This window comes from Amycolatopsis panacis (assembly GCF_003600245.1).
GTDB classification, from domain to species: Bacteria; Actinomycetota; Actinomycetes; order Mycobacteriales; family Pseudonocardiaceae; genus Amycolatopsis; species Amycolatopsis sulphurea.
Genome location: NZ_QZFV01000084.1, coordinates 1 through 55,014, shown reverse-complemented (window position 1 = coordinate 55,014; position 55,014 = coordinate 1). Strand labels below are relative to the sequence as shown.

The following is a 55,014-nucleotide window of genomic DNA, read 5'->3' as shown; positions in this document are numbered from 1 at the left end:
GCCGGCTGCGGTTCGTCGTGGAGTTCGCCTTCCCCGGCCCCGTGGAGCGGGAATCGATGTGGCGCCGGGCCTTCCCGGCGAAGGCGCCGCACGCCGGACTGGACTTCGACCGGCTGGCACAGCTGCCGGTCAGCGGCGGCATGACCCGCAACATCGCGCTCAACGCGGCGTTCCTGGCCGCCGCGGACGGCGCCCAGATCACCATGCAGACCGTGCTGGACGCGGCCCGGAGCGAGTTCCGCAAGCTCGAACTTCCGGTCAGGGAACGGGATTTCACCTGGGAGGGGGCTCGATGACCATCGAGGTGCACATCGACCGCGTGGTGCTGCACGGCCTCGACGTGCCGCCGGGACAGTCCCGTGCGCTCGGCGAGGCGGTGCGGGCCGAACTCGCCCGGCTGCTCGCCGAGACACCCCGCGGGACCTGGCGGGCGTCGCGGCACGCACGGCGGATCGACGTACCCGGTCTGCGGCTCGGCGGACACCACACGGTGTCCGCACTCGGCGAAGAGATCGCCCGGTGTCTCGGCACCGGCCTCAATGCTCCCGGAGGTGCCTGATGATGGTTCTTCCCGGACCGCGCGAAGCGGCGCGGCCGATGGCGCCGCCGATCGTGCGCGCGGTGGTGCAGACCCCCGGCCTGCCGCTGGATCCGGCGGTGCAGCCGTTCGCGGCGGAACGTCCCGGCTGGGATTTCAGCCGGGTCCGGGTGCACACCGACGCGCAGGCCGCGGAGTCCGCCGAAGCGGTGCAGGCGAAGGCCTACACGGTCGGCCGGCACATCGTGTTCGGACCGGGGCAGTACCGTCCGGAGACCGCGGCCGGCCGGAACCTGCTCCGGCACGAACTCGGGCATGTCCGCCAGCAGCGATCGGTCGCGGACGCGCTGCCGTCCCGGCTGCCGCTGTCCGACCCGGGGGAGCGAGCCGAACGCGAGGCGTCGACCGGCGACGTCCACGAACTCGGACAGCCGCTGGTCCAGCGAGAACTGGCCGCGTATGCCAAGCCGCACACCGAGTACGCCCCGGGCAGCCTTTACGGCACGGCGAACCAGTCGGTCACCTCGACAGCCGACGCGCCGGGAATCCAGACCGCTCTCGCGCCGCTGATCGCCGCCCACAAAGTCGGCACCCGCACGGTCGGCGACGTCACCTACTTCTTCTCCCAGGGCGCCGCCGTCGCCGATGTCGAAGCTGCGCTGAACACGGCGGGGTACGTCAAGGCCAAGGACATGGCGGCCGCGCTGCTGGCCGAACACCAGGCTTTCCTTTATGTCAAAGGCGAGGTCACCCGGATGTCGTCGCTGTTCGGCACGACGGAAGTGGGCCGCCGCAGCGAGAACCTCGCCCCGCGCGCGGCTCGCCCGCTCACCGAAGCCGAGCGGGTGGAGGCCCGGAAGGTGTTCGCCGGTTCGCTGAACCTGGACCGGATCACCCTGACCGAGGGCCAGCTCACCGCGATCGGCGGCTACGCGCGCACGCTGCCGGACTCGATCAACTTCCCGTCCGGCAGCGCGACCGGCAGCGGGTTCATGCCGTGGCTCATCCACGAGCTGACCCACACCTGGCAGTACCAGCACGGATACAGCGTGCTCAGCACCGGTTACCACGCGATCGCCAGCACCTACGACTACGGCGGCGACGCCGAGCTGACCGCGCGGACGGCCCGGGGCCAGGGCTTCACCAGCTTCAACACCGAACAGCAGGGGGACATCCTGCAGGAGTACTACCGGCGGCTGGTGACGCCGGGCCGCGGGCCGCTGGCGCCGTTCCTGCCCTATGTCAAGGAGGTGCAGCGGTGAGCACGTTCCCGCAGAGTCTCAACCCCGTCCGCGGCGGCTTCGTGCTGATCGACCTCGCGACCGGGAAGCCGAAGACGATTCCGTTCCAGTACAACCCGGACACGCTGACCCGCACGCTGCAGCCACAGGGCATCGGCAACGAACCGGGGGACCGGCTGGAAGCGTTGCGGCTCAAGGGCCCCCCGCACGAGACCTACAAGTTCGACGCCGAATTCGACGCCGCCGCGGAACCCGAGCGGTTTCCGGACGGCCTGTTCCCGCTCCTCTGTGCGCTGGAGCGGAGCATCTCGCCGACCTACGACCAGCTGTGGTCGGAGAACGACGACGCGGGCAAGGGATTGCTGGAGATCGCGCCGGCCGAGGCGCCGCTGACCGTGCTGGTCCTCGGGCCACGGCGGGTCGTGCCGGTCCGCATCACCGAATTCAGCGTCACCGAGGAGGCTTTCGACGCTTCGCTCAACCCGATCCGGGCGAAGGTCTCGGTGGGGGTGCGGGTACTCACGGTGGACGACCTCGGATACGTGCACAAGGGAGGTGGGCTCTACCTGACCCACCTGCAGCAGAAGGAGCGGTTCGCGGCCGCGGTCGACCATCCGGTGACCGACGTCGGCGTGCCCCGGATCTGAGGAGCCTGCCATGTTCTCCACCACCAGCCGCTACTACGACCTCGCGACCGAGGTCCACGAGCTGCCGGACGGGCGCCAGGTCCGCTACGTCAGCCGCCGTCTGCTGCCCCATCCCGAGGACCTGGCGCAGATCGGCGAACACGTCGTCGGCCCCCGGGACCGGCTCGACCGGATCGCCGGGCAGGTGTTCGGCGACGCGGAACAGTACTGGCGCATCGCGGATGCGAACCGTGCGATGGACCCGGACGAGCTGACCGCCGAGCCCGGCCGCCGGTTGCGGATCACCCTGCCGCCCGGCGTCGCGGGAGGAGGGATCGCGCGTGGCTAAGAGTTTCCAGCTGTTGCTGATGATGGGCAAGGTGGTGGCCTTGCCGGTACCCCAGCCATTGGTGGACGCGCTGCAGTCGGTGCAGATCACCTCCGCGGCAGGCGGGCCGAGCGGCTTCCAGCTCACCTTCGCGGTGAGCCGGGGCTCGGTCATCACCAAGACGCTGCTGCCGTTCGCACTGCTCGACCCGCCGACGCGGGTCGTCCTCGCGACGATCATCGGTGGATCCCTCGAAGTGCTGATGGACGGCGTGCTGACCCGGCAGGAGATGAGCCCTGGTGACGCGCCGGGTTCGAGCACGCTGACGGTCACCGGCGAGGACCTGACCGCGCTGATGGACCTGCGCCACGTACAGCAGTCCTATCCGGGCCAGCCGATCTACGTCCAAGTGCTGCGGATCCTGAAGGGGTACGCGCAGTACGGCATCGCCCCGGCGGCGATCCCGCCGAAGTTCGTCGAGCCGTACCTGCCGGAGGACAACTACCTGGCGCAGGCGGGCACCGATCTGTCCTATCTCCGGGCGCTCGCGCGCAAGGCCGGTTACGCGTTCTACCTGGAACCGGGGCCGCGGCCCGGGGTCAGTGCCGCGTACTGGGGTCCGGAGGTGCGGACCGGGAAACCGCAGCCGGCGCTCACCGTGGACTCCGGCCCGGCGACGAACGTGGAATCGATGTCCTTCGGCTTCGACGGGACGGCCCGGACCCAGTTCACCATCCGGAAGGAGGAGCCGACCACGAAGATCGGCATTTCCATTCCGGTGCCGAATCTCTCGCTGCTGCGCCCGCCGCTGGCGTCGCGGCCCGCGGTGGCGCTCAAGGAACAGCCGCTGCCGGACCTGGCCGGCCTCTCCGCGCTGGAAGTCCTGCTGAAGGGCCTGAGCCGGACCGAAGCGGCCTCCGACGCGGTGACCGGGCAGGGCAAGCTCGACGTCCTGCGCTACGGCCATGTGCTCAAGGCCCGGCGCCTGGTCGGCGTGCGCGGCGCGGGGCTCGACTACGACGGCACCTACTACGTGACGCGCGTGACGCACGAGATCAAGCGCGGCGAGTACACCCAGAGTTTCAGCCTGACCCGGGACGCCTTCGTCCCCTTTCCTCCACAGCGGGTGGACGTATGACAAGCGATGGAAACAGGTTCGACGGCACCTATCAGGGCGTCGTAGTGTCCAATGTGGACCCGCTGGGGCTCGACCGGCTGCTGGTCCGGATCGGCGACGTGCTCGGCGACGAACCGGTGTGGGCGAGTGCCAGCACCGCCGCGCCGAGCATGAACGTGGTGCCGCTGATCAATTCGGGCGTGTGGGTCGAGTTCCAGGACGGCGACCTCAGCCGCGCGGTGTGGACCGGCTTCCGCCGGGACGTGCGCCAGGAGGGGCCGCCGGTCGCGAACAGCATCCTGCCCGGGGTGCCGCAGATCGTGCTCGGCACACCGCAGCCTGCGGTGGGCACGCTGCCGCAGAACTATCTGCTGATCACCGAGCAGCCCGGTCCGACCGGCGGTATCCAGCTGCAGATCCAGGGTCCGGCCGGGCCGTGCATCAAGCTCAACGAGACCGGGATCGAGCTGTCCTGCGGCCCCGGGCTCGCATCGATCCGGCTGACCGGGACCTCGGTCGTCATCAACAACGGCACGTTCATCATTCCGAAGTAGGAGGGGGATCGCCGATGCCGGGCTTCGTGCTGCACGCCGGCATGTCCATGAACTGCCCGCACCAGGGTGTGATGGTGCCGAAGCCGGCCGGCCCGCCGCCGGCGCTGGTGGAGGGGATGCCGGTGCTGACCGCGAAGGACCAGCTGACCATCGTCGGCTGTACCGCGGCCCCGTCGTGCGTCAGCGTGCAGTGGAACAACATGTCGATCGAGCTGGGTTACGCCACGCCGGTGCTGGTGCAGTCGAAACCGGGGGGACAGGGCGACGGGACGTGCGTCGGTTCGCAGAGTCCCGGCCCGCCGACCATCCTCGCCATGCAGCCGTTCGTGTTCGGGAGGTGACCGTGGTGGACCTCGATTTCCCTTTCCACATCGGAGAACGCGGCCGGATCGCGGACACCGGCTACGCCGATCACGTGCGCGACCTGATCGAGCAGCTGCTGTTCACCACGCCGGGGGAGCGCGTGATGCGTCCCGATTTCGGGGTGGGACTGCTGGATCTGGTGTTCGAGCCGAACAGCCCCGAGCTGGCCGCCGCCTTGCAGGTCTCCGCGGAGGCCGCGCTGACGCGCTGGCTCGGGGATCTGATCAAAGTGGACACACTGGTGGTCACCGCCATGGATGCCACGTTGCGGATCGAGATCGCGTACGTGCTCCTCGCGACCGGTGAGCGCAGGCAGGACGTGCTCGAAGGGACGGCCGCATGATCGACTGCACCGACGAGCGCCGCCGCGCCGAAGTGCGGGCGCGCGAGCGCAACGGAATCGACGCGGTGAGCGTGAGCGACGACCGCCGCACCTTGACCGTGCTCTTCTTCGGCAAGGCGCCGGAGGACCTGGCCCCGGTGAACTTCCGGATCGACGGCGGGCGCCGGATCACCGGGATCGTGGTCGTCGCGGCCGAGCTGTGCGTGAGCGACGACCCGGATTTCGCGGACGGCGTCCGGCTGAGGGTGGACCGCCCGGGAGATCTCTCGACCTACCGGCTGTGCGTGGTGGAGGCCGGGCCGGTCGGCAACCCGGGTACCAAGCCGTACCCGGGTTTCGACCCGCGGTACGCCTGCGTGGACTTCACCTTCACCTCCTGCGACGACCTCGATTGCGCCCCGGCCGACGACTGTCCACAACAGACTGTTCCCGAGCCGGAGATCGACTACCTGAGCAAGGATTACGCGAGCTTCCGCCAGCTGATGCTGGACCGGCTGAGCCTGACCATGCCGGCCTGGACCGAGCGGCATGTCCCGGATGTCGGGATCACCCTGGTGGAGCTGCTCGCCTACGAGGGCGACCGGCTCGGCTACCAGCAGGACGCGGTGGGGACCGAGGCGTACCTGGACACGGCGCGACTGCGGGTGTCCGTCCGCCGGCACGCCCGGCTCGTCGATTACTTCATGCACGACGGATGCTCCGCGCGGGCCTGGGTGTGTCTCGAAGCCGACGAACAGGCCGAACTCCCGGAAGGCGCGTTCCGCTTCGCCAGCCTGCCGGACGGGGTGCTGCTCGACGAAGGCCCTGTCTTGCAGGAGAGCGATCTCGAGCGGCCCGGTATGCCGCGGTACGAGATGTTCGAGCCGGTGCACACCGAACCGTTGCAGCTGCGTCCCGCGCACAACCGGATTTCGTTGTGGACCTGGGGCGACCAGGAGTGCCGTCTGCCGAAAGGGGCGACGTCGGCCACTCTGGCCGACCCGGACCGGGCCTTGCGGCTGACCGCCGGTGACGTGCTGGTCTTCGAGGAGGTCGTCGGCGCGAAGACGGGGCTGCCCGCGGACGCGGATCACACGCACCGGCAGGCGGTCCGGCTGACCTCGGTCACCGAGACCACCGACGAGCTGTACTGCCGTTCGCTGATCGAGGTGACCTGGGCGCGCGAGGACGCGCTGGCGTTCTCGTTGTGTGTCAACGCGCGCGGCGGCGTCGACTGCACCGAATACGAGGTCGGGGTGGCGCGCGGCAACGTGGTGCTGGTCGAGCACGGCGCCCGGATCGACTGGTGCGGCGACGCACCCGAGCACCACGACGTGCCGCCACCAGAGGGGACCGAGCCCGGATGCCCGGACCCGGTGGACTTCGGCTGTCCCGACGAGGCCCGCCCGGCACGGCGACCGGGCTATCCGCCGCTACCGGTGCGGTTCCGGCCGGAGCTGAAGCATCGGCCGGTCACGCAGAGCGCGCCGTTCCCGCTGCCCGCCGACGTCGCGGCCGCGCAGGCGCGGTGGCTGGTCGCGTTGCCCGATCGCGTCCGTGCCCGGCTGACCAGGCTGTGGCGGGCCGGCGGTCCACTGTCCGATGTGGACTTCGAGTTCGTAGCGACGGTGTTCGGCGCGAAGCTGGTCGAGAAAATCGATCTTCGCACGCATCCCCGGCGGGCGCTGCGGTACTTGCTGGCCCGGTTCGGCGACCTGCTGGAGACCAAGCTGGCGCGAGTTCGTCAGCTGATCGATCGGGCGCGCGCCGGGTACGTGCTCACAGAAGCGAACGAGGGCTGGGAAATCGGCCAGAGCTGGGGCGGCGACGAGGGCGCGGCGCTCGACGAGAACAGCTCGGCGTTCCGCGGCGCGGCAGGGCCGGCGACACAACCGGATCCACGGGCTGCGCTGCCCGCGGTCACGGTGACCGATCGCCACGGGGAGATCTGGCTGCCACGCCGGGATTTGCTCGACAGCGGTCCGGCCGACCGTGATTTCGTCGGTGAACTCGATGACGAAGGCGCCGTGGTGCTGCGCTTCGGCGACGGCCGCAACGGAGCCGAGTACCCGCTGGGCGGCACGCTGACCGCGTCGCTGCGGGTCGGTACCGGTGTGGCCGGCAACGTCGGGCGGGAGGCGATCAACCGGATCGTGCTCTGCCGGGTTTCGGTGGGCGGCATCCGTGTCGTCCGCAATCCGTTGCCCGCCAACGGCGGCGCTGATCCGGAGCCGGTGTCCGAGGTCCGGGCGCGGGCTCCGCAGGAAGCCCGGCACCGGCTGCTGCGGGCGATCACCGCGGAGGACTACGCGACGCTCGCCGGGCAGACCCCGGGGGTGCAACGCGCGGCGGCCGATCTGCGGTGGACCGGCAGCTGGTACGAGGCGCAGGTCGGTGTCGATCCGCTCGGCGCGGAGGTCGCCTCGGAGTGGCTGCTCGACGAAGTCCGCGCGGGCCTCTACCCATACCGCCGGATCGGCCACGACCTCGCGGTGTCGAGCGCGACGCTGGTGCCGCTGGACCTCGTGGTGCACGTCGAGGTCCGGCCCGAGTACCTCGCCGCGCACGTGCGGGTCGCGGTGCGGCGGGTGCTGGCCGCTTTCTTCGCGCCGGACAACCTGACTTTCGGCACGCCGGTGCGGATCAGTCAGGTGGTCGCGGTGGTGGCCTCCGTACCCGGCGTCCGGCACGCCGAGGTCACCAAGCTGCAGCGCCTCTTCGGCCCGCCCGGGACCGCGCTCGACACCGGCGTGCTGCCGATCGGGCCGCTGGAAGTGGCACAGCTCGACGACGATCCGAGCCGACCGGAGAACGGGCGGCTCACCCTCGACTTGGCAGGTGGGCGATGAGCTGTTCGTGCGGCTGCGGTTCGGGAACCGCCACGACGACCCCGGCTTCGACCTACAACCGGCCCGGTCTGCCCGCGCTGTCCTACCGGATCGGCACGCACAGCCGCTTCCGGGAGACGATGCTGGCCCGGATCGCGAGCAGGCCGGCTCTGGCGCGGCTGACGACACGGGAGCCGGACGATCCGGCGATCGCACTGCTGGATTGCTGGGCGATGGTCGGCGACGTGCTGACCTTCTACCAGGAGCGGATCGCCAACGAGGGCTACCTGCGTACCGCGATCGAACCGGAATCCCTGATCCACCTGGGCAAACTGGTCGGCTACACGCCGCGGCCCGCGCTGTCGGCGAGCACTCATCTCGCGTTCACCCTGGATCCCGGCACGAAGTCGGTGATCCCGGCCGGCTCGGGTGCGAAGAGCGTTTCCGGGCAGAGCCAGGTGCCGCAGACCTTCGAAACCACCGAAGACCTGATCGCCCGCGAGGAGTGGAACGCGCTGCAGGTCGCGCGGAACCAACCGGTGGACGTGAACGGGAACACCGCGCAGGGGATCCGGCGAATCGGTGTCGAGGGCACCTCGGCCAACCTCAAGACGGGGGACCGGCTCCTGTTCCTGTTCGGCACCGGCACTCCGGTGGTCCGCACGGTCGAGGTGGCCACCCCGGACTTCGCCGCCGGCCGGACCGACGTCACGCTGACCGTGCCGGACGGCCGGCGCAACGAGCTGAACCAGGCGATCGAGGATCTGGCGGACGTGATCGGGGAGGCGTTGCCCGCGCCGGTGTCGCCGTGGACCGCCGATTCCGTCGCATTGCTGACGGCCGCGAAGAAGTACCTGGCCACGGTCGGTGAGGTGACCGTCGTGCCGTATCGGCTGCTGCGTACCGCCCAGCAGCTGAGCATGGACCTGCCCGAGCAGGCGGCGATCGCCGCGGCACACGCCGGGTGCGGCGTCCAGGATTGGTACGACTTGCGCGCGAAGCGGGTCATCGATGCCGCGGTGGCCCTGCTGAAGCTGATCCTTGAGACGACGCGCGACACCGATTACGAGACCGCGTACCTGAAGCAGCTCGCGCACGACTTGTTCTGCCCGTCGCAGGAATTGCTGGCTGACGGCCGGGCGGTCGAGGTCCGGGACTGCGGGAAGCTCCCCTGCACAGACTGCTGCAACCGCGGCACCGCGCTCGTCGCGCTCACCCCGGTCCTGCCGTGGCTGCGCCGGGATCCGTCCCGGCCACCCCGCAGGGCGATCGATCTGAAGTCCACAGTGGACGATCTGTTCCGCGCCGATTCCGACGTGCACCCGAAGCTGCTCATGGCGGCGGATCCCCGGCTCGGCCCGAATCTGCACAAGGCCTGGGGGAACCAGCAGATCGCGCCGCCGCCCGCGTTGTCCGGCCTGCAGGTGCCCCGGGTCAAGGCGGTGACCATCGACCGTCCGGCGGGGACCACCGATCCGGACGGCACGACCGTGCTCTACCTGGACAACGTCTACGACGGAATCGCCCGGGACAGCTGGGTCGTGCTCGATCCCGGCGCGAACGCCACCTCGCCGATCCTCCAGCCTGAGCCGGCGCAGGTCGTGTCGGTCACCCAGGCGACCGTCGACGTCACGGTAAAGGACGCCTCCGGCGCGGCGAAGCCGGTGGGGACCAAGCAGGTCACCGTGCTGACCGTGCGGGAGACGTTCACCCAGCCGCCGCCGGCGGGCACCATCGTGTGGGCGCAGGGGGAATCGCTCACCGCGGTCGGCGATCCGATCACCGACGCCGTCGCCGGGACCGAGATCGAGCTGGGCCGGCTCTATGACGGCCTCCGTCCGGGCCGGTGGCTGGTGGTGTCCGGCGAGCGCACCGATGTCCCGCACACCACCGGAATCCAGGCGAGTGAGCTGACCATGGTCGCCGGCATCCGGCAGCGGGTGAACCCGGAGCAGCCGGGTGCGCATGTGCGTACCTACCTGGCGCTGGCCACGACACTGTCCTATCAGTACCGCCGGGCGACGGTGACCCTCTACGGCAACGTCGTGGCGGCTGACCAGGGGGAGACCCGCAGCGAGGTGCTCGGCAGCGGCGACCCGGGTACCGCCGGGCAGACGTTCCCACTGCGGCAGGTCACCGCGGACAACCCGCTGACCTTCCTGCCGTCGGCGAACGCCGAGGGCGCGGAAAGCACGCTCACCACCCGCGTTTCCGGGGTGCGCTGGCACGAGACGGACGGGCTGATCCGGTCCGGTCCGGCCGGGCACGACTACGAGGAGGTCGTCGCCCCGGACGGGACCCGCTCGGTCCGGTTCGGCGACGGTGTACACGGCGCCCGGGTGCCTGCCGGAGTGGAGAACGTCATCGCGGAATACCGGATCGGAGCCGGACACAACGGAAACGTCGATGCCGGGCAGATCAATCAGCTGTCCGGCCGGGCGCCCGGGGTGCGGTCGGTGCTCAACCCGCTGCCCTCGGGCGGCGGCGCGGACGGCGACGGACCGGCGGACGCCCGGGAGACCATCCCCCTGCGGATGCTGGCGCTGGACCGGTTGCTGTCGGTCCGGGACTACGCCGACTTCACCCGCGCCCGTGCCGGGATCGGCAAGGCGGCCGCGGTGCAGCTGTCCGACGGCGACCGCCAGGTCGTGCACGTGACCATCGCGGCGACCGGGGACGTGCGGATCGATCCGTCATCCGGCCTGTTCACCACGCTCGAAGACGCACTCGCCGCGTTCGGCGACCGCGGCGTCCCGGTCCGGGTCGCGGTGCGCGATCAGGTGCTGCTCGTGCTGCGGGCCGGGATCAAGGTGCTGCCCGACTACTCGTGGAACCTGGTGGAGCCGGCCGTGCGCGCCGCACTGCTGGACCGATTCTCCTTCGCCCACAGGGAACTCGGCGAGCCGGCCTACCTCAGCGAGGTGTTCTCGGCGATCCAGGCCGTGCCGGGCGTCGACTATGCCGACGTCGACATGTTCGACGGGATCAGCGGTGCTGTCACGCCGATCGAGCTGGCGACCATTGTGGACGGTCTTACCCAGGCGAAGACCTGCGTTCCGGCCGCGGGTGCCCGTTTCGAGGAGGTCTTCGACACGGTGGGTTATGTCAACGATTTCGGCTGGGACACGCTCACCACGGTCGCGCTGCGGAATGGCTTGACGCTGGCCGAGCTGGTCCGGTTGAACCCGCGGCTGGACTCTGCCCAGCTGCCGGAGCACGGTCGGCTCACCGTCTTCCGCGGCATCCGCCCGGCCCGGCTCGCCGTGCTTCCCGCTGCCGTACCGGAGGCTCTGACTTTGGTGAGGATCCCATGACGCGCAACCCGGACCGGCTCTACGATCTGCTGCCCGCGGTACACCGGCGCCACGACGAGGAGAACGCCGGACCGCTGAGGGCACTGCTCGGCGTGATCACCGAACAGGCCGACCTGATCGACGCCGACCTCGGCGCGTTGTATGAGGACTGGTTCGTCGAAACCGGGCAGGGCTGGGTCGTGCCCTACCTCGGTGACCTGGTCGGGTACCGGATCCTGCCCGGCGCGGACGAGGCGCTGGCCGCCGATTCCGCGGCGGCGCGACGGCTGCTCGCCGCGCTGGCGCCGCGCCGCGACGTCGCGCACACCGTCGGGAACCGGCGCCGGAAGGGCACACTGGCGCTGCTGGAACAGCTCGCGATGGACATCGCGCAGTGGCCGGCCCGAGCGGTCGAGTACCGGCGGCTGCTCGGGGTCACGCAGGCAGTCCGGCTGCACGGCCGGGATCCACGCGCGGACCGCCGCCGCCTCACCCGTGGCCGGCTCACCGATCTGCACCGGACGGACGCGCTCGACCGGCTCGACGGGCCGTTCGACGAGCTGGCGCACACCGTCGACGTCCGGCGGATCGATTCCGCACGCGGCACCGGCCGGTACAACATTCCGGAAATCGGGCTGCATGTGTGGCGGCTCAAGCCGTACTCGATCACGCACGCACCCGCGTACTGCGAGGACCGCGCCCGCACGCACTTCACGTTCAGCGTGCTCGGCAACCACACCCCACTGATCACCAAGCCGGAGCGGGAACCGTCGCCCGCGCACATCGCGGACGAGACGAACGTGCCCGCGTTCATCCGGCGGCACGCGTTCGCCGAGCGGACCGCGAGCTACTACGGCCCCGGCAAGAGCCTGTGCCTGTACACCGCGGACGGGAAACCGGTGCCGCTGAACCGGATCGTGCCCGCCGACCTGTCCCGTTGGCGTTACCGGCCGGCTCGCGACCAGGTCGCGGTAGACCCGGTGCTCGGCCGGATTGCCTTCCCTTCGCGGCAGGCACCGGAGGACGGCGTGTGGGCCACGTATCACTACGGGTTCTCCGCCGATCTCGGCGGCGGGGAGTATCCACGCCCGGTGGATCCGGTCTCCCCGAAGAAGATCTACTACGTAGGCCCCGGGCACTACGAGCTGATCGCGGACGCGATCGCGCAGTGGCGCGCGGACAAGGCGAAAGACCCCACGCTGCGGGAGGGCGTCGTCGAGTTCACCGACAGCGGGGCATACCAGGAACAGCTGATGATCCCGCTGGATCGAGGTGACCGGCTGACCTTGCGGGCGGCGAAGGACACCAGGCCCGTGTTACGCCTGCTGGACTGGTCGAGCAACCGCCCGGACGCGTTGCGGCTCGTCGGGACCGGCGAAGGCGCGGAGGACGATCCGCTGCCCCGGGTCGTGTTCGACGGGTTGCTGATCACCGGGCGCAGCGTCCGCGTGGACGGGCCGATCGGGCAGTTCGTGGTGCGGCACTGCACCCTGGTGCCCGGCTGGGCGCTGGACGAGGACTGCTGTCCCCGGCACGCGGAGGAGGCGAGCATCGAGCTGGCGGACACCCCGGTGTGCCTGCAGGTGGAGCACAGCATCCTCGGCACAATCCTGGTCAACGCCGACGAGGTGCACCCCGAACCCAACCGGATCTGGTTGTCGGACAGCATTCTCGACGCCGCCGGTGAGTGCCTGGCCGCGGTGTGCGGCCCGGGTGAGGGGCGGGCGCACGCGGAGTTCAACGCCCGGCGGGTGACCGTGTTCGGCGCGGTGCTCGCGCACGCGGCCGGGCTGATCGAGAATTCCGTGCTGGCCGGTCCGGTGCGGATCGCCCGGCGGCAGACCGGCTGCGTCCGGTTCTGCTGGCTGCCGGAGGGTTCCCGGACGCCGCCGCGATTCCACTGCGAGCCCGAGCATTCCGGCGATCCGGCACGGGTGCTGCCGCGATTCACGTCGACCCGTCACGGCACTCCCGGCTACGCGCAGCTCGCGCTGTACTGCCCGGACGAGATCCGCCGCGGAGCCGAGGACAGCTCCGAAATGGGTGCCTTCCACGACCTGTTCCAGCCGCAGCGCGAGGACAGTCTCCGGCTGCGCCTCGCCGAATACACTCCGGCCGGCAGCGACGCCGGCATCCTGTTCGCCACCTAGGAGACGCTCATGCAAGCCGACTTCTCGCGTCGCACTTTCGATCCGCTCAAGCACTTTTCCGCGGTCCTGGCCCAGCAGGGCCGGGTCCAGCTGGATGCCGACGCCAACGAGCAGGCCTCGATCCTGCTGCACCAGCTGCGCACCGTGGTGACCGACCTGGTCGGTCCGGCCGCCGCGGCCGACGGCGGATTCCGGATCGAGCCGGAGCTGGACGCCCGCAACGCCACGATCCTGGACCTGGACATCGCCCCCGGCCGCTGCTACGTCGACGGGACGATGGTGGAGAACCCCGTGCGCTCTGAGGGCACAACCTACTGGAACCAGCCCGACGGCCACCTCGACCCGGAGCAGGACCGGCTGCCGGAGACCGGACCGTTCATCGTGTACCTGCGGGTGTGGGAACGGCTGATCACCGCCTTGCAGGACCCGGCGATCCGGGAGGTCGCACTCGGCGCGCCGGGACCGGACACCGCGGCCAGGGCGAAGACCGTCTGGCAGGTCGCCTGGTGCCCCGGGGACAGCCTCGGGGACTTCTCGAGTTTCCGGCGTTCGCTGAACCCGGCACCCGGGCGGCTCGCCGCGCGGGCGAAGCGGCCGGACGACGCGGACGACGACATCTGCCACCTTCCTCCGGAGGCGCGGTTCCGTGGTCCGGAAAACCAGCTGTACCGGGTCGAGGTGCACACCGGCGGCCGGGCTTGGCAGGACTCCGTACCGGCGAACGGCAAGACCCGCCGCGACGACTGCCCCGACCGCCTGTCCGGGGCGACCTTCAAGTGGTCGCGAGAGAACGCGTCGGTGGTCTTCCCGGTGGTGGCGGTGTCCGGGGCGACGGTGACGCTCGCGACGCTCGGCCGCGACGCCAAGATGGACCTCGAGATCGGCGACTTCGTCGAACTCGTCGACGACGCCACGGCCTGCCGGGTCGCCGACGACGTGCCGATCGTCCAGCGCCCGAACCCCGCGCCGAAGCTGCGGCAGGTCGTCGCGATCGATCCGGCCGACCGGCTGGTCACCCTGGATTCCGAAGTGGACGATCGGTGCGGCCCGGGCACCGACCCGGACCTGCACCCGCTGCTGCGCCGCTGGGACCACCCGGCCACGGCCCGATACGAGGACGGCACCCGCGACGTCGCGGTGGACGGCGCACTGCCGCTGGTCGAGGACACCTGGATCGACCTGGAGGACGGAGTCCAGGTCTGCTTCGACGGCCCGTCCGCCAGCCTGGCGGTCGGCTTGGGCGGCAGCTACCGTCACGGCGACTACTGGCAGATCCCGGCCCGCACGATCACCGGCGACGTCGAATGGCCCCAAGATGAAAACGGCCCGCGCCCCGTCCGCCCGCACGGCGTCGAATACCACTACGCGGTCCTCGGCATCATCGGCGCCGGCGGCCAGGTGACCGATCGGCTGGTGTCCTTCGAACCGTTCTTCCCGAAACCCGGCGCGGCGCCCGCGGATCCCGCCGAGCCACCCGCGGCCGATTCGCCTGGCCCGGCCCCGCGTGTTTTTCCGGGTTCCCCGGAAGACGTCCTGGGCCGGGAGACCGGGCCTTTCGAGACGGAAGATTCTGCGGAGGGGGTTTTCCCGGACTATCCGGCGACCGGTGGTGGGGGTGACGGGGCTTCGGCCGGGTCTGGTGCAGTCGGTGGAGATGTTGTTCGCGGGTCCGGTGAGGGTGGTGAGACGGGTAGGACGGGTGCCGCGGTGCCGGGTGGTTCTCCGGCGGGGCAGCGGTCCGGGGTTGCCGGGGGACATGGCGGTTCTCCGGCGCGGCAACCTGTCACGTCGGCTTCGGCCGGGGGGTCTGCTGCGGTGGGTGGGAATCCGGCGCCACGCGCTTTCCCGGGTTCCCCGGAGGACGTCCTGGGCCGGGAGACCGGGCCTTTCGAGACGGAAGATTCGGGGGCCGGGGTTCTCCCGGACTATCCGGCGACCGGTGGTGTGAGTGAAGGCGCTTCGGCCGGCTCTGGGGCGGTGGGCGGAGTCGGTGGAGGTGCCGTTGCCGGGTATCCGGAGGGTGGTGAGGCGGGTATGACGATTGCGGCGATACCCAACGGTTCCCCGATGCTGCAGCGGTCTGGTGCTGTTGGGGGCGGTTCTCCGGTGCTACAACCTGCTGCGTCGGCTTCGGCCGGTCCTGTCGCGGCGGGCGGAGTCGGTGGAGGCGCCGTTGCCGGGTCCCGGAAAATTGGTGAGGCAGGCACGTCGGAGCCCGACGGTCCCCCGATACCGCAACCCGCCGTCCCACTTTCGACCGGCAGCGGGACACCCGCCCCGCCGGTGCTGGACCTCCCTCCTCTCGCCGTTCCCCGGCCGGACGGACAGGCGGTGGAGGGTCTGGGCGCCGAGCCGGCGTACTCGTCCGTCACCTCCGGTCCTGCCTCGCAGCCGGACGGTTCACGGCCGGGCAGTCAGGCGGCCGACGGGTCAGGCAACCAGGCGGTGACCGAGCCGGAGAACGTGCCCGCCACATCCGCTCCCGTCCCGCATTTGGATCGTCCGTCCCCGTCACCCGATTCGGTTCCCCGGCAAGAGGATCAGCTGTCCCCGCCGGCCACCACCACGGCCGTGTCCGCCGACGGAATACCGGGCGGCCTCCTCGGCAACCAGTTGACGTCCTGGCTGCGCACGGTGGTCCCCGGGATCTGGGCGGCGATCGTGGCCTGGCTGGTGACCCTGGGCCTGCCCGCCTCGGCCACCGACTGGCTGTCCGGCCTCGGCAACCAGGTGCTCGTGCCGCTCGCGCTCGCCCTTGTCTACGCGCTGCTGCGCGGGCTGGAGCCGGCCATGCCGCCGTGGCTCACCCGGCTCCTGCTCGGCTCGAACCGGCCGCCGACCTACGCCCCGGGCGGCACCGCGGTCGTCCCGGCCACGGTTTCCCCGCGCTAGCACCGGAATCACGGCGGGCGGGGATCGCACCGACATGCGGGAACCTCGGCCCGATGTCTCGCCGGCACCGCGGTGCCGGCGAGACATCCGGTTCAGCGGAAGGAGATCGAGCCCATCCGCTCCGGATTCGCCGGGCTGTAGGTGTAGATGATCGAACCCTGGGTGGCGCCGCCCGCCACCGCGATCTTCCACGGGCGGAGGCGGTCGATCCGGAAATCGGCCTCGTAGCTCCACCGGTAGTCGAATTCGTTGCCGGGCGGGAGCCCGTCGCCGGCCTGCCAGATCCCGTGCACGGTCAGGAAATCGATCGGGCAGTTGACCCGGATCTGGGTCGCGCCCTGGGGAATGTCGAACGACATGCTCCGATTGTCGCCGGACGGTAGCTGCATGGTCCACTCCTCGTCGTTCCTCGGCACGGCCGCGCCGCTCGCCGGGGCGAACGGGATCGGCCGCTGGATCAGTACCCGGTCGACCGTGATGCCGCCGACCGTCGGCTGCACGTTGTTGTCCTGCCAGCCGTGCGCGAAACCGCGGAGCGCGGACCGCGCGCCGCACTGGACGAAGTAATCGACATGGCCGGCCGCCGCGTCGATGGCATCGGAAAAGCCGTAGGCGCCGGTACGCTCGCGGCCGAGAACGCTGACCGCGCCATCGAGGTATGCCCCCCACAGCGCCGGTGTGATGACCGGAAATCCCGGCGTGCTGAACCAGCGGTCCGCGCAGAAGAAGACGACTCCCGGGAAACCGAGGTAGTCCGCCCCGGCGAGCGCACGCCGGCCGTATTCCTGCCCGCGCGCGAAACCGCCCATCGGATCGTTCTTGCCGACCTCGAAGTACATCGCGATGCCGAGGCCGGCGTCGAGCAGGCTGCGGTATTCGGTCCGGTCGGTGTGCTTGGTGTCGAGATTGCCCGGCGCGTCCAGGTAGCGGATGGCGCCGGAGGCCCGCTCCCTGCCCGGGCCGACCGCGGCGCCGGCGATCGTGGCGCCGGACAACTTCGCCGCGCTGTAATCGATCCACCAGGTGGCCATGATCGTGTTCCCCCTTTCACAGACCGCTCCGGTCGCCCTCGATCGGCTGGGGGTGACCGAACCGGAGCCAGAGTTCCATGATGATCCCGAAGGCGTGGTTTGTTAATACCCGGCGAGACCGAATGCCGAAATGTTGCAATCGCGACCCGCCCACCCCTCGGCAACGACCGACGGCGTTGCCGTGAAGGGTCCCTTCACGGACTCTGGGGCTGTGAAGGGACCCTTCACAGCCTTTAACGGTGGGCGGCGGAGGCCGCGGGTCGCGGACCACGGACACGATGATCACCGCATGTGGTTTCAGGTTCAGCCTAAAAGCCTATGCGCTACGCAATTCAGCGCGTAAAATCGCCGATTGCCCGCGACGGTGCGCGAGAAACGGCGTCACTCGTCACCTTGTGGCGTGATTGGCCTGTTCACCCTATTCAGTGTGGATCTCGCGGTGACACCATCGAATCTGCACTTTGCACGCTACCGACGAAAGGGGATGGATGGTGCGTCGCACAATCCTGGCGCTCTTTGCAAGTTTGACCCTACTGGGCGGGGCTCTGCTCGCGCCCGCCGCCACTGCCGCACCGGAGTCGAAGTCGTCCGTTGCGGCGTGGTCGGGCTGGGAAGACCTGGGCGGAGTAATCGTCACCGGTCCGGCGGTGTCGTCGTGGTCGGCGAACCGGCTCGACGTCTTCGGCACCGGCACCGACAACGCCATGTGGCACAAATGGTGGGATGGTGCCAGATGGTCGGCCTGGGAGAGTCTCGGCGGTGTGATCGTCGGGAATCCTGCGGCTGTTTCGTGGGGTCCGAACCGTATCGATACTTTTGCTCGGGGTACGGATAACGCTCTGTGGCACAAGTGGTGGAACGGTTCGTCCTGGTCGGGTTGGGAAAGCCTGGGTGGTGTTATTGTTTCGGGTCCGGCGGTGTCGTCGTGGTCGGCGAACCGGTTGGATGTGTTCGCTGCTGGTACTGATAACGCGATGTGGCACAAGTGGTGGAATGGCTCGTCGTGGTCGGGCTGGGAGAGTCTTGGTGGTGTTATTGTCGGGAATCCTGCGGCTGTTTCGTGGGGTCCGAATCGTATCGATACTTTTGCTCGGGGTACGGACAATGCTCTGTGGCACAAGTGGTGGAACGGTTCGTCCTGGTCGGGTTGGGAAAGCCTGGGTGGTGTTATTGTTTCGGGTCCGGCGGTGTCGTCGTGGTCGGCGAACCGGCTCGATGTGTTCGCTGCTGGTACTGATAACGCCATGTGGCATAAGGCGTGGAATGGCTCGTCGTGGTCGGGCTGGGAGAGTCTTGGTGGTGTTATTGTCGGGAATCCTGCGGCTGTTTCGTGGGGTCCGAATCGTATCGACACCTTCGCCCGCGGCACCAACAACGCTCTCTGGCATAAATGGTGGAGCTGACCCGATAGCTCCCCCGGTGGCTGACCCGCCCCGGTAATACCGTGGTACCCGGTCCCGATAGGGGGCCGGGTACCACGGCATTCACGGCACTCGGTAGGTGGTGGTCGCATAGAGTTCCGGCGACCGGTGGCCGGTATCGAGGCGGCGTAAACGGCGTGGAGAAGACTGTTTCGCACGGTTGAGGTGAAATCGGCGGATGAACGCGAGCAGGAGCGGAGCCGAGTCGCAGCCGAGCGGCACCGCGGCGGGATCGAGCCGGTGGACTGTGTCGACGGCTTCGTTCCACGCTGTCGCGGTCGGCGGCATGCGGAGGATCTCGGCAGCCCAGCCGTCCCTCTCGGCGGTGATGCGCGACTGGCCGGAAAACGTCGTCCGGTCCGGATCGGCCGCGTCGAGGATCAGCGGCCGGTTTCCACGCGCCGCTCTGCCGCAGAGTCCTCAGGCTGTGGAGAAATCCCGTGCCGCAGTACTCGGAAGGCGAACACATCTGGAAGACCGTTCCGAAGCGATCCGGCTCGTCGGCCACGAGCCGGACGGCCTGGGCTGACGTCGAGTGGTGCGGTGCCGGGCAGCCCGCCACGGCGGCGACCCCGAACCGAGTCGCCAGTGCGGCACGGGATCGGTCGAATGTCGCGCCGATGGTGACCGCGTCGACGTCCTGGCCCCCGAGATCACCGACGGCGGCCGCCACCGCCGATGCGGACGTGATGTCGGCGTCGCGGGTCAGCAGCGCGAGCGGACGCCCGTTGATCCCGCCGTCCCGGTTGATGTCCTCGACGGCGAGCGTGGCACCGAGACGCATCAATCGCCGTCACCGGTCCATTCCCGGTAGACGGGCTGATCGCACCGATCCGCAGCGGCCGGCATCGCTCGATGCCGGGATGGCCGCGTTGAGGTGGGTGCGGCAGGTTGTGCTGCGCGGCGGCGGCCAGGCGGGTCACGTCGAGTCTGGTCACGATCCATAGGTCGCTCACCCGGCTCGATTCGATTACCGGCGACTTCACCGGCTGAATCCTCAGTGCTGCCTTGCGCAACGCTGTCTTCGCCATAAGCACTGCTTCGGCCGGCTGCCGTATCACCTGGCCATCCGGCCCCGGGATGCCGACCGCACGAGCGCCGAAGCGCACGAATCCGAAGCCGCGTTCCTGGCCTGCCCTGTACCAACGTCTTCGTCCGCGAAGTACTACGTTGTGCATCCTCCGGCCCGGCTGCTCGGCGGCAATGCCACCATGGTCTCCCATTCCAGGAAATACCACCGCATTCTTCAGCCCATACCTCGTGCGCTCGGACACCCGCTGGTGGCGCCGCCCAAACGATTCGACCTCGGTCGCTGGCTGACCTCACGCCTGCCCCACGCCCCGCCTGCCTGTCTCCCGTCCGGGGCGGCTTTTGTGGCTGCCCAAGTGTCGTTATAAGACAGGGTGCGCATCTGGGGGCGTTCTCAAAGCCGCCGGGACGCTTTCAGGTGTGTCGGATTTCTCGACGATGATGGCGAGCAGATATGGCTCGCAGGTCAAAGGAATAGTTTTTGATATTCCTTGAGAAAGGCGATGCCCGGTCAGTCGATCCGCGAGAGCTGGGCCTTCAGCGTTGCGTAGAGATCATAGAATTCGCGTGCCTGGCGCCGGGTGAATCTAATGCTCATCGGTTCCGATTCTCTGATGTGGACCTCGAACTCACCCTTGAACCATGCGTGCGGTGCGCGTGTGCATACCTGGACGATATCCCGCAGAGGAATAATGATCTCTTTTCGAGGCGCGGATATTCGCTGGATCGTGATACTGCCGCCATTGAGGACTATAGTGCAGCGGTGCCCTGCGGCATCGGTTCGATCTGTCATTGCCTCCGCTCCCATGTGTCAGGGGCCAGGGGCCGGCATTGAGATGTGCGGCCAGCACGGATTCATGTCCGATTGTTGCGACAGGTGGGTATTTGAGAGGGTTTCGCCCGGAGGATTCCCTTGATCATCTGGTGCGCCGTGCTCGGTGTGCTCTGCGCACTGGCCCGGAGTCTTGGCCGGTCGCTGAACGCCGAGCGCGGTGCAGCCCGCCGTCGCGGTCGCGTGTTGACCCTGCTCGCCCCTCTCGAACGCGGCCGCCTGAACCGAAAGCCGGCGAGATCACTTCGGTCAGTCCTCGGCGCCTGGGGGAACATAGGGAACGTTCTCCAGGGAAATTTTCAAGGAAGGTACGGTCCTCAGGTCTATCGGCACACCATCAGCGTTGGTAATCCGGATGTCGCCGATAACGTCGATGTTGATTGCCTTGTTGTCCTGAGTGACGTCGTATGCTGAGGGGGTCGGCGTGTCTGCGATAGCGAGGGCAGGACTGGAAAAGAGTCCGGCGACAGCGAATGCCGCCGCCGTGGCGAACCGGCGAGTGTGACTCATGTCGGCTTCTCCGATCTGATTTTGTCAAACGAATGTATCACGCGGGTGGGGCAACTAAGTTCACTCGTCTGGGTAATTATTGACGGTAGGTGATTATTCGCGTTCGGGCGGGGCGGGACTGCATCAGGTTTCGTCGGCACACTGTCCTGGGACGTGCGTCGAGTGGAATCGGCTGGAGCGTGGTCGCGTCGCGGCAGAAACGTGAGCGAAACAATGAACTGTTCGTGTTGTGGATGGTGTCTCGGGATCCACTGCCCAGGGCAGGCGGATACGTTCGGTAACGAGTACTTACGGGATGTGACGACATGGCGGGCACGCTTCCCAACGGACAAGGAGTAACGCATCGGAAAGGGAGAAAGAACAGGTGGCTCCTGATGACGAGGACGACGGCATCGACGGGTTGCGTGAGCGGTGAAGGACGGTGCGCGTGGTAGCGGGGCTGAGGGGACGATAAGCACCGGTGTTCCCGTACTGGATCTGCAGGATCGGGGCGACACTCTGGAACTCACCCTGCCGGGGAGACTCTGGCCGTGCATCATGTGGTCCCGGCCATTCCGATTCCGTTATTGCGCGCGCTCGCCGGCGAATGGCTCACCGAACGGCTGCCTGACCTACCGGGGCGTGGTCACCGTGCTCTGCCTCCTGTGCCGTCAGTCCTCATCGCCGAATTTCCACGGCAAGCCCCGCATTCGCCGACGCAGACGACCATCCGACGCGATGACAACGCCAACGTTCCCTGCTGAAGCAATAGGCCGTTGGTGTTGTCCGACGCCAGGTTCTTTACTGCGCCGAGTCACCAGGTCATCGACAGGGGATGTCCATTGGGGTGAAGTTGCCTGTGCACGGTCACCTGAAACGGCAAAATGGGATCCGCACTCTTGGATAAGGCGCCGACCGCCCCGAAACTCGATGACATTCGTCTCCGGCAGTGCGGAGGCAGCACAGGCCTTGAGGCGGTGAGGCAGCGTGAGACAGGGTCGAACCCGCACCGTGGCCTGAGTATCACATGGACAGCGCTTCCGAGAGGAATCGGACATTGATCGCACTACGGGATTGTGCGGAAATCCCGCCGATCAAGGATATTTCAGCGGACAGAGCGGAGGGTGAATCGCGCTGCTGGTAACCAACCTCGGGGTGATCAATACCTATGCCGAAGCGCGAGCGTGCGAACCGGTGCTCGGATTCAGTGTGATCATCACGCCAAAGCCGGTTCCCTGCCGTGGGGCGAGTCACCGTGGCGTGGTCAAGGATGTGATCGTATTCCTCCGAACATCCCTCTCAACGATGTCTACCGGCGGCTCCTGACGGTCGCGCTCGACGGCGCGCTGCGCCACGTCGCCGACCTGCCTGATCAACCCGTCACCGTGCCCACCTCCGACACCATGCTGAGGCAGCTTCTTGGCGGGCCGGCTCCGTCAGTTCCCACCGAGCCGGAAGCTGTGTTGGACACGCTCCTGCGCGCGGCCGAACTCGGGCTCGGCCCGACCGGCAGCAGCCGCTACTTCGGCTACGTGGTCGGTGGTGTGTTTCCCGTCGCTCTGGCTGCCGACTGGCTCACCAGTGCCTGGGATCAGGTCAATGCGACGTACGACATGTCGCCACTCGCCGCGGTCCTGGAGGACATCTGCCGTGGGTGGCTCGTCGAGATGTTCGGCCTCCCGGTGGGCACGTCCGCGTCCTTCACGTCGAGTTGCACACTGGCGAACCTGATCTGTTTGGCGACCGCCCGCGCCGCGCTGCTCGACCGGGTGGGCTGGGACGTCATGACCCGAGGGCTCAACGGCGCTCCACCGATCACCGTCCTGGTGAACGAGCACGTACACGCCTCGGTGCCGCGGTCACTGCGGCTGCTCGGACTGGGCGGAGATATCCGCCCGTTGGTCACCGACGGCGAAGGGCGCGTGAAACTCGGCCCGCTGGAGAAGGAGATCTCGCGAACCAACGGTGGGCCGGTCATCGCGTGCGGCCAGGTCGGCGAACTCCACACCGGTGCCGTGGACCCGCTGCGGCCGCTGTGCGAGCAGATCCATGCCGTCGGGGGGTGGGCTCACTTCGACGCGGCGTTCGGTTTGTGGGCCGCCACGACCGAGCTGCGGCACGGCTTGCTCGACGGCCTTGACCTGGCGGACTCGTGGGCCACTGACGCCCACAAATGGCTTAACGTCCCGTACGAGAGCGGCATGGCACTGGTGGCCGACGCCGACGCGCATCGCCGTGCGATGGCCATCCACCCTGACTACCTGAACCAGGACGCCGGCCGGGTTCGTCATCCGATTCAGTGGGGTGTCGCCTTCTCCCAGCGTGCACGCGTCATTCCACTGTGGGCAACGCTGACCCAGCTCGGTAAGACCGGCATCGCCGAACTCGTCGGCCGGCACTGCGCGCTCGCCCGTCGCCTCGCGGCGTGTCTTCGGCGAGAGCCGGGAGTCGTGATCCTCAACGACGTCACCCTGAACCAGGTGCTCGTCCGTTTCGAACATCCCGGCGGCGATGACGACCGGCACACGATGGCTGTGACGCAGGCGTTTCAGCGCGCCGGTGTCGCGTGGGCCTCCGGCAGCGGGTGGGGCGGCCGTGCCGTGCTCAGGTTCTCCTTTGTCAACTGGACGACCACCGACGAGGATGTTGATCGGGCCGCGGCCTCGCTTCTCGAATGCCACCGGGCCCTGCGTTCCGCCCCCCTGCCCGGAGTCTGCTGAGGTGGCGGTCACCGGTGAAACCAGAAGATGGTCTCCGTGACCATCAGAAAGAAAGGATGCCGGAACCATGCTCGGTGATTCTCCGTCCGGTGAGATTCGCGTTGCCACCCGCGCCGACGAGGACCACGTCGTTGACGCGCTGACCTTCGGGTTCGCCGAGGATCCCGTCCTCGCCGGCACGATGTTCCCTGATGGCGAGCTGTACCCGACCTTCGCTCGCCGCTACTTCGGCGTGTGGACCGATCTGGCACTCGACCTGGGAACCATCTGGACGACTGGTGACACGGTGGGGGCACTTCTGACCTTTCCGTCGGAGTCCCTGCCAGTCCTCGACAACGAGTCGGACCTGCACGCCCGGCTTGTCGAGGCGTGTGGGCCCTACGCTGAGCGTGTCCTGTCCGTCCACAACGCACTCGACCTCCAGCACCCCGAACAGCCACCGCACCACTACGCGTTGTTCATGGGCGTCGCCCCCGGCCGTCGAAGCCGGGGACTGGGAACGCGGCTGGCCCACGAACTGTTCGCACTCGCGGACAGCGAAGGACGAGCTGTCTACGGTGAGGCCAGTTGCGAGCGCAACAGCCGGCTCTATATCCGCATGGGGTTGCGACCGACAGGCGAGCGCATCACCGTTTTCGCCCACGACATCCTCCCGCTCTGGCGCCCATCGACACGGAGGTGATCCCGAATCACGGATATCGATCGGACGAGAGCGAAGAGAAGGAGAGGCGGAGTCGTGCCGGCGCGGCACCTGGGTCGCGGTCACCTCGCCCGTGACCTCGCCGACCAGCCGTGGCAACTCGGCGTGACGTTCATGAAACCTTGTGCCCCGCAGGCTGTTCACGGTGGCCGCGGTCCGCTTCGCGCACTCGGTGAAGTCGTTGATGGGGCCGGTGAACACCTTCTCCCAGGTGCCTCGGGTAGCAGACTTCCTTTGCTCATGGCGTTTATGCCTCTTTCGCGTCTCGGTAAGCGGGGAGCGGGCGGCGGTCCGGTAGCGCCCCCGCTGTGGATCCTGCCTGCGGGAGGCGGCGAGGATCGCCTCCCGGGAGTGCTCAGCAGTCGTCGCTCCGGCCAAGACGGATTGGTGTTGCCGTCGAACCCGCGGCCCCTCGCCCACGCAATTGCGTTGAGCGTCGATATTTGCCCGCATTGAAAATGCGGACGGAAGTCAACGATCAACGGCGGAGATGAGACTGACGATGCGATCGTTTCAGGCGATCAGGAGTGTGCCGCTGCCGTAGGTGGGTGAGCCGGTCGTGGTGCTCTCGGCACAAGCGCGCATGTGTGCCAGTGCACGGTGCTGCTACGAGTGCAGCCCCCCGCTGGATCAAGCCGACGATCGGGAACGCATTGAACACCGCGAGCGTCGGGCGCGGCTGGAGAATCGAGCCACGGATTTCGTGCGCAAGCGGAGCAACATCCTTAGCCAGGCCCAGGACGCAGGCTCGGGTGATCCCCTTTGCCCAGGGTCCTCAGGGACTGCTACAACGCGCTCGGGGCTGAGCGTCAGCTCGTGCTGGACCAGATCACCGAACTCGATCAGGATGACCAGCGTTCACCGGCCACGGCCACCCGCGAAGACCTTGATGTCCTCGACCTGCTGCCACATCTGCCGGTCAACCTTCACCGCCCGCCGGCCGAGCTTCAGGTCCGGCTCTGCGAGCTCACCGAACTCCGAGTCAGCATCGACCACGAAACGGATCACGCCATGATCGACATCACGCTGCCCGGCGACAGGATCGAAGAGGTGGCCACCGCCGCAGCGGACGCGGAAGTCGTCAGAATGGCGAAGTCGCAGTTCGGCGCTGGTGTGGTTGCTGCGGGTGCCCCCGGTGAGATTCGAACTCACACTGGACGGGTTTTGAATCCAGGCAGGAAGTGTGCTCTGACCTGCGGTTGACCAGTCTAGATCGGGTTTTTGGGGGCATAACGGGGGTGGCCTGCCTGGCGCTCTGCCCCCTGAGCGTCGTTCTCCGGCGCTTTATCGAGGGGCCGAACCCGAGTAAGACTCGCGCTTTGCAGCATTGGACGGCACCTCACCAGCGAGGAAGGACCGCACTTGCTGCACCGCCACCTCGTAGCACAGCTCGTTCGTTCCTGGAACGGTGCGAGCCGAGTGAGGGCTGATGATGACCCCCTGACAGCTCCACAACGGGTGGTCGGCTGGTAACGGCTCCGGTTCCGTGACGTCGAGTGCAGCCCGGAGGCGACCTGACTGGACTTCTGGCACGAGAGCGTCCGTGTCCACGATCTTGCCGCGCCCGGCGTTGATGAGCAGCGCGCCGCTATCCATCGCAGCGAGGAAACCCTTGTCGACTAGATTCAAGGTGCTGTCGTTGAGTGGCGCGGTGATCACCACAATCTGGTGACCGCGAATAAGGTCGGGAAGATCATCAGCCCCACTCACTCCCTGTCGAGGTTTGCTTGCTATCAATGTGGAATGCGCACCAAGCGCGCCGAAGAGTCTCGCTGTCGCGTTTCCAATAGCCCCCGCTCCAACGATTAGGATCTTCTTTCCGCGTAGGGTATCCGCATCAAATCGACGATGCGCCCAAACATGCTCGTCCTGAAATCGAACAAGTGTGGGCCATTGTCTATACTGGGCGAGTGCTGCGGAAATGATCCACTCGGAAACGGGTGCAGCATGACCCCCCCGAGCGCCGGCCAGCATGATTCCCGCAGGCACGACCGTCTCCCATTCGTCGGTGCCCGCCGACAGAAGTTGCACCATCCTCAAGTGCGACATTTGCGACATGAGCGGCATTGGTCGGGGCGTACCTCGATAAGGCGGAACGAGTATTTCAGCCTGCCGCTGGATCTCGTCAAGCCTTGTGGCAGCAGGGTCATACGGAACAACCTCCACAGATTCGAGCTGGCCGAATATGCTGTGTCCGACCAGATCATCGGTTTCGTCACTGACTAGAACCTTCGTCATCGGTTATCTTGACTTTCTGATAGAACTTTTGAGATCAGTTTTTCGGCTTGATCCTGGAGGGGTCTGCTTGATGCCGAGTTGTCAATCACGACGTGCGGCACGGGCGGCCGCAGGTCTAAGTTGATTCCAGCTATGTACTCATCCCAATTGGCCAGCTTGTGGGCGTCGCGAGCCGCCCCCCTGTGGCGCACATACCCGCGCATGGTGTCGGCATCGCAGAAAACCCACACAAATGTTGGCGTAGCGCCCAGGCTTTGACAGGTTGCCTGTATTCGACTAACCCACGCGGAGTCCGAGAATTCTCGAATAAACGGCGCTGTCACAATCGCACTGTTTCCGCATTGAACATTCTCCATCATTGCGCCGGATAACGCCTCGTATTCACGAGGTCGCACCTTGTCGACGTAGACTGCCGATTCCCGATCGTTCGGTGATAGGCCAAGCAGTTCCAATGCGACCTCAACCACGGGGCGCGTAATGGTGTCCTTGTCCAGCATCGGCCAGCCAGTTCCCCTGGCGATAACGCGCCCGAGTTCAGTCTTCCCGCTGCCTGCGTAGCCACCGACGAAGATCACACGCGGAGACGTCGGCTTTGGGAGCGCAGCCGACGTCACATGAGGCGCGTGAACCACCCGTCCGGCGCGGGGCTTGCTGATCACAAGACCTTCCTTGATCAGGGCATCCATCGCTTCGTTGATGGTGAATGGGCTCACGTTCCATTCCGCAGCAAGCTCGCGCGTTGACGGGAGCTGCTGGCCGTCGCGGATACGCCCGGCCTCGATGTCATTGCGAATGTTTCGGGCTACCTGCTGATGCAACGGCTCAGAGCGCTGCACACCTGAACGTGGCCGGGACATGTCTGACGGCTCCCTGCGGCTTCGGAGTGGCAGATCAGCTGATCTGCTAACGATGCAGACCATACCATCTGTTTGCTCACGTTGCTGCTGGTCAAAGCACTTTCAGATACTCCATTAGGGTGAAACCAGTTGGTTTGCGTGCCAATCAACTGTTAGCTTCGTGGTGTTCCGCAGCACACCAAACGAGAGGGACCCGCGATGAGGACCGCACGAGTTGCCACCCGCGAAACTCTGGCCGTTGTCGGCTGGTTGAGCGAGGGTGTTTCCGCAGTTCAGGGCACCTGCCCGGATGGGCTGACTGAGGCGGCGATCGATGTGCTGTTGCAGGAGGTGTACGGCGAGCTGGAGGTGGAGGAGCGCGCGGCGGAGGCCGCGTTCCTGTGCGATCTGAACGATCAGCCTGGTGTTTCCCGGTCGCGTCGCCGGGCCGGTCGCGCGGTGCTGCGGTCGCTGCCGGTCCGGGTGCAGGTCACTGCCGGTTTCGCGGGGAAGGCTGCGTGATGTCGGGCGCGCTGGTTCCTGCTGTCGCTCGGATGCTCGGGTGCCGTAATTCGCTGGCGCTGATGGTTGTCGAGGTGATCGAGAGCAAGGCCGGGCAGGGCTGGTCTGAGGCGGAGATCGTCCGCTGGCTGGCTGGTCATTACGACCCGGGTAGCCCGGTCGCTGATCCGGCGCTGGTCCGGTTCGTCCTCGCTCGTCTTTAACCCCGTCCTGCCTGTCCCGTTTCTGCCCGTTGATCAGTGGAAGGACTGTCCGATGATCCGCATCTCGATTGATCTGCAGCTGGTGGACCGTCTTCACGATCTGGCGGATCTGCTGACCACCAACGCGAACGTGCTGGCCGCCAACCCGGTGGTGCCGGATGCGGTGAAGCACCCGCGGGTTGAGGTGTATGCCGATGTGGCCGAGCAGGTCCGGGTCCTGGCGGATGCGGAGCTGGCCCGGGTGGAGGGTGTCGCGCTGGTGGTGCCGCTGACCGAGGCCGAGGCCGGACGGCAGCTCGCCGGCCGGTTCGAGGCGCTCGCGGCCGGGTTGCGGGCCAATGCTCGGAGGTTGACCGGGTTCACGGCGGATCCGGTGATGGCCGGGCGGGCGCGGGTGTATCGGGATGTGGCGGCCCAGCTGCGGATGCTGGCCGAAGTGGAGCGGTTGCAGCATGATCGCCCGACTCCGCCGGCGTCTCCGGCGCGGGTTCCGGCGCCGGTGTCCGCGGTGGCGCTGAAGGCGTCGGTGCGGGTTCCGTCGGTCCGGCCGGCGTTTATGGAGCCGCTGGTGGCTGCGGTCGCGGCGCGGCGCCGCCGGGGCTGGTCGGTGGCAAGGATTGCGCTGTGGCTGAAGGGTCAGCTGCGTGACCCGCAGACGGAGCGGATGCATCCGTGTGCGGAGCGCTCGTTCGTCTCGCATGTGGTGCGGCTTGTGGGCCAGCGGCGGGCAGCTGCCCGTGGCCTGTGTGTCGCCTGACTTTCTGTCTCTTCTGGTTGTCTCGAAAGGATTTGTGATGTCTGTGACGACGCGGATCGGTGCGCTGGCTGGGAAGATCGCTGCCCGCTTCGATGATCGTGACCGGGTGTTCTATGCCGCGGACATGGTGGCGTTCACCCTGCGGGGCGGGGTGTGGCATGTGCTGGTGATCCGGCGTGGCTGGAACCCGGGCAAGGGCAAGCTGGCCTTGCCGGGTGGGCATGTCGAGCGTGGGGAGACGTCGCGGGCGGCGGCGGTGCGGGAGCTGGCCGAGGAGACCGGCATCCGGGTGCGCGGTGGTGCTTCGGTCGATCAGCTCGGGGTGTTCGACGATCCCGGGCGCGATGCTCGCGGCCGGTATGTGTCGGTGGCGTATGGGGTCTGCCTGGGTGATGCCCCGGACCCGGTCGCCGCGGATGATGCGGCGACGGCCGAGTGGATGCCGCTGCACGAGGCGCTCCGCGTCGCCGACGAGGGGGGTTTTGCGTTCGATCACCGCCTCCTCCTCGCCACCGGTGTCTGCCACTACCCGATGGTGCGGCCGGCCCGCTGAGCCCTTCAGTTCTGCGGCGTCCGCCGCGTCCGCTACGCAGGTTTGCACTGTCCACAGAGGAAAGAGGGATTCATGTCGAAGAAGGATCACAAGGTCACGATCTCGCGCACCGGTCGCCCGGTCGAGACGCGGATGGTGACCGAGCGGGAAGCGCTCGTGTTGGAGGAGCTGCCATTCACGGACCCGACGGTGATCTCGGTGTCGGTCACGACTCCGCGCTGATCGTGCCCGGCCCGGCGGGTCCATCCCGCCAAGAACGACCCCGCCAGGCCGGGCGACAACCCCTGTCACTACGTCAACGCTGAACAGGAGAACCCTGATGGTACGTACTAGGAATCATGCGGTGCAGGTCGACTCGGGCCGGGTCGAGAAGGCAGCCTATGCGCTGGCCGAGGCTGCGGGTAAAGACTGGGCCTTCTGCGATCGCAGCCATTACCTCGGGCTGGCGCTGGTCACCGTCGCCACCTACCTGGACCTGGACGAGTCGCCTGGGGGCGAGTCGTGATGGGCACGTTGATCGAGATGCAGCGGTTGCAGTTGTCCCGGCCGGTGGGTGTGGAGCCGGCCGACGCGGTGGTGGCGGCGTGGCAGGCGCGGCACGCGGTGGTGCTGGAGCATCTGGCCGAGGAGGGCAGCGGCCTGGCCGCGGTGTCCGCGGTCGCGGTGCACCGCCGCGAGACCGAGCTGGCGGGGCGGGGGGTGGCGTGATGGTGACGCGGATGATGACCGCCCGGTTGCGGTCCGGCGCGTGGGAGCGGGAGCCGGGGTTGGTGGCTGCCGCGGTGCCGGTGCGGATGCGGTACCGCGCATCGGATCCGTGGGCGCTGGCGCTGGATTTCCGGTCCGGCGCGGTGTGGGTGTCGTGGCTGCTGGCCCGGGACCTGCTGGTGGAAGCGCTCACGTTGGGTGCGGCGGGGGAGGGTGACGTCCGGATCGCCGCGGAGGGCGACACGGTCGAACTCAGCCTGTCCTCCCCGGACGGGTCGGCGGTGCTGGTCTTCGGCCGCGGCGAGGTGGAGCACGCCGTGGACGACACGGAGGCGGTGGTCCCGGCCGGTATGGAGGGGTCCCACGTCGATTGGGACCGCGAGGTGCGGTACCTCGGCCGCGACGCGGCCTGACCCCGGGGGGCGTTGATGGGAAGGCCGTTGTCCGGGGCGGATCGCCGGGAGATCGCCCGGTTGTCTCGCCAGCTGGATACCGCGTTCACGCGGTTGACGAAGCTGCCGTACGCGGTTCCGTTGCTGCGGCAGCACGATTACGCGCTGGATGCGTTGCGCCAGGCCCGCAACGGCGGGTCGGTTTCCGCGGCCGCCGGTGAGGTGCGGCGGTTCGCGCAGTACGTCAAGAACGCCCGCTAGGGCTCTGGTTCACCGGTCCACCGCCATCGGTGTGCCGGTGTGAGGGCGTGCCAGGTCCCGTTTCCGTGGTGAACGCGGGGCTGTCTGGTGCGCCGGAAATTTCTGCACAGCACAACCAACCGAAGGGTTATCAGATATGTCGAGCATTTACCGGGTGATCGATCAGTACGACCGTCGTGTGCGGGACCTGACGAAGCGCGCCATCAAGAGCGGCATCATGCCCGACGCGAATGTCTATTACGCGCTCAACGCCGCGGAGAAAGCGATCACCGCGGCGCGGAAGGCGGGCGAGGCCGCGATCATGCCCAATGTGGAAGACGCGGTCGCGGAGGCGGCGCGCGTGGTGGACACCGAGGAGAAATACGCCGCTGCACGCGACTGAGTACGCCCCTTTCTCCGCGCCGGTGCGGGACCACAGGCGGTCTCGCACCGGCGTGCCCATGCCCTGTCCGGGAAATACCGGCAGGGGAAACCGGGTGGAGGGGGTGTGCTGGTGGATGTTGTGCGCAGTGCCGTGATGTATGGGCGTGCGGTGGTGGCTCTGGCCGACCGGGACGCCGAGCGGTATCTGAGCCGGGCGGAGCGGGCGCGTCTGATTCCGTTGCGGGATCAGGCTGTGGCGGTGCTTGATGCGGCGGAGTCCGTGCGGGACAAGCACGGTGCCCGCCGGGCCGCGGGCCTGATCAGCGCGGCGGCCGTCGACTACGGCTCCGCCGTCGTCCACGCCCTCCGGCGTTCCGGCCGGTAACCCCCTTTTCATCAGCGCCGGGGCACCGGCAGGCCAGTGACACGGTCTGCCCGGTGCCCCGGTGCCCCGGTGCCCCGGCGCTTCTGCGCTTCGGCGCGAATGTGTTGTCCACCAATGGAAAAGGAGCTGTTGATGTTCGGTGCGGAGAAGCGGCGTGAAGCCGTGAAGGAGAAGTACAAGATGCTCGACCCCAAGCTGTCCACCTGGAACAAGACGTTCCGGTGCCTGGGGTGCCGCAAGCAGTTGCGCCGCGGCAACCTGTGCGGCAAACCGGCCTGCTCCCGCGCGGTCGCGGCGGCGATGGAATGACCGCGCCGGTGACGCCGCGTACCTGCTGCCGTGGCTTGGTTCTGACGCGGATGCGGCGGGACCGGCTGGACAAGACGTGCCGCGATTGCGGCCGTAGCTGGTCGGAGCCGATGCCGCGGAAAGCGGCAGGTAGGTAGCGACCCGGCCCGGCAGCCCTTGCCCGTGGAGAGCCCGCGCTGCCGGGCCGGGTCTGACCCCCGCATCACCCGAGAGATCACCCGAGCGATTGGGGAAACACATGGTAGCGCCTACGTGTGCGCATCCCGGCCCGGAGGGGCCGGGCACCGGCCGCCCGGACCAGGGGCCGGCCGACCCGGCGGACGAGTCGCCGCTGGCGTTTCACCTGGCCGTCTCCTGCCCGGCGCCGCGGCCGGGGCAGTGCCGCTGCACCAGCGTCTGTACGGCCCCGACCGGGCGGGGCTGCCGCCTGCGGAACGGGGCGGGCACATGGCAATGACCGACAAGGCCAGCGGGGACCAGCCCGGCGACCGCCCGGTGGGGTCGTTGTTCGGCCCGGTCACCGACACCGACCGGCGCCGGTGGCAGATCCAGGCCCACGCCGCACTCGCCTCGGTGCTGCTGCGGGCGCACGAGGCCGGTTTACCGCCGCTGACCTGGACCGTCACCGACACCGGTGGCCTGTCCGGGCGGGTCGACTCGCCTGGCACGCCGGGCGAGGTCCGCGCCCGATTCGGCGCGTGGGTGTCCTTTTTGGACCTGCAGGTGGCAGCCGGGCACACCGGGGGCGGGTGGCAGACCTGCGCCGCCTACGGCGAGCTGCCCGGCCGCGCGGGGACCCGCGGACGCCCGGTCGGGCTGCGCGCCGACATCCCCGACCCCACCCAGATCGACCGGACCTCGGTCGATCCGACTACGGAGGAGTGCTGAGCATGACGATCGAACGCATCGAAACCCACCACGGCGAGGGGCCGATCGAGCTGGCGGTGTCGGCTGATGTCGCGACCGTGGAGGTCGTCGCCGGAGACGAGTACCGCACGGCGCGGGTCGTGCTGTCCCCGGTGGTGCCGGGTGACGCCGCGGCGGCCCGGCTGATCGAGGCCACCACCATCACCTCCCGCGGTGACCGCCTCACCGTGGAGGTTCCCCGCACCCCGCATGCCGGGGGTGGGGCGACGGTGGTCCGCGGATCGGGGAATGTCGTCATCTCCGGTGTGGTGTCCGGGGAGGTGGTCGGGCTGGTCCTCGGCGGCGCCCAGGACGGGGTGAGCATCGTGAACGGGCAGGTCATCACCGGGTCCGGCACCACCACCATCGGTGGTGGCGGCGGTGGCGGTGGCGGGTTGCGGCTGGTCGCGACGGTCCCGCCCGGGTCGCGGGTCACCCTCACCGGCCGGTCCCCGGTCCTCACCACCACCGGCCCGCTCGCGCAGGTCAGGGCCGAGACCGTGTCCGGCCGGGTGGCCATCACCGCGGCGGACGTGGTGGAGGCCCGCACCACCTCTGGTGCGATCCGGATCGGCGCGGCCCGCGAGGTCTGGGCGCGGTCGGTGTCCGGGGCGGTCCGGGTCCGTGAACTCGCCGGGCACGCCTCGGTGAAGACCACCTCGGGTGCGGTGGAGGTGACCGCGGTCGCGGACTCGACCGTGACCGCGCAGACCGTGTCCGGCGCCATCGACCTGTCCGCCCCACGCGGGGTCGAGATCGACGCCTCCACCCGCAGCGTGTCCGGCCGCACCAGCAACCGGCGGTGGCCGGCATGAACCAGCCCGACACGGAGGCCCGCCGGGTGTTGGCCCGTGAGCAGGCCGAGGGGCTGCGTGCCCTGGCTCGCCTGATCGAGCAGCACCCGGCCTTGACCAGGGTGCTGGCCTTCCCGCTCGGCGAGATGCGCGGGTACGTGGTCGACGCCGAGGACGACGCCCGGGGGACGTTGGCGGAGTTCCGCCGCGCGGCCCTGGCCGCCGGAGCCGAGGTGAGCACGGCGAACGAGATCGACGCCTGCACCGTGGGCGCCCGGTTCGGCCCGGTCACGGTGAGCGTGAAGGCGAAAGCGGACTTGATGGCCGGTCAGCCTGCCCCGCCGGTGTCCTACATCCCGCTCAATACCGAGGAGGACTGAGCCGTGTCCACGTTCGATGTGCTGCAGCGGTTCGGGACGCTCGCGTTGATCCGGCACGCGGTGACGGTGCTGCTGTTCCTGGTGCTGCACCTGATCCGGATCCCGCTGGTGCTGGTGGCGCGGGTGATCGAGGGCGTGATGCGTGAGCTGGACCGCTACGCCACCGCCCAGGCCTCGCGTCCGCGGTCCGAGCCGGTCAACCAGTTCTTCCCGTACGAGAGCCGGAGGGAGGCCCGGTATGCGCAGCCCCGGTGATCGGACGTGGATGACCTGGCAGGAGGCCTACTGCGAGGCCGTCGCCCACGACGCCCGGGCCGCGCTGCGCGGATACATCGTGCTGACCGTGGTGCTGGCCGGGCTGGTGGTGCTGGTCCCGTCCCCGTGGACGGCGCTCCCGGCCGGGGCCGCGGGGGTGTGGGTCGCGGTCCGTGCCCTGCGCTGGTCCCGGCTGTTGTTCCTCGCCCGTGCCGGCCGGCTCTACCCGCCCCGCTGAACGGAGGTGACTTGTTATGACTACCCGACACGCACACACCCGCACCGAGACCACGGTGGCGTGGATCGTGGGGCATTTCGGTGAGCTGGCCGCGGTCGCGGTCCCGAGCGTGCTGGCCGCGGTCACCACGGCCTGGCTGTCCGTGCTGTCCGTGGCGGTGGCGGTGGTGTGGGGCTGGCATGAGGCCCGCCTGTATCGCAGCACCCGCACCACCCGGGCGTCCCTGACCACCGCCACCCCACCGCGGCAACTGACCGGCCCCGCCGCCGCGGGGCCGGATTCCACTGGCCGGAAGGAGGCCCAGGCATGACCACGACATCCAGGACGACCGAGCCCCCGGACGAGGGCGGCGGGGAGGTGGCGCGTGGCCTGGCCGCGCTGGAACTCCACCTGGCCCAGGCCGCCGCCGGGGACGCCCCCGACGACCGCGGCGTGCCCGAGCCTGCCCCCGACGAGCCACGCGACGTGCCCGAGCCTGCCGCCGAGGAGGCGGGGGTGACGCGGCGGGTGCGGGCACGGCTGGCCGAGCACGCCGAGGCGCATCATCTGCTGCGGCTGCAGGACGATGACGCGCCGTTCCAGGTGGCCAGTAACCGGGTCCGCCGCCGCCGGAAAGCGGTCGCGGAGGCCGGGGAGCTGTGGCAGCTGGCGCGGGACCCGCGGGTGCTGGCCTGGCGGGACGCGCGGGTGCGGCGGCTGCTGGTCACGATCGGGCTGGTGGCGCTGACACTGGCGCTGGCATGGTCGACGGCCGGGGTGCAGCTGTTCGCGGCCGAGGACGCGGCGAAGTTCTCCCCGCAGTGGTGGTTCGCGTGGGTGGCGGAGCCGTTCTGCTCGCTCGCGCTGCTGATGGTCGTGGGTGGCCGCGCCTACCTGACCACCCGCGGCCGGCAGGTCGACGCCCCCGGCATCAACCGCACCGAGTGGACCTTCCTCGGCCTGACATTGGGGATGAACGCCTGGCCCCACCTGCCCGGTGTGGCGGAGGTGTTCACCGTGTCGAGCCTGGTGCTGCACCTGCTCGGCCCGGTCGTGGCGGTCGCGATCGTGCGTGCCTTGCCCCCGCTGCTGGCCGCGTTCACCACGCTCGGCCTCACCCCCGACACCACCCCGGCCCCGGCACCGGCCCCGGTCGCTGCGGTGACCGGTGCCGACCGGCCGGAAGCCCCTGCACCGGAACCCGCGACCGCACCGGCCGCCGCGGCCCGCCCGGCGCTGCCGCGGCGCGCGACGCCGGTGAGGACGACGGCCGGGTCCACGATCCCGGAACCGAAACGGCGTACCCGGGAGCAGCTGCAGGCCGAGTTCGAGCGGGCCGTGCGGGACCGCCCGGCCGGGTTCGACCCGGCCAACGCCGAGTCCATCCGCCGGACGTTGAAGTGCGGCAAACCGATCGCCGCCGAGCTTCGGGACGGCTACCTGACCGACCGCCGGGGTGAGCCCGGCACCGACTGAACCCACCCGGTCCGGGCAGGGTCAGTCCACCCCGCCCGGACCCCGGGGGAGGTGGACCGGCCCTGCCCGCGACCTGCCCTGAGTCCATGCAGGAGGCACCGCGATGGCACCCACCGACCACGACAACGACCCCACCACCCGTAGCGGCGCTGACCTGCACGAGTCCAGCCGAGACCAGCCCGGCGAGTCCAGCCCCGAGTCCACGACGGAACTGGCGACGGTCCACCCGCTCCCGGTCGCCACTGAACCCGCGATCGAGGGTGAACTGGTGTCGGAGGAGGAGTGGCGGCTGATCACCTCCCAGCGCGCGCAGGCCGCGTGGCGCTACCGCGCCTACCGAGACAACGCGGTGACCGTGGCCCGTGGTGCCCGGACCGCCGCCCTGCGCACCGGCGTGGCGGCTGGTGCGGTGGTCCGCACCAGCCGCGCCGTGGCCGCGCACCCGAAGACCCGTACCACCGGCGCCGTCCTCGCCTACACCACCGGTGTCCTGGCCGGGCCGGTGGTGGGCGTGTGGGCGACGTGGGAGCAGTTCCACAACTGGCGCACCGCCGCCGAGCACCGCCAGGGCGGCACCCACCGCGGCGAGGTGATCCCGGACCGGATCGGCACGCAGATGCAGGTGCAGGAGTACCGGGAAACCCAGCTCGGCAAGATCGGCGCGGCGTTGTCGAGCCGGGCCGCGATGGTGTTCTACGGCCTGCTGACCCTGGCCGAGGCCCCGGCGTTGGCGGACTGGTCCATCAACGGGTCGCCGGTGTGGGCGTACAGCCAGGCCGTGGTCACGATCGACCTCACCCTCGGTGCCGCCGTGGCAGCGGCGCTGACCGTGAACGGGTGGGCCTACCTGCGGAAAGTGTTCAAGCGCCGCAACCGCAAACGCGTCGGCACCGTCACCGACGACGGCAGGGCCCTGCCGGTGCTGCCGATCGCCGAGGCCCGCCACGACCGGGCCGCACTGGAGCTGCTGCGCCGCTCGCTGCTGGCCCAAGGGGTGGAGGTCAACCCGATCGCCGGACGCCGCACGATGTGGGGCTGGGAGCTGGAACACCAGATCGTCGGCGGCTCCGGCAAGCGCCCGGCCGACGTCATCAAGAAGCTGGAGCAGATCGAAACCGACCTGGACGTGCGCCAGAACGGCGTCCTGGTCCAGCCCCACACGGCACGCCGCGCTCGGTTCACCACCCGCATCATCGAGTCCGACCCGTGGGCCAAAATGCCGCCGCTTCCCGTCTACACCAACGGTTCCCGACGCCTGGCCGACCCGATCGAACTCGGGTTGCGCCTGGACGGGCGCACCATGTCCGCGTCGTTCCTGTCCACCCACGCGATCATCCTGGCCGCCTCCGGCGGCGGGAAGTCCGGCCTCATCCGCGCCATCGTCGACGGCCTGGCCCACACCACCGACGCGATCCTGTGGGACCTGGACCCCTCCGGCGTCGGACAGGCACCCCAGGCCGACGCCATGGGGCTGCGCGCCCTCTCCCCGGAGGACTGCGAACAGGCCCTCACCACCGCCCTCGGGATCGCGACGGCGCGGACCCGGATCAAGGACCGCCTGGGCATGGGCGACGAGTGGCAGCCCACTCCGGAGTATCCGGCGCTGGTGGTGGTGCTCGACGAGTTCCCGCGCCTGAGCAAGGAAGCGAAAGCTCTCGCGGTGGCGCTGCTGCGGGTCGCCCGCAAAGCCGGGGTGGTGCTCATCTTCGCCTCGCAGTCCGCGAAGAAGGACGCCCTCGGCGACTCCGTGGCCGCCGAGGTCGCGTGGAAGGCCGCCGGCCCCGGCCTGGCCGACTACCAGACCCGCCTCCTCTTCGGCGACAACGCCGTCTCCGAGGGCTACACCCCGGGCAACTACCGGCCCAAGCGCGGGTCGCGGCTCAACGACACCGGCACGTTCTTCCTGGAAGGCTGCACCGAAGGCGACGAACCGATCCCTACCCGCGCTCTGTGGTTCGACAACAAGATCGCCGAACAGCGCGCCCGCCGCGCCGCCCAGGACGGGCGTCCGCAGTGGGACACCGCCACCCTCCAGGCGGCCGGGCTCACCCCCGCGCAGCTGTCGGGCTCTACCAGCCCAGAGGACGCGGCCGTGGCGCAGCGGGCCGCGTTCGAGGACGAACAGCGCCGCGCCCGCCTCGGCATCCTCGGGGAGATCGTCGACTACCTCACCGACGACCTCGCCGCCTGGCAGGCCGGGACCGAAGGCGCCCGCGACGCGGTGTTCTCGGCTGAACTGGCCGACGCCCTCGGCCGTAGCTCGGGCCGGGCGCTGGCGCACGCCGTCGCCGACTTCGGGCTCAAGCCGGAACAGGTGCGCGCTCCAGGCGACGACGGCGAGGACAAACAGGCCCGCGGCTACCGCTTCGCCGACATCCTCGCCGCCGTCACCACCACCGAAAGCAACACACAGTAACCATCGGGAGTGTGACAGGCCGCGCGCCGTCCGCGCGAACCGTCACAACACCCGTGACACCACGCGCAGTGACCTGACCAGCACCGACGACACTTGTGACACTTGCGGACGTTCCCGCAGGTGACAGCCCAGACCCGCCTCAGCGGCCACCCCCAGGGGGTGGCCGCCGAAGTGTCACACCCACTCATGACCACGCACCGTAATCGAAGAGGAGGTATGTCCATGACCCGCTACAGCGCGCAGGAGGCCGGGTGGCTGGCGCTGGCCGCGCATGAACTCGCCCACGCCGTGGCCTGTAAGGAGGCCGCGACCACCCGGGCCGGGCGGCTGAGAGTGCTGCAGGTGGTCGTGGAGCCGGGCCGGTCGTTTATCGAGCATTCCGAGGTCGACCTGGGCAACCCGGACCAGGTGACCACCGCGGTGGTTGTGGCGTTGGCCGGGCAGGAGGGCGCGGCGCGGTGGGCGCAACGCCACGCCGGGTATTGGCGCGGGTCTGCGATGCGGATGGCCGCCCACGGCTGCGAGGACGACCAGGCCTACGTCCGCCGGATGCGGCGCTACTGCGACCGGTCCCCGGCCTGGCTGCGTCACCGTGCCCGCGCCGTGGTCGCGTCGCATTGGGGCCGGATCGACCGGCTCACCCACCGCCTGGTCACCGACGGGCGGCTACCGGCGCACCTGTTCACCTGACCCGCTGTGTCCCGCCGGCCCGGCGGCACCCGCCCGGGCACCCCGTCCGCGGCGGTCCGGGACTCCGCTGGGCCGGCACATCACTTGATTTCTCGCTGTCCGGCACCCGACGCCGGGCAGCACTTTTCCGCTACGACGAAGGGATTCTCATGGCTCGCTGGAAGAACGCCGGACAGTTCCGGGCGCTGCTGGACAAGCTGCTGACCCAGCGCGAGAACGGCAAGCCCAACAAGGCCACGATCGCCGACCTCAAACGCGAGATCGACAAGAGCGAACCGGATCCCCGCAAGCGCGCGGAGTACCACGCGATTCTCGACCGGCTCCGCACCCGCTGACCCTGCCGGATCTGTTGTGAGCGAAGGAGATTGCGTGATCACCTCGGAGTGTTTCCCGACCCCGCACCTCGCCCTGCGCACCAGCGACCCCGCCGCGTTGGCGCGGGTGCAGGGGTTCGCGGTGCTGCAGGCGGAGTGCGCGCAGCGACTGCGCGCCCGGTTGGCCGCGGCGTTGCGTGCGGATCCTGGTCATCGGGCGGTGCGGATGCTGCTGCGTCGCCTCTACCGGGACGCCCTGCAGTGGCGCTACGACCTGGCGGTCGCCTCGGCCGGTTTGCCCGGCACGCGGGGCCTGGCGCACGACCCGGAGCGGTTCCGGACCACCCTCTCGGCCGGTGGCGCGAACTTCGACCGGCTCGGTGCCATCGGGTTTCTGCGCGAGGGGTCGGTGTGGGACCCGGTGTCGCGGACGTACCGGGGTGGGCAGGACACGCCGGCGTCGGTGCTGATGCGGCACTACGGGGCCGCCGCGCAGGCGCGGTTCGCCACCGAGGGTTGCGACCCCGGCCGGCCTGACGTGCTGAGCACCACGGTCACCGTGCCCCACACGGGTGTCCGGATCCGTGGTAACCGGCTGGTGCGCGGCGCCGCGGCGCGGGAGGTGGCCGCGCAGCTGGTGCAGCGGATCCGCGCGCGGGGCCTGGACACCAGCGGGATCGAGTCCGGTGGCGACCCGGTCTACGCGGTGACCGCCGACCCGCGTGACGCTGCCCGGCTGCGGGCGGCGGCGTTCGATCTGCTGGCGACCGCGTTCACCCGGCCACCCCAGGAACGGATGTGGATGTGGCAGCACGCCCGGTTCGCGTTGTTTCAAGGCTTGGCCATGAAGAAAGGATCGGACGCGACGACGCGGGTGTTCCTGGTCGCGGTCGGGGCGGTGCTGCTGGCCGCCGCCCCGGTCATCGAGCACGACGCGGATCTGCGGTGCATGGTCCTGGGCCAGGACGCCGCCCTGGACATGCCCGCCGACCGGCTCCTGCCCGCGGAGCCGGTCGGGGTGTGGCGGTGGCGCGTCGAAGGCGAAACCTACGACCACGGCGGTTTCCGCGGCAGCGAGCAGGCCGCATGGGACGCGGCCTACCAGGCCGTCCGCCACCGCTACCGGCGGCGGCTCTACGAACCACTGTGGATCACCGTCGGCGCCACCGAGGTCACCGTCACCGAGCACGACTTCGCGGCCGTCATGACACCACACCTGCACAACCAAGGCTGACCCCACCGCGGCAGTCACCTCACCCCCAACCCCCGGCCCCCGAGACGCCGTTGCGTCCCGAGGGGCGGGTTGCACCACCCCATCACCCACGAAGGAAGGAACGCACTGTCATGTCTGTGACCAGCCGCTGGGAAGACACGGTTCGCGACGCGATCATCAGCCTGGAACGCGTCAAGGGCGACTGGGTGTCGTTGGCCGACCTCCGCGAGGAACTCGACATGCGAGGCACCAGCCGCGCCGTGCAGGAGGAACATCTCAACCGCATGTCGCAGAGCGGCAAGGTCCGCTTTGGCACCGGAGGCCGCATCACGTGGGTCGGCAAGCGCTGACCCCGTTGTCCGTCTGAGCCTCCCGCCGGCTCACCACGCATTCGCGCCACCGGCCTGGCGGGCACCGCATCCGCCGGACCAAACCTCAACCGCCCCGCGACGCCCCCGGCCGGCACACCCCGCTGGCCGGGGGCGTCGCGTCTGGCAATCGAGAGAGCTGGAAAGGACCGACACCCTTGCGCCTGAACCACACAGCCCGCGCCCAGCTGGAGGCGGCCGGGATCACCCCGGCCCAGTGGGCACGCCGCAACCACTACACCAATGGACGGTGGGGCGGGGATGCCTGCGGCTGCCCCGACGACCGCTGCATCGGTTTCCACCACGACCGCCCCGACAACTGCGGATGCCTGCCCGCGCTGCTCGACCGAGACACCGGGCGGTAACGCCGACCCACCCCGCCGGCAGGGCCACCCCGCATGACCGCGGGGTGGCCCTGCCCCTTTCTCCGCCGTGCTGGCACGGCACATGAAGAACTCCGCTGACCTGACTCGCGGCGCGGCCCCGCCGTGGCCACCGCTGTGCTCACCCACGACTGAAAGGACCATCCACAATGGACACCGTTGCTCCGCTTGTGGGCGCTGCGCTGGGGCGGTGGGCGTTGGAGCTGGCAGGTAGGGGGTGGCCGGTGTATCCGCTGCGTCCCGGGGCGAAGTTCCCCGACTGGCACCGCGGCGACCACTGCCCCGGGACCGGGCGGTGCCGGGGTGGGCACCGGACCCCGGAGCAGATGGCCACCACCGACCCGGAGCTGATCACCGCGGCATGGGGCCGGGCACCGTGGAACATCGCGGTGTTCCCCGGCCCCGCCGGGCTGCTGATCATCGACTGCGATCCGGCCAAACCCGGCCCAGGCACCATGGACGGCTGGACAGCGCTGCAGGCACTGGCCGAGCAGCGGGGCGGGCCGTTGCCGGACACGTTCACCGTCACCACCCCGCGCGGCGGCCGGCATCTGTACTACCGGGCACCGGCGGGGTGTGCGTTGCGCTCGACGCAGGGCCACCTCGCCGCCGCGATCGATACCCGAGGGTGGGGTGGCTACGCGGTCGCGCCCGGCTCGGTGCGCGCGGACGGCGCCTACGAACTGCTCGACGACACCGACCCGGTGGAGCTGCCGGGGTGGCTGGTGCAGGCCAACGTCGACCACGGCGTCACAGCGGTGTCCGGGCGCACTGACACGGCCGTGGCGGTCCCGGGCGCGTTCGCCGCGGCGGCGGTGCGCGAGGAGTGCCGCAAGGTCGCCTCCACCCCGTACAAGCAGGGCCGCAACAAGGCGCTCTCCCGCGCCGCCTACGCGCTTGGCCAACTGGTCGGCGCGGACGTGCTGGCCGAAGACGTCGCCCGCGCCGAGCTGCGGGCCGCCGTCGACTCGTGGGGCGATGCCGCCTCGATCCCCAAGGACTACGCCGTGATCGAGACCAGCCTGAGCGCCGGTCGCCACAACCCCCGCCGCATCACGCCTCATAGCACCCGCACCACCGGAACCCGCCGCCACCGCGCGGCCTCACCGAGGAAGGACACCGTCGCATGGACAAGCGACTGAAGGCCGAGTACCGGCGTTACGCCGCCGATGAAGCGGTGACCGCCACCGCGCTCACCGACAAAGCCAACGCGCTGGAAGCCGCGGGCAAGTTCCGGCAGGCAAGCCCCTACTTCCAGGCGGCAGCCAAGGCCGAGGACCGGGCCGCGGTCTGGCGGAACCTGCTCAAGTAGCCCCCGCCGACGATCATTGACCGGAGGAAGGAACCCCGACACTGATGACTGAACCGACAGCCATGACCACGACAGCCACCATTCGGACGGCGGTGGCGACACGGCGTGGCAGCCGCGCGCACAACATGGACGCGGCGGCGACGTTCCGCTCGTCGGCTGGGATAGTCGCCGCTGCCGTGGTCGACGGTATCGGTAACGACGCGACCGGTGCCGAGACGATGCGGGAGCTGGCGCGTATCGCCGTACGGATCGGTGCGGCCAAGGGTGCGCTGGCGGGTGTGCTCGCTGCCGCCGCGTACATCGACGACCCGGGCATTGACGACTACCAGCCGGACGGTGTGCTGGTGCTGGCCCTGGCGGAACCGGGAGAGCCGACCAGCCTGGCCTGGGTCGGCGACTCGCACGCCTACGGCTGGGATGGCACGGCGCTCCGCCGGCGGACCGATCCGCACACGATGGGCGCCTTCCTCCGGCAAAACCCGGAAGCTGAGGAATTGGCGGTGCAGCACGACAACTGGGTGCGGCTCAGCCTGGACTCGGCGACGCCGACCACGGTGGCGCTGTCGGAAGCCCCGGCCGGCGAACTGGTGCTGCTGGTGTCCGACGGCCTGGACGACATCCCACTGCCTCAGCTGCAGATCCTTACCGCGCAGCACCAGCACGACCCGCAAGCGCTGGCCGACGCCGTCGTGGCCGCCGTCCCTCACCACGACGAGGGCTACCGCGACGACGCCACCGTGGTCGTTCTCGCACCCGCCGCCACCGCCGTGCCCAGGCCGGACGAGGGGCAGGTGATGGGATGACCCCGACCTTGGTCAGCACGATCGGCCCGGCCGGGGCCGGGAAAACCACTTGGCGACGGACCTGCATTCCGGCCGGGGCGACGGTCGTGTCGCTGGACGAGACCCGCGCCCGGCTCGCGCCGTGCGGGTGCTCGGCCAACCAGGACGTCAACGAGGAAGCGGCCGAAGCAGGGTTCGCCACCACCGCGGCCGTGCTGGCCGGAGGCGGGACCGTCGTGTGGGACGTCACCGGCTACCTCGCCCGGTTCCGGGTGAGGCTGCTGAACCTGGCCGCCCAGCACGGTGCCGGCACCGTCGGTGTGGTGCTGCTGCCGCCGCTGCTGACCGTGCTGGCCCGCAACGCCCGCCGCTGCAACACCCCGTGCCCGGAGTGCGGCTACACCCGCCGGGTGCCGGATGCGCGGGTGTGGGAGATGCACCACGCGGTCGCCACTGCGCTGCCTCGCCTGCACACCGAGGGCTGGACCCAGCTGCATTTCCTGGCCTTGCCGCACTACCTGCGCGCCCGCTGAACATCCCAGGCCGCTTCTATCGAGTACCACTGTTGATGCCTTACTCAAGGAGGACCGTCATGGCCGCGATCATTCACCGGTGTGCCTGCGGGCACCCGGACAGCTTCCACACCCTCAACGGCATGGAAGACACCTCCCCATGCCAGATGGACCGCTGCGGGTGCACCGACCGGGACCCCGGTTCGCCGGAGCTGATCCCGACCTGGCGCTCGGACAGCCCGCTGCAGCAAACGAAGCCCGACCCCGAGTTGCTCGCGCCGGGCACGCTCGACCGGCCCGGGGTGGGCACGCTGTGCGACTGCGAGGACTGCTGGGCGCTGTACCGCCGGGAAACCGCGGCGGCTGCTGCGTGACCTCGTCCTGTCCGATCCGTGGCCCTCCCGGCATCCGCCGGGGGCCCGTGATCAGCCCGAGGTCTGAACGACCGGCCGCGCCGCGCCACCGTTCGGCCCCGCATCACCTGACTAGCGGCCCGCCGCGCCGATGAGGCCGGCGGGCCGCTGTTGTGCGCGCATCCTGCGCCCGCTCGATGGGAGTTTTCATGTCCAGTCAACCGAATCCGTCGCGCCCGTTGTGGCCGGTGGGCGTGGACGGACGCCCGCGGCTGCGCACCGGTGCCGCACCCGAAACCATCCGCGTCCTGACCGCCGCGCTGGACGCCCGGATCATCCCCGACACCTACGTCTCCGACGGGGCACCGGTGGTCGTGGAAGAAGTCTCCGGCGCGGCCGGGCCGACCGCGGGCGACGACGACGTCGTATTGCCGTTGTCCTCGTCGCCGCTGAAACCGGCACTGCTGGCCGGGCTCTTGGCCGAACACACCGATGTGGTCCAGTCCAAAGTGAACGAGAAGGGCGACACCTACGACGTGGAGGTCTCCCCGCCGGCGGCGGTGCTCGCGGCGGTGCTGGCCCGGCAGTCCTGGCCGGGGCTGCCGGTGCTGCGCAGGATCATCTCCACCCCGGTGCTGCGGCCGGACGGGACGCTCCTGCAAACCCCCGGCTACGACCCGGCGACCGGGTTCTACCTGACCGCCAACTCCTATCTCGAACCCGTCCCGGACCGGCCCAGCGCCGGGCAGGTCGCCGAGGCCCGCGAGTTCCTGCTGGAACGGTTCCTGGCCGATTTCCCGTGGCGGTCGCCGGCGGACCTGCCGAACTACCTGGCCCTGTTGGTGACTCCGCTCATCAGGCCGTTCACCCGGTCCCTGTCGCCGTTCGGGATGATCGAGGCGTCCATGCCCGGCTCCGGGAAAACCATCCTCGCCGGATGTGTCGGGCTGCTGGTGGGGCAGCGGGTACTGACCTGGACCGACTCCGAGGAGGAGCTGCGCAAGTCGATCACCACGGTGCTGGGCGACAGCGTCGGGGTGGTCGTGTTCGACAACCTCACCGAGGGGGAAGTCGTCAACTCGGCCGTGCTCGCACGGCTGGTGACGGAGCGGACCTGGACCGACCGCAAACTCGGCTCGAACACCGCCGCGAACTTCGCGAACGACCGGCTGTGGCTCGCGACGGGGAACAACCTGCGCACCGGCGGGGACATGGCCAGCAGGTCGGTGTGGGTGCGGCTCGACCCGGACTGCCCCCGCCCCGAGGCACGCAGCGGGTTCACCATCCCGAACCTGGACACCTGGATTCTCGACCCCCGCAACCGCGCCACCGTGCTGCGGCACGTGCTGACCCTCGTACTGGACTGGACCGCGCAAGGAGCACCCGTCAGCACCTCGGTGCCACAGATGCGGCAGTTCACCCGCTGGGCTCAGTACCTCGGCGGGTTCCTCGCCCACCACGGCATCGAGGGGTTCCTCCACAACGCCGACGCCGGCCGCGAACTGGATGACGACCACGCCGAGTGGTACGCGTTCCTCTCCACCTGGCACCACCTCTACGGCGACGAACCACAAACCGCGCAACAACTCCGGGCCGGGGCCGAACCCGAGTACGGCGCACCGGACCAGTGGAAGGGCACCTTCCCGGCCACGATCACCGGCAAGCCCCTCTCAGCCAAAGCGCTGGGAAAGAGGCTGGCAGGGCAGGTAGACCGGTGGCGCGGCGACCGGGTGTTACGCAGCGAAGTCGACAAGCACACCAAAATCAAGCTCTACAAGGTCGAACACCGAGCCGATTCGACCTGACCCCTCCAACAAACACCGCACACCCCGCAAACCCCGCAACCAACCAGGAAAACAAGTCCTGAACAGCGGAAACAACACCGGGGAGTCTGCGGGGTTTGCCCACCCCACCGAGACCACCAAACCCCGCAAACCCCGCAACTTGCGGGGTTTGCGGGGTTTACCCCTCAGCTCCACCACAGCAAACCCCGCAGACAAATCCCCAGGCCCAGGCCCATTTTGCGGGTTTTGCGGTATTGCGGGGTTTGGTTCCGCCCTCCCACACCTCACCACCCCCCCACCTGCCAGCAAACCCCACCGCAACCCACTACCCACCGTGACACTCCAGGCGACATCGACCCGGCCCCCGGCGGGGGCACGCACGCGAGAACCCGACACCCCACCAACCCCCGCTACGGGCACCTCACCGCCATAGTCAGCACACCGAAGGGGATCGTTATGGCAACGGCCGATCGCAAAATGACTGTCAACGAAGTCTGTGCCGAACTGGCCGACGAGAACGGCAAACCGCTCGCGCGCTCGACGTTCTACGACTGGCGCGCGAAGAAGCGCGGGCCCAAATGCACCAGGCTCCCGAACGGTGATCTCCGCATCCGCCGGGCGGACTTTGACCGTTGGTTCGACGGCCTCGCCGAGGAGAACGCGTGAATGAGACGAGCTATGACGTCAAGATCTGGAACATCGAGACGCGGCCAGGAAAAACCAAAACCTCCTACCGGGTCACGTGGTTCGTCGCGGGGGAGAGGTTCGATAAGAAGAAGGCCACGTACGCGCTGGCAGAGAGTTTTCGCTCCGATCTCGTGGCGGCGGCGCGCCGCGGCGAAGCCTTCGAATGCGCACGCGGGCTGCCAGTCTCGATGCTTCGCAACGAAAACGACCTGCCGTTCTTTGCGTTTGCGTGCAAGTACGTCGACATGAAGTGGACGCGAGCAGCCGGAAAGTCCCGGGCCGGTAATGCCGACACCTTGGCGTCCGTGTTGCCAGCGATGCTTGCCACGATCCGCGGTAAGCCGGACGACCGTGTTCTCCGCCGTGCTCTGACCGGATGGGCGTTCAACACGAAGCGGCGGGAGGACCCGAAGCCGCCAGAGATCGAGCAGGCGTTGAAATGGGTGCAGGCGAACACGTTGCCCACGTCCCGGCTCAACGATCCCGCGAAGTTGCGCGAGGTTCTGGACCAGATCTCGCTGAAGCTCGACGGCAAGCAGGCCGCAGCCAAGACCGTCTACAGGAAGCGCGCTGTGTTCAACAACGCGCTGGAGTACGCATTGGAGTTGAAGATCTTGACCGCCAACCGGCTTTCGGAAGTGAAGTGGACTGCACCTAAGACCGTGCGAGCGATCGACAAGCGTGTGGTCATCAACCCCGCGCAGGGACGCAATCTGCTGACCGCCGTCGAAGCGCAGAAAGTGGACACCGCGCCGCGTCGGTCGTCCGGCCCCATGCTCAAAGCCTTTTTTGCGGCGATGTACTACGCCGGTTTGCGCCCTGAGGAAGCCGCGATGTTGTGCAAGCCGGACCTGCAGCTGCCCGAAGCGGGGTGGGGCGAACTGCTGCTGTCGACGACCGCTCCGACCACTGGGGCAGCGTGGACGGACTCGGGGGAGCGTCGGGACCGGCGGCAGTTGAAACAGCGGGCGGAAGGCGAAGTGCGTGCAGTGCCCTCGCCCCCGCCGCTCACCGCGGTCCTTCACCAGCACCTGAAAACCTTCGGCACGGCAGCAGACGGCCGTCTCTTCCGGAACTTGACTGGAGGCGACCTCGCCGAGTCGACGATCTCCCGGGTGTGGGACAACGCGCGGAAAACAGCGCTCTCGGAAAGCGAGTACGCGTCGCCGCTCGCGAGGCGTCCGTACGACCTCCGGCACGCGTGTGTGTCGACGTGGCTCGCTGCGGGGGTACCGGCCACGCAGTGCGCCGCGTGGGCAGGCCATTCGGTGGCAGTGCTGCTGACGACCTACGCCGCTGTGATCGCCGGGCTGGAGGCGGAGGCGCACGAGCGGATCGAACGAGCGCTGGACTGGGACGACGACGCTGATACATCCGAGTGAACGCAGGCGTTCGAAAATTTGGGGGCGTATTGGGGGTGGATACCCGTGAACGGCCAGATAGAGCCGGACACAGTCGGACACAACAAGATCGGCCCCGCACCTGTTTTCGCAGGTCGCGGGGCCGGTTTGCGCTGGTCGCAGTTGGTGCCCCCGGTGAGATTCGAACTCACACTGGACGGGTTTTGAATCCGTTGCCTCTGCCAGTTGGGCTACGGGGGCGGCTGCCGGTGAACTTTACCGACCCCGCGCCCCGGCGGTCCCGGCGGGTGCCGGGGCCGCGGGTGTAGCGCCCGCCACTTCGTGGTGAACGCCATCGTGGGATGGGTGGTGGCCCCGGTACGCTTGCTGTTCGCGGGTGACCGTGACGTGAACCGTGCCGTCGAGTGCTCAGGAGGACAGCGGTGACCGAACAGGCCGGCGATGCCGAAGCCGTGCCGCAGCGCCGTGTGCTCGTCGCCGAGGACGAAGCGCTCATCCGGCTCGATCTGGTCGAGATGCTGCGGGAAGAGGGCTACGAGGTGGTCGGCGAGGCCGGCGACGGGGAAGAGGCCATCGCGCTCGCCACCGATCTCAAGCCGGATCTGGTGATCCTGGACGTCAAGATGCCCAAACTGGACGGGATCGAGGCGGCCGCGCGGATCACCGGCGACCGGATCGCGCCGGTCGTCATCCTCACCGCGTTCAGCCAGCGGGATCTGGTCGAGCGGGCCCGGGACGCGGGCACGATGGCCTACCTGGTCAAGCCGTTCGCCAAGCGGGACCTGGTGCCCGCCATCGAGCTGGCGGTCAGCCGGTTCGCCGAGCTGCAGGCGCTGGAATCCGAGGTCGCCGGGCTCACCGACCGGCTGGAGACGCGCAAGGTCATCGACCGGGCCAAGGGCCTGCTGATGACCCGGCAGGGTCTCGCCGAGCCGGACGCCTTCCGCTGGATCCAGCGGACCGCGATGGACCGCCGCACCACGATGAAGGCCGTTGCCGAGGCCGTGGTGGAGAGCATCGGCTAGCCGGCCCGCCAGGCCGGCGGCGAAGCGGGCGTGACCAGGGGGTCACGCCCGCTTCGCTGTATCCGCGGTCGCCCTGCGCTGCCCGAACGGGCAGAGTCGCTGCCCCTTTATCCGGCACTCCTCGTGTGCGGCGGGGGCGTTCCTACACTGTGCCGAATCGACTGGTTCGTCCGTCAAGGGGTCTGTTCGGGCGCATTCTTATACCCAGCGTCATCACTCGATCGTCACTCTCTGACGTTCGGGTGTTCACCATGGGGCAACTTCGCAACCACCGTCACGATGTGGATACAAGACGTGCTGTGACTCTGTGCAACGCCCTTACCGGCGGCTACGTTCAGCGGCCAGTCGAAGTCCCAGTGAGGGACCCGCCGCTCACCGAGCGCGCGGGCGGCATTTGGAGGAAGAGTGCACAGAGCACGACTCACGAAGGTCATCGTGCTGGCCGCGGCGGGAGCCATCTCGCTCAGCGCTTGCACGGCGCGCAACGACAGCGGCTCGGGTGGGCAAAGTGCCGGTTCGCAGGCCGCGGCGCCCTCGGCGGCCGCCGACGCGGCGGACCCCGCCGGGGACGGCAAAGCCCAGTGCTCGCCGGTCTCCCTCGCCTACGCGGGCACCATCAACGGTGCGAACGCGGCGCTGGGCCAGAACATCCTGGACGGCGCGAAGCTCGCCGTGGACCAGCACAACAAGGCCAATCCGGGCTGCCAGGTCAAGCTTGAGCAGTACGACACCGAGGGCACGCCGGACAAGGCGCCCGGCATCGTGAACCAGATGGTCAACACCCCGGCCATCCTCGGCGTGGTCGGCCTGCCCTTCTCCGGGGAGTCGAAGGCGGTCGGCAACATCTTCAACGGGGCCGGCCTGGTCACCATCACCCCGTCCGCGACCGGTCCCGCGCTGAGCCAGAACGGCTGGAAGACCTTCTTCCGCGGCCTGGGCAACGACAACACCCAGGGACCCGCCGCGGCGAAGTTCATGACCGGTGAGCTCAAGGCCGGCAAGATCTGCGTGATCAAGGACGACTCCGAGTACGGCACCGGGCTGGCCGCCGCGACCGTCAAGGCGCTCGGCGACAAGGTCGTCTGCCAGGACGACGTCAAGACCAAGCAGGTCGACTTCTCCGCGGTGGTGAACAAGGTCAAGAACGCCAACCCGGACGCGGTCTTCTACTCCGGCTACTACCAGGAAGGCGCCCCGTTCGCGCAGCAGCTGAACGACGCCGGCGTCAAGGCCAAGTTCGTCGGCCCGGACGGGGTCAAGGACGACCAGTTCGTCAAGGGTGCGGGCGACGCCGCGGCCAACGCGTACTTCACCTGCCCCTGCGTGCCGGCCGACCAGTTCACCAAGTTCACCGACGCCTACCAGGCGGCGTACCAGAAGGCCCCGGGCACCTACTCGCCCGAGGCCTACGACATCGCCACGATCTTCCTCAAGGGCGTCGACGCGGGCAAGAAGGACCGGGCCTCGATGCTCGACTTCGTGAAGAACTACGACGGCCAGGGACTCACCAAGCACTTCAAGTGGGACTCGCACGGTGAACTGGCGCAGACGACGGTGTGGGCCTACAAGGTCGACAACGGCAAGATCGTCCGCGACACCGAGATCAAGTAACCCCTTCGGCCCTGCTCGGTACCGGGGTGTGCGCCCGGCGGCTCGATCCCGCCGAGGGCACACCCCGGATCCACTTGGAGAACTAGTGTGTCGATGACTCATGAGCTCGGCTCCCTCGTCCTGGCCCAGGGAGACAGCTGGATCACCTTCGACGTCGATTCGTTCCTGAACCAGTTCTGGTCCAACACGATCGACGGCCTGTCCTACGGCAGCATCTACGCACTCGTGGCCCTGGGGTACACCCTGGTCTACGGCGTGCTCAAGCTGATCAACTTCGCCCACTCCGAGGTGTTCATCTACGGCGCCTACGCGACGTGGTTCACCTTCTACGGCCTCGGGTTCCGGCCCGGCGCCACCCCCGAGCTATCGGTGTTCGAACTGGTCGGGTTCCTGTTACTGGCACTGATCGCGGCGATGGCCGTGTCCGGGGGCACCGCGGTGGTCCTGGAGCGGGTCGCCTACCGGCCGCTGCGCAAACGCGGGGCACCCCGGCTGGTCTTCCTGATCACCGCGATCGGCGCCTCGTTCGTGCTGCAGCAGATCCTGTTCATCTGGCGCGGCGGGAACCCGGAGAACAGCATCCGGCTGCTGCGCAACGACGAGGTCTTCCAGATCTTCGGCGCGAGCGTCACCAACGTCACGATCATCACCATCCTCGCCGCGATCCTGCTGATGATCGGCACGGACATGTTCGTCAACCGCACCCGGTTCGGCCGCGGTATCCGTGCGGTCGCGCAGGATCCGGACACCGCCACGCTGATGGGCGTGAACAAGGAACGGGTCATCATGACCACGTTCCTCATCGGCGGCCTGCTGGCCGGCGCGGCCGCGCTGCTCTACATGATGAAGATCCCGCAGGGCGCCTCTTATCAGGGCGGCTTCATCCTCGGCATCAAGGCGTTCACCGCCGCGGTGCTGGGCGGGATCGGCAACCTGCGCGGCGCGCTGCTGGGCGGCCTGCTGCTCGGGGTCGTGGAGAACTACGGCCAGTCGCTGTTCGGCGGGCAGTGGCGCGACGTGGTGGCGTTCGTGCTGCTGGTGCTGATCCTGATGGTCCGGCCCACCGGTATCCTCGGTGAGTCGCTCGGAAAGGCACGGGTATGACGGTGACCTCGACCCCGCCCGCGCGGGCCGCGGCGCAGCGCCGCCGCCCGGTGTCGGAGTGGTGGAACAACCTGCCCCGGGTCCAGCAGTGGGCGGTGCTCATCCCGCTGGTGGTGCTGGTCTACCTGCTGCCGGTGCTCAACCCGCCGCTGCTGACCACGCAGCCCGGGTACGATTTCCCGACCGCGATGTTCGAGGTGGCCCGCTACGCTCTGGTCGCCATCGGGCTGAACGTGGTGGTCGGCCAGGCCGGGCTGCTGGATCTGGGCTATGTCGGCTTCTTCGCGATCGGCGCCTACGTGATGGCGTTGTTCACCAGCCCGGACTCCTCCCTGTCGAAGCTGCCGTTCCTCGTCGTGCTGCCGATCGCGATGGTGGTCACGATGATCTTCGGGGTGATCCTCGGGACACCGACCCTGCGATTACGCGGGGACTATCTGGCGATCGTCACGCTCGGTTTCGGCGAGATCGTGCGGCTGCTGGCGGACAACGTCGCACCGCTGCGCGGCAACCGCGGGTTCCAGAGCGTCGGGCATCCGCCCGGCACGAACGCCGACGGCAGTCCGTTGTTCAGCAATACCAACGGAACTCCGTGGTATTGGCTCTGTGTCACACTGATCATCGCGGTGCTGCTGCTGGTCGGGAACCTGGAACGCAGCCGCGTCGGCCGGGCCTGGGTGGCCATCCGCGACGACGAGGACGCGGCCGAGATCATGGGCGTGCCCACGTTCAAGTTCAAGATCTGGGCGTTCGTGGGCGGCGCGGCGATCGGCGGGCTTTCCGGCGCGCTCTACGCCGGGCAGCTGGGCTTCGTGAACAACCAGAAATTCGACGTGGTCACGTCCATGCTGTTCCTCGCCGCAGTGATCCTCGGCGGCGCGGGCAACAAGGTCGGCGTGCTGCTGGGCGCGGTGGTGGTGGCCTACATCCCGCTGCGGTTCCAGGCGATCGCCGAGTACAAGTACCTGATCTTCGGCCTGGCGCTGATCATCCTGATGATCTTCCGCCCGCAGGGCCTGCTCGGTGCGCGGCAGCGGCTGCTCACCTACGGCAGGCAGGCCTATCGCAGACTGCTCGGCAAGGGTGAGCAGATCAGCAGTGACGGTTCACTGGCCCCCGAGAACCCGGGAGAGAAGGCATGACCGCCCCTGGCAACGGCAGCGGCCCGGAGGTCCCGGCCGAGGGCGGGCTGGTCGCCGAGGTCGCGCAGATGAGCGAGGCCGAACTCGCCGAGCACGAGGCCGAGGTCGCCGACGTCGTCGCCCCCGACCGCGACATCGACGTGGCGATGGGGGAGACCCTGCTGGCCGTCGACGACGTCACGGTGCGCTTCGGCGGGCTGGTCGCGCTGGATTCGGTGTCCTTCGGCATCCGGCGCGGCGAGATCCTCGGCCTGATCGGGCCGAACGGGGCGGGCAAGACCACCTGCTTCAACGCGATGACCGGGGTGTACCGGCCCACCTCCGGGCAGGTGCTGCTGGAGGGCCGCCCGCTGGCCAAGGCCTCCCGGCACGCCATCACCCAGCTCGGCATCGCGCGGACGTTCCAGAACATCCGGCTCTTCAGCGACATGACCGCGCTGGAGAACGTGGTCGTCGGCACCGATGCCCGGCATCGCACCAGCCTGCTCGGGGCGCTGCTGCGCAGCCCGCGGCACCACCGCGAGGAGAAGCAGGCGATCGAGAAGGGCATGGCACTGCTGGAATTCGTCGGTATCGCGGATCGGGCCGCGGACCGCGCGAGGAATCTGCCGTACGGCTACCAGCGGCGCCTGGAGATCGCGCGGGCGCTGGCCACCGAGCCGAAACTACTCTGCCTCGACGAGCCGGCCGCCGGGTTCAACCCGGCGGAGAAGGAAGAGCTCATGGGGCTGATCCGGACGATCCGCGACGACGGGTACACCGTGCTGCTGATCGAGCACGACATGAAGCTCGTGATGGGTGTGACCGACCGGATCGTGGTGCTGGAATTCGGCAAGAAGATCGCCGAGGGACTGCCTGCCGAGATCCGGGAGGATCCCGCGGTGATCGCCGCCTACCTGGGGGTGCCCGACGATGACGTTGCTTGAACTGTCCGATGTGTCCGTCCACTATGGCCGGATCAAGGCGGTGTCCGGCCTGTCCATCACGGTGGACGAGGGCGAGATCGTCACCCTGATCGGCGCGAACGGGGCGGGCAAGTCCACCACCATGCGGGCGATCTCCGGGATCCGGCCGGTGTCGGCGGGCAGCATCCGGTTCGACGGGGAGGACATCACGCGGCTGCGCGGTGACCTCCGCGTGGTGCGCGGGATCTCGCAGTCGCCGGAGGGCCGGGGGATCTTCCCCGGCATGACGGTGCTGGAGAACCTGGACATGGGCGCGTACGCGCGCAAGGACCGGAAGGATCTGAAGACGGACTTCGACCGCGTCTTCGAGCTGTTCCCCCGGCTGGCCGAACGCCGGACCCAGGTCGGCGGCACGATGTCCGGTGGCGAGCAGCAGATGCTCGCGATCGGCCGCGCGCTGATGGCCAAGCCCCGGCTGCTGCTGCTGGACGAACCCTCGATGGGCCTGGCCCCGCAGTTCATCCAGCAGATCTTCCGGATCATCACGGAGATCAACCGCCAGGGCACCACGGTGCTGCTGGTGGAGCAGAACGCGCAGCAGGCGCTCTCCCGCGCGCACCGCGCGTACGTGCTGGAGACCGGGCAGATCACCAAGACCGGCACCGGTCGGGAACTGCTCGCCGATTCGAGCATCAAGGAGGCCTACCTCGGGGTGGGGTGAGGGCAGGGTTCCGGCAAAGTCGGTGTAGAGGTCCGTGAAGGGACCCTTCACGGACTCTCAGTCTGTGAAGGGTCCCTTCACAGACCCGAAACCGGTCCGGCGCACGCCACGAGGTGGTCGCACACACCTCCGCATCGCCCACTGCCGGGTCCCCGACCAACTTTGCCGACACCCTGGGGGTGAGGGTTTCGGCGGCCCCCGAAGCTGAATTGTGACTACGGTGTGCGGGGGCTTGTCAAGGCGGGAAAGCCGAAACATTGTTTATGACATATCAGGGGTGTGACTGTCCGGCTCATGACCCG

Annotated in this window: 61 protein-coding genes and 1 tRNA gene (1 of these 62 only partly in view); 56 read left to right on the top strand and 6 right to left on the bottom strand. The window is 68.9% G+C overall.

The features are described from left to right. The 13 genes in view from D5S19_RS16150 to D5S19_RS33170 are tightly spaced (at most 14 nt apart) and all read left to right on the top strand, a layout consistent with a single transcriptional unit that may run on beyond the window. On the top strand, positions 1–296 hold the 3' portion of the coding sequence (locus D5S19_RS16150; protein WP_120024171.1) for an ATP-binding protein. It extends 1,639 nt beyond the left edge of the window; 296 of the gene's 1,935 nt are visible here — the last part of the coding sequence; the start codon falls outside the window, past its left edge; its stop codon occupies positions 294–296. Further along, positions 293–559, top strand: a complete 267-nt coding sequence (locus D5S19_RS16145; protein ID WP_120024170.1) for a hypothetical protein — start codon at positions 293–295, stop codon at positions 557–559. The genes D5S19_RS16150 and D5S19_RS16145 overlap by 4 nt, the downstream gene beginning before the upstream one ends. Then, positions 559–1,800 carry an eCIS core domain-containing protein gene (locus D5S19_RS16140; RefSeq protein WP_120024169.1) on the top strand — a complete coding sequence of 414 codons (1,242 nt, stop codon included), beginning with the start codon at positions 559–561 and terminating at the stop codon, positions 1,798–1,800. Before D5S19_RS16145 ends, D5S19_RS16140 begins: the two co-directional genes overlap by 1 nt. Continuing rightward, positions 1,797–2,426: a hypothetical protein gene (locus D5S19_RS16135; RefSeq protein WP_120024168.1), complete on the top strand. Its 630-nt coding sequence runs from the start codon at positions 1,797–1,799 to the stop codon at positions 2,424–2,426. Before D5S19_RS16140 ends, D5S19_RS16135 begins: the two co-directional genes overlap by 4 nt. Before the next feature lie 10 nt (positions 2,427–2,436). Next, on the top strand, positions 2,437–2,754 hold the full coding sequence (locus D5S19_RS16130) for a LysM peptidoglycan-binding domain-containing protein (protein ID WP_120024167.1): 318 nt from the start codon (positions 2,437–2,439) through the stop codon (positions 2,752–2,754). Next, positions 2,747–3,871, top strand: a complete 1,125-nt coding sequence (locus tag D5S19_RS16125; RefSeq protein WP_120024166.1) for a hypothetical protein — start codon at positions 2,747–2,749, stop codon at positions 3,869–3,871. Before D5S19_RS16130 ends, D5S19_RS16125 begins: the two co-directional genes overlap by 8 nt. Then, complete coding sequence (locus tag D5S19_RS16120; RefSeq protein WP_120024165.1) at positions 3,868–4,404, top strand: phage baseplate assembly protein V; 537 nt, start codon at positions 3,868–3,870, stop codon at positions 4,402–4,404. Before D5S19_RS16125 ends, D5S19_RS16120 begins: the two co-directional genes overlap by 4 nt. Positions 4,405–4,418: 14 nt before the next feature. After that, positions 4,419–4,745, top strand: coding sequence for a hypothetical protein (locus tag D5S19_RS16115; protein WP_120024164.1), 327 nt, complete (start codon positions 4,419–4,421; stop codon positions 4,743–4,745). Further along, on the top strand, positions 4,742–5,110 hold the full coding sequence (locus D5S19_RS16110) for a GPW/gp25 family protein (RefSeq protein ID WP_199730529.1): 369 nt from the start codon (positions 4,742–4,744) through the stop codon (positions 5,108–5,110). Before D5S19_RS16115 ends, D5S19_RS16110 begins: the two co-directional genes overlap by 4 nt. Continuing rightward, positions 5,107–7,938 (top strand): putative baseplate assembly protein, encoded by a 2,832-nt coding sequence (locus D5S19_RS16105; protein WP_120024163.1) that lies wholly within the window; start codon positions 5,107–5,109, stop codon positions 7,936–7,938. Before D5S19_RS16110 ends, D5S19_RS16105 begins: the two co-directional genes overlap by 4 nt. Further along, the gene (locus D5S19_RS16100) at positions 7,935–11,231 is read left to right on the top strand and encodes a putative baseplate assembly protein (RefSeq protein WP_120024162.1); all 3,297 of its coding nucleotides are present in this window, start codon (positions 7,935–7,937) and stop codon (positions 11,229–11,231) included. Before D5S19_RS16105 ends, D5S19_RS16100 begins: the two co-directional genes overlap by 4 nt. Beyond that, positions 11,228–13,360 (top strand): hypothetical protein, encoded by a 2,133-nt coding sequence (locus tag D5S19_RS16095; protein WP_120024161.1) that lies wholly within the window; start codon positions 11,228–11,230, stop codon positions 13,358–13,360. The genes D5S19_RS16100 and D5S19_RS16095 overlap by 4 nt, the downstream gene beginning before the upstream one ends. 9 nt (positions 13,361–13,369) lie before the next feature. After that, the gene (locus D5S19_RS33170; RefSeq protein WP_233573958.1) at positions 13,370–16,252 is read left to right on the top strand and encodes a DUF6519 domain-containing protein; all 2,883 of its coding nucleotides are present in this window, start codon (positions 13,370–13,372) and stop codon (positions 16,250–16,252) included. 92 nt (positions 16,253–16,344) lie between these two features. On the opposite strand, the gene D5S19_RS16080 is transcribed toward D5S19_RS33170, so the two are convergent. Then, positions 16,345–17,283, bottom strand: a complete 939-nt coding sequence (locus D5S19_RS16080; RefSeq protein ID WP_120024160.1) for a glycoside hydrolase domain-containing protein — start codon at positions 17,281–17,283, stop codon at positions 16,345–16,347. A gap of 461 nt (positions 17,284–17,744) precedes the next feature. Here D5S19_RS16080 and D5S19_RS16075 point away from each other — a divergent pair, with 461 nt between their 5' ends. Continuing rightward, positions 17,745–18,686 (top strand): carbohydrate-binding protein, encoded by a 942-nt coding sequence (locus D5S19_RS16075; RefSeq protein WP_233573957.1) that lies wholly within the window; start codon positions 17,745–17,747, stop codon positions 18,684–18,686. Positions 18,687–18,767: 81 nt separating this feature from the next. On the opposite strand, the gene D5S19_RS16070 is transcribed toward D5S19_RS16075, so the two are convergent. Further along, the gene (locus D5S19_RS16070; protein WP_120024158.1) at positions 18,768–18,992 is read right to left on the bottom strand and encodes a hypothetical protein; all 225 of its coding nucleotides are present in this window, start codon (positions 18,990–18,992) and stop codon (positions 18,768–18,770) included. Between the two features lie 1,822 nt (positions 18,993–20,814). Beyond that, a complete protein-coding gene (locus D5S19_RS31705; protein ID WP_147397408.1) occupies positions 20,815–21,075 on the bottom strand; it encodes a hypothetical protein in 261 nt (86 codons plus the stop codon). 1,439 nt (positions 21,076–22,514) lie between these two features. Here D5S19_RS31705 and D5S19_RS16060 point away from each other — a divergent pair. The 3 genes from D5S19_RS16060 (at position 22,515) to D5S19_RS31700 (ending at position 25,677) form a co-directional block, all read left to right on the top strand. Then, entirely contained in the window at positions 22,515–23,774 is a 1,260-nt protein-coding gene (locus D5S19_RS16060) for a pyridoxal phosphate-dependent decarboxylase family protein (RefSeq protein ID WP_158605542.1), read from the top strand. 67 nt (positions 23,775–23,841) lie between these two features. Further along, a complete protein-coding gene (locus D5S19_RS16055; RefSeq protein ID WP_120024155.1) occupies positions 23,842–24,456 on the top strand; it encodes a GNAT family N-acetyltransferase in 615 nt (204 codons plus the stop codon). Positions 24,457–25,290: 834 nt separating this feature from the next. After that, a complete protein-coding gene (locus D5S19_RS31700; RefSeq protein WP_147397406.1) occupies positions 25,291–25,677 on the top strand; it encodes a hypothetical protein in 387 nt (128 codons plus the stop codon). Between the two features lie 81 nt (positions 25,678–25,758). Here the strand turns inward: D5S19_RS31700 and D5S19_RS16045 are convergent, their stop codons facing one another. Together D5S19_RS16045 and D5S19_RS16040 are read right to left on the bottom strand one after the other, a co-directional pair. Further along, complete coding sequence (locus tag D5S19_RS16045) at positions 25,759–26,712, bottom strand: NAD(P)-dependent oxidoreductase (RefSeq protein WP_233573956.1); 954 nt, start codon at positions 26,710–26,712, stop codon at positions 25,759–25,761. Next, positions 26,709–27,548 (bottom strand): GntR family transcriptional regulator, encoded by an 840-nt coding sequence (locus tag D5S19_RS16040; protein WP_233573954.1) that lies wholly within the window; start codon positions 27,546–27,548, stop codon positions 26,709–26,711. The genes D5S19_RS16045 and D5S19_RS16040 overlap by 4 nt, the downstream gene beginning before the upstream one ends. A gap of 219 nt (positions 27,549–27,767) precedes the next feature. Between D5S19_RS16040 and D5S19_RS16035 the strand changes: the two genes are divergently transcribed. From D5S19_RS16035 to D5S19_RS15885, 33 genes are all read left to right on the top strand, one after another. Then, positions 27,768–28,070: a hypothetical protein gene (locus D5S19_RS16035; protein WP_120024151.1), complete on the top strand. Its 303-nt coding sequence runs from the start codon at positions 27,768–27,770 to the stop codon at positions 28,068–28,070. A 62-nt stretch (positions 28,071–28,132) separates the two neighbouring features. Then, positions 28,133–28,273, top strand: a complete 141-nt coding sequence (locus D5S19_RS32010; RefSeq protein WP_158605541.1) for a hypothetical protein — start codon at positions 28,133–28,135, stop codon at positions 28,271–28,273. A gap of 52 nt (positions 28,274–28,325) precedes the next feature. Next, entirely contained in the window at positions 28,326–29,030 is a 705-nt protein-coding gene (locus tag D5S19_RS16025; protein ID WP_120024149.1) for a hypothetical protein, read from the top strand. 37 nt (positions 29,031–29,067) lie between these two features. Then, positions 29,068–29,583 carry an NUDIX domain-containing protein gene (locus tag D5S19_RS16020; RefSeq protein WP_120024148.1) on the top strand — a complete coding sequence of 172 codons (516 nt, stop codon included), beginning with the start codon at positions 29,068–29,070 and terminating at the stop codon, positions 29,581–29,583. Between the two features lie 72 nt (positions 29,584–29,655). After that, entirely contained in the window at positions 29,656–29,805 is a 150-nt protein-coding gene (locus D5S19_RS32005) for a hypothetical protein (protein WP_158605540.1), read from the top strand. Between the two features lie 97 nt (positions 29,806–29,902). Further along, on the top strand, positions 29,903–30,088 hold the full coding sequence (locus tag D5S19_RS31695) for a hypothetical protein (protein WP_147397405.1): 186 nt from the start codon (positions 29,903–29,905) through the stop codon (positions 30,086–30,088). Then, complete coding sequence (locus tag D5S19_RS16015; RefSeq protein WP_120024147.1) at positions 30,088–30,291, top strand: hypothetical protein; 204 nt, start codon at positions 30,088–30,090, stop codon at positions 30,289–30,291. Before D5S19_RS31695 ends, D5S19_RS16015 begins: the two co-directional genes overlap by 1 nt. Further along, on the top strand, positions 30,291–30,704 hold the full coding sequence (locus D5S19_RS16010; RefSeq protein ID WP_120024146.1) for an SsgA family sporulation/cell division regulator: 414 nt from the start codon (positions 30,291–30,293) through the stop codon (positions 30,702–30,704). Before D5S19_RS16015 ends, D5S19_RS16010 begins: the two co-directional genes overlap by 1 nt. A gap of 15 nt (positions 30,705–30,719) precedes the next feature. Beyond that, complete coding sequence (locus tag D5S19_RS16005; protein WP_147397404.1) at positions 30,720–30,944, top strand: hypothetical protein; 225 nt, start codon at positions 30,720–30,722, stop codon at positions 30,942–30,944. 136 nt (positions 30,945–31,080) lie between these two features. Continuing rightward, positions 31,081–31,326, top strand: coding sequence for a hypothetical protein (locus D5S19_RS16000; protein ID WP_120024144.1), 246 nt, complete (start codon positions 31,081–31,083; stop codon positions 31,324–31,326). A gap of 105 nt (positions 31,327–31,431) precedes the next feature. After that, on the top strand, positions 31,432–31,692 hold the full coding sequence (locus tag D5S19_RS15995) for a hypothetical protein (RefSeq protein WP_120024143.1): 261 nt from the start codon (positions 31,432–31,434) through the stop codon (positions 31,690–31,692). Between the two features lie 132 nt (positions 31,693–31,824). Beyond that, complete coding sequence (locus D5S19_RS32000) at positions 31,825–32,001, top strand: hypothetical protein (protein ID WP_158605539.1); 177 nt, start codon at positions 31,825–31,827, stop codon at positions 31,999–32,001. 447 nt (positions 32,002–32,448) lie between these two features. Continuing rightward, positions 32,449–32,889 (top strand): hypothetical protein, encoded by a 441-nt coding sequence (locus D5S19_RS15985; protein ID WP_147397403.1) that lies wholly within the window; start codon positions 32,449–32,451, stop codon positions 32,887–32,889. A gap of 2 nt (positions 32,890–32,891) precedes the next feature. After that, positions 32,892–33,722, top strand: coding sequence for a DUF4097 family beta strand repeat-containing protein (locus D5S19_RS15980; RefSeq protein ID WP_120024140.1), 831 nt, complete (start codon positions 32,892–32,894; stop codon positions 33,720–33,722). Beyond that, positions 33,719–34,081, top strand: a complete 363-nt coding sequence (locus D5S19_RS15975; protein ID WP_120024139.1) for a hypothetical protein — start codon at positions 33,719–33,721, stop codon at positions 34,079–34,081. The genes D5S19_RS15980 and D5S19_RS15975 overlap by 4 nt, the downstream gene beginning before the upstream one ends. Before the next feature lie 3 nt (positions 34,082–34,084). Then, the gene (locus tag D5S19_RS15970) at positions 34,085–34,336 is read left to right on the top strand and encodes a hypothetical protein (RefSeq protein WP_120024138.1); all 252 of its coding nucleotides are present in this window, start codon (positions 34,085–34,087) and stop codon (positions 34,334–34,336) included. Beyond that, complete coding sequence (locus D5S19_RS15965; protein WP_120024137.1) at positions 34,320–34,574, top strand: hypothetical protein; 255 nt, start codon at positions 34,320–34,322, stop codon at positions 34,572–34,574. Before D5S19_RS15970 ends, D5S19_RS15965 begins: the two co-directional genes overlap by 17 nt. A 16-nt stretch (positions 34,575–34,590) precedes the next feature. Continuing rightward, positions 34,591–34,884: a hypothetical protein gene (locus D5S19_RS15960; protein ID WP_120024136.1), complete on the top strand. Its 294-nt coding sequence runs from the start codon at positions 34,591–34,593 to the stop codon at positions 34,882–34,884. Then, positions 34,881–36,029 carry a conjugal transfer protein TraI gene (locus D5S19_RS15955; RefSeq protein WP_120024135.1) on the top strand — a complete coding sequence of 383 codons (1,149 nt, stop codon included), beginning with the start codon at positions 34,881–34,883 and terminating at the stop codon, positions 36,027–36,029. Before D5S19_RS15960 ends, D5S19_RS15955 begins: the two co-directional genes overlap by 4 nt. Positions 36,030–36,132: 103 nt before the next feature. Then, complete coding sequence (locus tag D5S19_RS15950) at positions 36,133–38,445, top strand: hypothetical protein (protein ID WP_120024134.1); 2,313 nt, start codon at positions 36,133–36,135, stop codon at positions 38,443–38,445. 222 nt (positions 38,446–38,667) lie between these two features. After that, on the top strand, positions 38,668–39,135 hold the full coding sequence (locus D5S19_RS15945) for a hypothetical protein (protein ID WP_120024133.1): 468 nt from the start codon (positions 38,668–38,670) through the stop codon (positions 39,133–39,135). Between the two features lie 149 nt (positions 39,136–39,284). Next, entirely contained in the window at positions 39,285–39,470 is a 186-nt protein-coding gene (locus tag D5S19_RS15940) for a hypothetical protein (protein ID WP_120024132.1), read from the top strand. Between the two features lie 34 nt (positions 39,471–39,504). After that, on the top strand, positions 39,505–40,683 hold the full coding sequence (locus tag D5S19_RS15935) for a hypothetical protein (RefSeq protein ID WP_120024131.1): 1,179 nt from the start codon (positions 39,505–39,507) through the stop codon (positions 40,681–40,683). A gap of 110 nt (positions 40,684–40,793) precedes the next feature. Continuing rightward, complete coding sequence (locus tag D5S19_RS15930) at positions 40,794–41,012, top strand: hypothetical protein (protein WP_147397402.1); 219 nt, start codon at positions 40,794–40,796, stop codon at positions 41,010–41,012. 176 nt (positions 41,013–41,188) lie between these two features. Then, positions 41,189–41,395: a helix-turn-helix domain-containing protein gene (locus D5S19_RS15925; protein WP_120024129.1), complete on the top strand. Its 207-nt coding sequence runs from the start codon at positions 41,189–41,191 to the stop codon at positions 41,393–41,395. 167 nt (positions 41,396–41,562) lie between these two features. After that, complete coding sequence (locus D5S19_RS15920; RefSeq protein ID WP_120024128.1) at positions 41,563–42,555, top strand: bifunctional DNA primase/polymerase; 993 nt, start codon at positions 41,563–41,565, stop codon at positions 42,553–42,555. After that, complete coding sequence (locus tag D5S19_RS15915; protein WP_120024127.1) at positions 42,540–42,725, top strand: hypothetical protein; 186 nt, start codon at positions 42,540–42,542, stop codon at positions 42,723–42,725. Before D5S19_RS15920 ends, D5S19_RS15915 begins: the two co-directional genes overlap by 16 nt. Before the next feature lie 44 nt (positions 42,726–42,769). Continuing rightward, positions 42,770–43,528, top strand: a complete 759-nt coding sequence (locus D5S19_RS15910; protein WP_120024126.1) for a SpoIIE family protein phosphatase — start codon at positions 42,770–42,772, stop codon at positions 43,526–43,528. After that, complete coding sequence (locus D5S19_RS15905; RefSeq protein ID WP_120024125.1) at positions 43,525–44,040, top strand: AAA family ATPase; 516 nt, start codon at positions 43,525–43,527, stop codon at positions 44,038–44,040. The genes D5S19_RS15910 and D5S19_RS15905 overlap by 4 nt, the downstream gene beginning before the upstream one ends. A gap of 59 nt (positions 44,041–44,099) precedes the next feature. Continuing rightward, the gene (locus D5S19_RS15900; RefSeq protein WP_120024124.1) at positions 44,100–44,393 is read left to right on the top strand and encodes a hypothetical protein; all 294 of its coding nucleotides are present in this window, start codon (positions 44,100–44,102) and stop codon (positions 44,391–44,393) included. A 188-nt stretch (positions 44,394–44,581) separates the two neighbouring features. Next, positions 44,582–46,177: a hypothetical protein gene (locus tag D5S19_RS15895; RefSeq protein WP_120024123.1), complete on the top strand. Its 1,596-nt coding sequence runs from the start codon at positions 44,582–44,584 to the stop codon at positions 46,175–46,177. A 456-nt stretch (positions 46,178–46,633) separates the two neighbouring features. After that, positions 46,634–46,822, top strand: coding sequence for a helix-turn-helix transcriptional regulator (locus D5S19_RS15890; protein WP_199730528.1), 189 nt, complete (start codon positions 46,634–46,636; stop codon positions 46,820–46,822). Then, the gene (locus D5S19_RS15885; protein WP_120024121.1) at positions 46,819–48,225 is read left to right on the top strand and encodes a tyrosine-type recombinase/integrase; all 1,407 of its coding nucleotides are present in this window, start codon (positions 46,819–46,821) and stop codon (positions 48,223–48,225) included. The genes D5S19_RS15890 and D5S19_RS15885 overlap by 4 nt, the downstream gene beginning before the upstream one ends. A gap of 142 nt (positions 48,226–48,367) precedes the next feature. On the opposite strand, the gene D5S19_RS15880 is transcribed toward D5S19_RS15885, so the two are convergent. After that, positions 48,368–48,444, bottom strand: a tRNA-Leu gene (locus tag D5S19_RS15880). 182 nt (positions 48,445–48,626) lie between these two features. Here D5S19_RS15880 and D5S19_RS15875 point away from each other — a divergent pair. The 6 genes from D5S19_RS15875 (at position 48,627) to D5S19_RS15850 (ending at position 54,712) form a co-directional block, all read left to right on the top strand. Further along, positions 48,627–49,229, top strand: a complete 603-nt coding sequence (locus tag D5S19_RS15875) for an ANTAR domain-containing response regulator (protein WP_120024120.1) — start codon at positions 48,627–48,629, stop codon at positions 49,227–49,229. 435 nt (positions 49,230–49,664) lie between these two features. Further along, on the top strand, positions 49,665–50,840 hold the full coding sequence (locus D5S19_RS15870) for a branched-chain amino acid ABC transporter substrate-binding protein (RefSeq protein WP_120024179.1): 1,176 nt from the start codon (positions 49,665–49,667) through the stop codon (positions 50,838–50,840). A 93-nt stretch (positions 50,841–50,933) separates the two neighbouring features. Then, entirely contained in the window at positions 50,934–51,944 is a 1,011-nt protein-coding gene (locus D5S19_RS15865; RefSeq protein WP_120024119.1) for a branched-chain amino acid ABC transporter permease, read from the top strand. Further along, on the top strand, positions 51,941–53,086 hold the full coding sequence (locus tag D5S19_RS15860) for a branched-chain amino acid ABC transporter permease (RefSeq protein ID WP_120024118.1): 1,146 nt from the start codon (positions 51,941–51,943) through the stop codon (positions 53,084–53,086). The genes D5S19_RS15865 and D5S19_RS15860 overlap by 4 nt, the downstream gene beginning before the upstream one ends. After that, entirely contained in the window at positions 53,083–54,012 is a 930-nt protein-coding gene (locus D5S19_RS15855) for an ABC transporter ATP-binding protein (protein ID WP_120024117.1), read from the top strand. The genes D5S19_RS15860 and D5S19_RS15855 overlap by 4 nt, the downstream gene beginning before the upstream one ends. Beyond that, positions 53,999–54,712 (top strand): ABC transporter ATP-binding protein, encoded by a 714-nt coding sequence (locus D5S19_RS15850; RefSeq protein WP_120024116.1) that lies wholly within the window; start codon positions 53,999–54,001, stop codon positions 54,710–54,712. The genes D5S19_RS15855 and D5S19_RS15850 overlap by 14 nt, the downstream gene beginning before the upstream one ends. The last annotated feature ends 302 nt before the right edge of the window (positions 54,713–55,014 follow it).

What these genes read in the sequence shown, in the direction of transcription:
- D5S19_RS15915 (WP_120024127.1), top strand. Translation starts at nt 42,540, where the DNA reads ATGGACAAGCGACTGAAGGCCGAGTACCGGCGTTACGCCGCCGATGAA.
- D5S19_RS16095 (WP_120024161.1), top strand. Translation starts at nt 11,228, where the DNA reads ATGACGCGCAACCCGGACCGGCTCTACGATCTGCTGCCCGCGGTACAC.
- D5S19_RS33170 (WP_233573958.1), top strand. Translation starts at nt 13,370, where the DNA reads ATGCAAGCCGACTTCTCGCGTCGCACTTTCGATCCGCTCAAGCACTTT.
- D5S19_RS31695 (WP_147397405.1), top strand. Translation starts at nt 29,903, where the DNA reads ATGGTACGTACTAGGAATCATGCGGTGCAGGTCGACTCGGGCCGGGTC.
- D5S19_RS15905 (WP_120024125.1), top strand. Translation starts at nt 43,525, where the DNA reads ATGACCCCGACCTTGGTCAGCACGATCGGCCCGGCCGGGGCCGGGAAA.
- D5S19_RS16145 (WP_120024170.1), top strand. Translation starts at nt 293, where the DNA reads ATGACCATCGAGGTGCACATCGACCGCGTGGTGCTGCACGGCCTCGAC.
- D5S19_RS15865 (WP_120024119.1), top strand. Translation starts at nt 50,934, where the DNA reads ATGACTCATGAGCTCGGCTCCCTCGTCCTGGCCCAGGGAGACAGCTGG.
- D5S19_RS16035 (WP_120024151.1), top strand. Translation starts at nt 27,768, where the DNA reads ATGAGGACCGCACGAGTTGCCACCCGCGAAACTCTGGCCGTTGTCGGC.
- D5S19_RS16070 (WP_120024158.1), bottom strand. Translation starts at nt 18,992, where the DNA reads ATGCCGCCGACCGCGACAGCGTGGAACGAAGCCGTCGACACAGTCCAC.
- D5S19_RS15860 (WP_120024118.1), top strand. Translation starts at nt 51,941, where the DNA reads ATGACGGTGACCTCGACCCCGCCCGCGCGGGCCGCGGCGCAGCGCCGC.
- D5S19_RS15930 (WP_147397402.1), top strand. Translation starts at nt 40,794, where the DNA reads ATGTCTGTGACCAGCCGCTGGGAAGACACGGTTCGCGACGCGATCATC.
- D5S19_RS15955 (WP_120024135.1), top strand. Translation starts at nt 34,881, where the DNA reads ATGACCACGACATCCAGGACGACCGAGCCCCCGGACGAGGGCGGCGGG.
- D5S19_RS16000 (WP_120024144.1), top strand. Translation starts at nt 31,081, where the DNA reads ATGTCGAGCATTTACCGGGTGATCGATCAGTACGACCGTCGTGTGCGG.
- D5S19_RS16120 (WP_120024165.1), top strand. Translation starts at nt 3,868, where the DNA reads ATGACAAGCGATGGAAACAGGTTCGACGGCACCTATCAGGGCGTCGTA.
- D5S19_RS15980 (WP_120024140.1), top strand. Translation starts at nt 32,892, where the DNA reads ATGACGATCGAACGCATCGAAACCCACCACGGCGAGGGGCCGATCGAG.
- D5S19_RS15910 (WP_120024126.1), top strand. Translation starts at nt 42,770, where the DNA reads ATGACTGAACCGACAGCCATGACCACGACAGCCACCATTCGGACGGCG.
- D5S19_RS15900 (WP_120024124.1), top strand. Translation starts at nt 44,100, where the DNA reads ATGGCCGCGATCATTCACCGGTGTGCCTGCGGGCACCCGGACAGCTTC.
- D5S19_RS15940 (WP_120024132.1), top strand. Translation starts at nt 39,285, where the DNA reads ATGGCTCGCTGGAAGAACGCCGGACAGTTCCGGGCGCTGCTGGACAAG.
- D5S19_RS32005 (WP_158605540.1), top strand. Translation starts at nt 29,656, where the DNA reads ATGTCGAAGAAGGATCACAAGGTCACGATCTCGCGCACCGGTCGCCCG.
- D5S19_RS16140 (WP_120024169.1), top strand. Translation starts at nt 559, where the DNA reads ATGATGGTTCTTCCCGGACCGCGCGAAGCGGCGCGGCCGATGGCGCCG.
- D5S19_RS15945 (WP_120024133.1), top strand. Translation starts at nt 38,668, where the DNA reads ATGACCCGCTACAGCGCGCAGGAGGCCGGGTGGCTGGCGCTGGCCGCG.
- D5S19_RS16010 (WP_120024146.1), top strand. Translation starts at nt 30,291, where the DNA reads ATGGTGACGCGGATGATGACCGCCCGGTTGCGGTCCGGCGCGTGGGAG.
- D5S19_RS15950 (WP_120024134.1), top strand. Translation starts at nt 36,133, where the DNA reads ATGGCACCCACCGACCACGACAACGACCCCACCACCCGTAGCGGCGCT.
- D5S19_RS16020 (WP_120024148.1), top strand. Translation starts at nt 29,068, where the DNA reads ATGTCTGTGACGACGCGGATCGGTGCGCTGGCTGGGAAGATCGCTGCC.
- D5S19_RS15855 (WP_120024117.1), top strand. Translation starts at nt 53,083, where the DNA reads ATGACCGCCCCTGGCAACGGCAGCGGCCCGGAGGTCCCGGCCGAGGGC.
- D5S19_RS16005 (WP_147397404.1), top strand. Translation starts at nt 30,720, where the DNA reads ATGGGAAGGCCGTTGTCCGGGGCGGATCGCCGGGAGATCGCCCGGTTG.
- D5S19_RS31705 (WP_147397408.1), bottom strand. Translation starts at nt 21,075, where the DNA reads ATGAGTCACACTCGCCGGTTCGCCACGGCGGCGGCATTCGCTGTCGCC.
- D5S19_RS15890 (WP_199730528.1), top strand. Translation starts at nt 46,634, where the DNA reads ATGACTGTCAACGAAGTCTGTGCCGAACTGGCCGACGAGAACGGCAAA.
- D5S19_RS16100 (WP_120024162.1), top strand. Translation starts at nt 7,935, where the DNA reads ATGAGCTGTTCGTGCGGCTGCGGTTCGGGAACCGCCACGACGACCCCG.
- D5S19_RS16130 (WP_120024167.1), top strand. Translation starts at nt 2,437, where the DNA reads ATGTTCTCCACCACCAGCCGCTACTACGACCTCGCGACCGAGGTCCAC.
- D5S19_RS15895 (WP_120024123.1), top strand. Translation starts at nt 44,582, where the DNA reads ATGTCCAGTCAACCGAATCCGTCGCGCCCGTTGTGGCCGGTGGGCGTG.
- D5S19_RS16045 (WP_233573956.1), bottom strand. Translation starts at nt 26,712, where the DNA reads ATGACGAAGGTTCTAGTCAGTGACGAAACCGATGATCTGGTCGGACAC.
- D5S19_RS15850 (WP_120024116.1), top strand. Translation starts at nt 53,999, where the DNA reads ATGACGTTGCTTGAACTGTCCGATGTGTCCGTCCACTATGGCCGGATC.
- D5S19_RS16105 (WP_120024163.1), top strand. Translation starts at nt 5,107, where the DNA reads ATGATCGACTGCACCGACGAGCGCCGCCGCGCCGAAGTGCGGGCGCGC.
- D5S19_RS32000 (WP_158605539.1), top strand. Translation starts at nt 31,825, where the DNA reads ATGTTCGGTGCGGAGAAGCGGCGTGAAGCCGTGAAGGAGAAGTACAAG.
- D5S19_RS32010 (WP_158605541.1), top strand. Translation starts at nt 28,133, where the DNA reads ATGGTTGTCGAGGTGATCGAGAGCAAGGCCGGGCAGGGCTGGTCTGAG.
- D5S19_RS15960 (WP_120024136.1), top strand. Translation starts at nt 34,591, where the DNA reads ATGACTACCCGACACGCACACACCCGCACCGAGACCACGGTGGCGTGG.
- D5S19_RS16025 (WP_120024149.1), top strand. Translation starts at nt 28,326, where the DNA reads ATGATCCGCATCTCGATTGATCTGCAGCTGGTGGACCGTCTTCACGAT.
- D5S19_RS15985 (WP_147397403.1), top strand. Translation starts at nt 32,449, where the DNA reads ATGGCAATGACCGACAAGGCCAGCGGGGACCAGCCCGGCGACCGCCCG.
- D5S19_RS16015 (WP_120024147.1), top strand. Translation starts at nt 30,088, where the DNA reads ATGGGCACGTTGATCGAGATGCAGCGGTTGCAGTTGTCCCGGCCGGTG.
- D5S19_RS15965 (WP_120024137.1), top strand. Translation starts at nt 34,320, where the DNA reads ATGCGCAGCCCCGGTGATCGGACGTGGATGACCTGGCAGGAGGCCTAC.
- D5S19_RS16055 (WP_120024155.1), top strand. Translation starts at nt 23,842, where the DNA reads ATGCTCGGTGATTCTCCGTCCGGTGAGATTCGCGTTGCCACCCGCGCC.
- D5S19_RS16080 (WP_120024160.1), bottom strand. Translation starts at nt 17,283, where the DNA reads ATGGCCACCTGGTGGATCGATTACAGCGCGGCGAAGTTGTCCGGCGCC.
- D5S19_RS16115 (WP_120024164.1), top strand. Translation starts at nt 4,419, where the DNA reads ATGCCGGGCTTCGTGCTGCACGCCGGCATGTCCATGAACTGCCCGCAC.
- D5S19_RS15975 (WP_120024139.1), top strand. Translation starts at nt 33,719, where the DNA reads ATGAACCAGCCCGACACGGAGGCCCGCCGGGTGTTGGCCCGTGAGCAG.
- D5S19_RS15920 (WP_120024128.1), top strand. Translation starts at nt 41,563, where the DNA reads ATGGACACCGTTGCTCCGCTTGTGGGCGCTGCGCTGGGGCGGTGGGCG.